The sequence below is a fragment of the Pseudomonas sp. 18173 genome (genome assembly GCF_050432945.1).
GTDB lineage: Bacteria > Pseudomonadota > Gammaproteobacteria > Pseudomonadales > Pseudomonadaceae > Aquipseudomonas.
In genome coordinates this window covers 230,687-287,222 of record NZ_JBKFTN010000002.1, presented here as the reverse complement: position 1 = coordinate 287,222, position 56,536 = coordinate 230,687, and the positions used below count along the sequence as shown (strand labels likewise).

Sequence of the window (56,536 nt, the reverse complement as noted above, 5' to 3'; positions counted from 1 at the left end):
CGCTTAAAACAAATACAAAAAGGCGGAGACAACGCAATGCACAACAATAAGAGTCACGGCTTCACCGCAGCACGCTACACCTTGCTGGCCTCGGCCATCCTGGCCGTCATCGCGCCTGCTGCCCATGGTGTCGAGATCGATCTGGGCAACCCGGACTGGACCGCGCGCCTGGATAACACTGTCAAGTACAACTACGGCGTGCGCACCGAAAGTGCAGACAAACGCATGCTGGGAACGCCGAACAACAACGACGGCGACTACAACTTCCGCAAGGCCGGTACCAACATCACTAACCGTATCGACCTGTTGACCGAAATGGATGTGGTCTACAAGAACGCCATGGGCTTTCGCGTCAGCGCCGCCAGCTGGTACGACAAGGCCTATGACAACACCGGCTCCAACTCCAACCCGTTCGTCAACGGCAATGGATCGACGTCGGGCCTGGTCGCCAACGATCCGCGCCTGGCAGCGGTCACCCATGACAACGTCGGTTTTGGCAGCCCGCACCTGAGCAATTATGCCCAGCGCTACTACAGCGGTCCTTCGGGCGAAATCCTCGATGCCTTCGTGTTCTACAGCACCGAAGTGGGCGAGGAGTCGATGTTCAGCGCCAAGGCCGGCCAGCACAACGTGTTCTGGGGCGAGACCATTCTCAACCCGGTGCACTCGGTCAGCTACGGCCAGTCCGGCCTCGACCTGGCCAAGCTTGCCGCATCGCCAGGTACCGAAGCCAAGGAACTGTTCGTCCCGCGCAACCAGTTGTCGATGACCTTCACCGTCAATCCGGAATTGACCGTGGGTGCCCAGTACTTCCTCGATTGGGACGCTGCGCGTCTGCCGGAAGCCGGTACTTACTACGGTGGTTCCGACTTGATCGGCTATGGTGCGCAGTCGTTCCTGCTCGGCAACACCAACGCCGTGGTGCCTGGCAGCCCGCTGGGTTGCGGCCTGGCACCGTGCAACGCCTTGACCAACGTGCGTCGCGGGCATGACCTGACACCAAGCAGCAGCGGCGACTGGGGCATCATGGCCAAGTGGTCGCCGGCCTGGCTGGATGGCACCCTCGGCGTCTACTACCGCGAGACTTCGGAAATCCTGCCGCAAGCCTGGCTGGATGCCAGGGGCATCAGCTCGGCCAACGCCAACGGCAGCCGGCCGGCGGGGCAAGTGCCTGCGGTGGTCAACACCCTCAACTCGCTGGACACCGCCACCTATCAACTGGCCTATGCCGACAACATCAAGATCTTTGGCCTGAGCCTGTCCAAGGACGTGGGCGGGATCAGCGTCGGTTCGGACCTGAACATCCGTCACAACATGCCGCTGGCCAGTATTCCGGCGATTGTCAGCAGCACCAGCCCGCTGGGCCTGGGCAAGGGCCTGGGCCTGTTGCCGGCGCGTACGGATGCCACGGGTGTGATCTACGACACCCCGAGCCGCGGCGACAGCATGAGCGCCACCGGCGACACCTTGCACTGGACACTCAACGGCCTGGTGACCCTGCCGAAAACCCCGGTGTTCGATCAGGCAACCGTGCTGGCCGAGCTGTACTACAGCAACCTGCTCAAGCTCGATAGCAAGAACGAGGCGCTCTACAAAGGCAAGGACACCTATCGCGGCATCGACGCGCCGACCCGGGACAACTGGGGCATCGCGGTCAACTTCACACCGACCTGGTACCAGGTGTTCCCTGGTGTCGACCTCAACGCGCCGATGTCGGTCAACGTCGGTATCGACGGTGTGTCGCCGGTCTCCGGTGGCGGTGCCAAGGACACCGGCAACTATGCCGTGGGCCTCGGTGCCGTTGTTTACAACAAATACTTTGTCGACCTGAAGTACGTGGACTCCTTTGGCAAAACCGAAAAGTGCAACGTCAGCGGTGTAAGTACCGGCCCGAACGGCGGTGACGGCTCCACTCCCAACGCCTTTAGCGGCAACGAAAACTACGCCTGTTTCGCCGGTGGCTACTCGTCCTTCTCCGGAGGTGGTGCCACGACCGAGGACCGTGGCGCGGTGTACCTGACGATGAAAACAACCTTTTGATGCACCACTGATTTGCTCAATGCAAGCAGGAGAATAACAAGATGAAATTCGCACAAACCGTGTTGGCCGTTTCGCTGGCCATGGTCCTTGCCGCCCAGGCACAGGCCGCTGTTTCAACTCAGGAAGCTGCCAAGCTGGGCACCAGCCTGACCCTGGTGGGCGCTGAAAAAGCCGCGAACGCCGATGGTTCCATCCCTGCCTACAACGGTGGACTGACTACGCCGCCGGCCAGTTTCAAATCCGGTGACAGCATGCGCCCGGATCCGTTTGCCAGCGAGAAACCCTTGCTGGTGATCGACGGCAAGAACGTCGATCAGTACAAGGGCCTGCTCAGTGCAACCACCGTTGAACTGGCCAAGCGTTTCGCGACCTTCCATGTCGACGTCTACCCGACCCACCGTACCGTTTCGCTGCCCCAGGCCATTCTGGACAACGGCGTGAAGAACGCCATCGGTGCCAAGTCCCTGGAAGGTGGCCTGGCCATCGACAACGTCCTGCCGGGCGTGCCGTTCCCGATTCCTCAGTCGGGCAACGAAGCGATGTGGAACTTCCTGCTGCGCTACCAGGGCGTCAGCATCAGCTCCAAGTACGATTCCTGGAACGTCGACTCGGCCGGCGTGCCGAGCCTGGCCACCACCGGGCAAGCGAACATCTCCTACCCGATCTACGAAAACCTGTCGCAGCCGATCAGCAGCGCCGACGTGTACTACCAGATGAAGCTGTCGTACACCGGCCCTGCGCGCCGGGCCGGCGAAGCGGTGATGCTCAAGGACGCCGCCAACCCGCTGCAACAGCCACGTCGCGCCTGGCAATACCTGCCGGGCCAGCGTCGGGTGAAACTGGCGCCGAACCTGGCGTACGACACGCCTAACCCAGGCACTGCAGGCGCGGGTACCTACGACGACGTGTTCGTGTTCAACGGTGCGCTGGACCGCTACGACTGGAAGCTGGTGGGCAAGCAGGAAATGATCGTGCCCTACAACACCTACAAGCTGACCTACGTCCAGGATCCGAAGTCGCTGACTACTGCCAATCACCTGGCACCGGACTTCGTGCGTTGGGAAAAACACCGCGTATGGGTGGTTGAAGGCAACCTCAAGGCCGGCGCCCGTCACATCTACGCCAAGCGCCGCTTCTACCTCGACGAAGACAGCTGGACCGCTCTGGCCTCGGATCAATATGACGCCCGTGGTCAGCTCTATCGCGGCTCCTTCGCCTTCCTGAGCCAGAGCTACGACAAGCAGGTGCCGGATTCGACACCGTTCATGATCTACGACCTGGTCGGTGGTTCGTACAACATCAACGGCGTAGTCGGTCCGTATGGTGGCATCAAGTACATCGAGCCACTCTCCAAGGCGCAGTGGTCGTCGGAATCCCTGGCTGGCGCCGGTATTCGCTAAGCCAACCGCAACAACGCACCCGCACGGTCCGGTGCGTTGATGTAGGAGCGAGCTTGCTCGCGATGGACGAGTGGGCGACGCGGGCATCCAGAAAGCACGCGTAATCGTTCACGACCATCGCGAGCAAGCTCGCTCCCACAACGGCATGGGCGCGGTTTTCCGAAGAGGACGCTGTATGTGTTCGTATAAAAATAATATGTTGCAGCTGGCGTTTGGCGTTGTGCTCTGCCTGTCGCAGGGCATCGCCCACGCGGCCGAATACGTCGATGTGCTGGACCTGCCCGCCAGGGTCAGCGCCTTGGCGGTCAACAGCCCTCTGTCCGGCATGGCCCGCGCCGGTGGGCGCGTGATTGCCGTCGGCCAGCGTGGCCATATTCTGTTTTCCGATGACGCCGGCAAGCATTGGCAGCAGGCCGCCGTGCCGGTCAGCGCCGATCTGACCGCAGTGAATTTTCCGACCACCACCCAGGGCTGGGCGGTGGGTAATGACGGCGTGGTGGTGCACAGCAGCGACGCCGGTGCGACCTGGCAAAAGCAGCTCGACGGTCGCCAGATCGGCGAGTTGCTGGTCAAGCATTACACGGCGCTTGCGAGCGCCGAACCGGGCAATGAGCAATGGCCGCTGCTGGTCACCGAGGGCCAGAAGCTAGCCGAACAGGGCGCGGACAAACCGCTGCTCGACGTCTGGTTCGCCAACGAAAAACTGGGGTATGTGGTGGGTGTGTTCAACCTGATTCTGCGCACCGAGGACGGCGGCCAGAGCTGGACCCCGTTCCAGGATCGCACCGACAACCCGCAAGGCTTTCACCTCAACGCCATCGCCTCTACCGGCGACGGTTTGTACATCGCCGGCGAACAGGGCCTGTTGCTCAAATGGGATGACAGTGCCCAACGCTTCAATGCCGTGCCGACGCCTTATCAAGGCAGCTTCTTCGGCGTGCTCGGCAAGCCCGGCGAAGTGCTGGTCTACGGCCTGCGCGGCAACGTGCTGCGCAGCACCGACGGCGGCCAGAGCTGGACCGCGCTGGACACCGGCCTGCACGTCAGCATCACCGCGGGCCTGATCGATGCCCGTGGCAATTATCGCTTGTTCACCCAGGGCGGGCAGATGCTGGTCAGCCAGGGAACGGGCGAGCAGTTGCACCTGGTGCAACGACCGGCACCGACGCCAGTCGCCGGCGCCACCCAGTCCGCCGATGGCGCATTGGTGCTGGCCGGCAGCCGTGGTACCCGCACGCTGTCCGCCGACCCAGCCCTAGAACCCTAAGAGCGAGAACCCAGACATGGGCAATATCAAACAAGACGCCATGCCGGTGATCCGCGATGTGCGTGATTTCGATCGTCGCTCCGGCAACCTGCTGGAACGGCTGGTGTTCAACTATCGCCCGCTGTTCATGCTGCTGATGGCGCTGGCCACGGTGGTGCTGGGCTACATGGCGGTGACGCGCCTGGAGCTGCGCCCCAGCTTCGAAAAGATGATTCCGCAGAGCCAGCCGTACATCCAGAACTTCCTGGAAAACCGCCAGTCGCTGCGCGGGTTGGGTAACTCGGTGCGGGTGGTGGTCGAGAACACCAAGGGCGATATCTTCGACCCTGGTTACCTGGACGTGCTCAAGCAGGTCAACGATCAGTTGTTCCTCACCGAAGGCGTCGACCGCGCCTGGATGAAGTCGCTGTGGAGCCCGGCGGTACGCTGGACCGAAGTCACCGAGGACGGTTTCCAGGGTGGCCCGGTGATGCCCGATACCTATTCCGGGCAACCTGAACAAATCGAACAACTGCGCCAGAACATCTCCCGCGCTGGCGTCGTCGGCAGCCTGGTGGCCAGCGATTTCAAGTCGAGCATGCTGGTCGTGCCCTTGCTGGACAAAGCCGCGGCCGGTGGACAGCGCATCAATTACCACGCGTTCTCGCAGATGCTCGAAGAGCAATTGCGCGACAAGATCGAATACGCCGGCGACAGCGCCGCGCGTAAATCCGGGGTTGAAGGCACCGGACAGTACAAGGTGCGGGTGATCGGCTTCGCCAAACTGATGGGCGACCTGATCGACGGCCTGATTCAGGTGATGATGTTCTTCGGCCTGGCGGTCGTCACTTCGCTGGTGATCATCTACGCCTACACCCGTTGCGTGCGCAGCACCCTGCTGGTGGTCGGTTGCTCGCTGATCGCGGTGGTCTGGCAACTGGGCATCGTCGCCTGGCTCGGTTACGCCATCGATCCGTACTCGGTGCTGGTGCCGTTCCTGATCTTCGCCATCGGCGTGTCCCACGCCGCGCAGAAAATGAACGGCATCATGCAGGACATCGCCCGTGGCACCCATAAGCTGATCGCCGCGCGCTACACCTTCCGCCGTCTGTTCATTGCCGGCGTCACCGCATTGCTGGCCGACGCCGTGGGCTTTGCGGTGCTGATGCTGATCGATATCCCGGTGATCCAGGACCTGGCGATCACCGCCAGCATCGGCGTCGCGGTGCTGATCTTCACCTCGCTGTTGCTGATGCCGGTGGCGCTGTCCTATGTCGGCGTCGGCGCCAAGGCCGCCGAGCGTGCGCTGAAAATCGACACCCGTGCAGAAAAGCACAAAGGTTTCGGCAAGCTCTGGGATCTGCTCGACCGCTTCACCACCGCCAAGTGGGCCACGGGCGCCGTGCTGGTCGCGGTACTGATGGGCATTGGCGGCTATGTGGTCAGCCTGAACCTGAAGATCGGCGACCTGGAAAGCGGTGCACCGGAGCTGCGTGCCGACTCGCGCTACAACCGCGACAACGCCTACATCACCCAGCATTACGCGCTGTCCAGCGACCTGTTCGCGGTGATGATCAAGACAGCTCCCGAAGGTTGCCTGAACTACAAGACCCTGGTGCTCGCCGATCGCCTGGCCTGGGAGCTGCAACAGCACCCGGGCGTGCAGGCCACGGCTTCGCTGGTCAACGCGGTGCGGCAGATCACCGCCGGCACCTACGAAGGCAACCCCAAGCTCAACAGCATCCAGCGCAACCAGGACGTGCTGAACTACGCCGCGCAGCAAGCCTCGGTGAACTCGCCGGAGCTGTTCAACACCGAGTGCTCGCTGATGCCGGTGATCGCCTTCCTCAAGGATCACAAGGCTGAAACCCTGGATGCGGTGGTGGCGATTGCCGACAAGTTCGCCAGGGAAAACAGCAGCGACGATCGCCAGTTCCTGCTCGCGGCCGGCAGTGCCGGGATCGAGGCGGCGACCAACATCGTCGTGCGCGAAGCCAACCACACCATGCTGCTGTACGTGTACGCGGCAGTGACGCTGTTCTGCCTGATCACCTTTCGCAGCTGGCGCGCCACCCTGGTGGCGCTGTTGCCGCTGGTGCTCACGTCGATCCTCTGCGAAGCCTTGATGGTGGCCATGGGCATCGGCGTGAAGGTTGCGACCCTGCCGGTGATCGCGCTCGGCGTGGGCATCGGCGTGGACTACGCACTGTACTTGCTCAGTGTGCAGTTGCACTTCCAGCGCCAGGGCCTGCCGCTGTCCCAGGCCTATCGCAACGCCGTGTCCTTCACCGGCCGGGTGGTCGGGCTGGTGGGCATCACCCTTGCGGCCGGCGTGGTGTGCTGGGTCTGGTCACCGATCAAGTTCCAGGCCGATATGGGCATCCTGCTGACCTTCATGTTCCTGTGGAACATGCTCGGCGCGCTGATCCTGATTCCGGCCCTGTCCTACTTCCTGCTGCGCGAACGGGCACCTCAGCCCGGTTCGGTGGCGGCCGACGAAAACCCTGAATCCACTGAACGTCCCGGCATGCCTGTTGCCGTGACCACTTCCGAGTAAACCAAGATGTCTGATTACAAAGCTCCCCTGCGCGACATGCGCTTCGTACTCAACGAGGTTTTCCAGGTGTCCCGGCTGTGGGCCAAGTTGCCTGGCCTGGCCGACGTGATCGATGAAGAAACCGCCGCCGCCATCCTCGAAGAGGCCGGCAAGATCAGCGGCGAAGTGATCGCGCCCCTGAACCGCGCCACCGACGAGCAGGGCTGCACCTGGAGCAATGGCTCGGTCACCGCGCCGGACGGCTTTGCCCAGGCCTATCAGGCATTCGCCGAGGGCGGTTGGGTCGGTGTCGGCGGTGATCCGCAGTACGGTGGCATGGGCATGCCCAAGGCCATTTCCGCGCAGGTCGAGGAGATGGTCAACTCGGCCAGTCTGTCGTTCGGCCTGTACCCGATGCTGACCGCCGGCGCGTGCCTGTCGATCAAGGCTCACGCCAGCGAAGAGCTCAAGCAACGCTATCTGCCGAACATGTACGCCGGCACCTGGACCGGTTCGATGTGCCTGACCGAGGCCCACGCCGGTACCGACCTGGGCCTGATTCGCACCCGCGCCGAGCCACAGGCCGACGGCAGCTACAAGGTCACCGGCAGCAAGATCTTCATCACCGGCGGCGATCACGACCTGACCGAGAACATCATCCACCTGGTACTGGCGCGCCTGCCGGATGCACCGGCCGGGCCCAAAGGCATCTCGCTGTTCCTGGTGCCCAAGGTGCTGGTCAACGCCGACGGTTCGCTGGGCGAAAACAATGCGCTGTCCTGCGGCTCCATCGAACACAAGATGGGCATCAAGGCCTCCGCCACCTGCGTGATGAACTTCGATGGCGCCACCGGCTGGATCGTCGACGCACCGAACAAAGGCCTGGCGGCGATGTTCACCATGATGAACTACGAGCGTCTGGGCGTGGGCATCCAAGGGCTGGCGCAGGGTGAGCGTTCGTACCAGAACGCCGTCACCTACGCCCGCGACCGCCTGCAAAGCCGTGCGCCGACCGGCGCGCAATGCAAGGACAAGGCCGCCGACCCGATCATCGTGCATCCGGACGTGCGCCGCATGCTGTTGACCATGAAAGCCTTGAACGAAGGCGGCCGTGCATTTTCCAGCTACGTCGCGTTGCAACTGGACACGGCCAAGTACAGCGAAGACGAAGTCACGCGCAATCGCGCGCAAGAATTGGTGGCGTTGCTGACCCCGGTGGCCAAGGCATTCCTCACCGACATGGGGCTGGAAACCACCTTGCACGGTCAGATGATCTTCGGTGGCCACGGCTACATCCGCGAGTGGGGCCAGGAGCAACTGGTGCGCGACGTGCGCATCACCCAGATCTACGAAGGCACCAATGGCATCCAGTCCCTGGACCTGGTCGGACGCAAGATCGTCGGCAGCGGCGGGGCGCTCTACCGCCTGTTCGCTTCGGAGATCCGCAACTTTACCGCCAACGCCAGTGCTGACCTCGGCGAGTTCACCAAACCGTTGAACACCGCCGTGGACACCCTCGACGAGTTGACCGCGTGGCTGCTGGACCGCGCCCAGAGCAATCCGAATGAAATCGGCGCGGCCTCGGTCGAGTACCTGCACGTGTTTGGCTACACCGCGTATGCCTACATGTGGGCGCGCATGGCCCAGGCTGTGCTGAGTTCGGACGTCGAGGATGATTTCCATACCAGCAAACTGGCCACCGCGCGTTTCTACTTTGCCCGGTTGCTGCCGCGTATCCATTCGTTGAGCGCATCGGTCAAGGCCGGCAGCGACTGCCTCTATGAGTTGCAAGCCGATCAGTTCTGATCACAAGGACAAGGAACCTTAATCATGATGGCGACAAAAATAATCCCGCCCGCCGACGGCGCTTATGCCTATCCCTTGCTGATCAAGCAATTGCTGCTGTCCGGCGTGCGCTACGAGCCGGGCCGGGAAATCGTCTACGCCGACAAGCTGCGCTACAGCTACCAGACACTCAACCAGCGCATCCGCCGCCTGGCCAATGCGCTGACCGCCGCCGGGGTCAAGGCCGGTGACACCGTGGCCCTGCTCGACTGGGACAGCCACCGTTACCTGGAATGCTTCTTCGCCGTGCCGATGATCGGCGCGGTGCTGCACACGGTGAACATTCGCCTGTCGCCGGAGCAGGTGCTGTTCACCATGAACCACGCCGAGGATGACCTGGTGCTGGTGCATGATGACTTCCTGCCGCTGGTCGAGCAGATTCACGGGCGACTGGAAACTGTAAAAGGTTACCTGCAACTCACCGATGACGAGGCGACCTCGACCGCGCTGCCGGTGCTGGGAGAGTACGAGCACCTGCTGTCCCTGGCGCCGGACCAGTATGACTTCCCCGACTTCGACGAGAACTCGGTTGCCACGCTGTTCTACACCACCGGCACCACTGGCGACCCGAAAGGCGTGTACTTCAGCCATCGCCAACTGGTCCTGCACACCCTGAACGCCGTCGGCACCCTGGGCGGCTATCAGGGCCAGCCGCTGCTGCGTTCGGACGATGTGTACATGCCCATCACGCCGATGTTCCACGTGCATGCGTGGGGCGTGCCGTATGTCGCGACCCTGATGGGCATCAAGCAGGTGTATCCGGGCCGCTACGAACCCAACAGCCTGGTGCGGCTCTACCGCGAAGAGAAGGTGACCTTCTCCCACTGCGTACCGACCATCCTGCAGATGATCCTCAACTGCGAGGAAGGCAAGGCGACCCGTTTCGACGGCTGGAAAATGCTCCTCGGCGGCAGCGCGCTGACCCTCGGCATCGCCAGCGAAGCCAGTGCCAAAGGCATGGTGGTGCACGCCGGCTACGGCATGTCGGAAACCTGCCCGTTGCTGTGCCTGACTTACCTGCGTGACGAAGACCTGCAGCTATCCGCCGAAGCCCAACTGCCGATCCGCATCAAGACCGGCACGCCGGTGCCGATGGTCGACCTGAAGATCATCGACGCCGACGGCAATGACGTGGCCCACGACGGCGAGTCCCTCGGTGAGATCGTGGTGCGCGCGCCGTGGCTGACCCAGGGCTACCTGAAAGCCCCGGACAAAGGCGCGGAGCTGTGGCACAACGGCTGGCTGCACACCGGTGACATGGCCTCGATCGACAAGCTTGGCGGCGTGGAAATCAAGGACCGCATCAAGGACGTGATCAAGACCGGTGGCGAGTGGATCAGCTCCCTGGAACTGGAAAGCCTGATCAGCGAACACCCGGGCGTGATGTCCGTCGCTGTGGTGGGCATCGTCGATGAACAATGGGGCGAACGGCCCATGGCCATGGTCGTCAGCGAGCCGGGGTACTTCCTCGACCGCAAGATCCTGGAGACGCACCTGCAAGCCTTCGTCGACGGCGGCCGCATCAACAAATGGGCGATTCCCAAGCAGTTCAAGTTCGTCGCCGAAATCCCCAAGACCAGCGTCGGCAAGATCAACAAGAAGCTGATCCGGGAAACTGAAGCGAACTGACCCGAACTGACACGAACCGTCCTGAACCGACATGAACTGACGCGAACACTGTAGGAGCGAGCTTGCTCGCGATGGACTCAAGGGCACCGCGTTTAACCAGTTAGCACGCGTTATCGTTGACGACCATCGCGAGCGAGCTCGCTCCTACAAGAATCCACCGGCGCCAGGCGGTTTCTGGATAGTCCGGGTGGTGTCGTCTTTGTCATAGTCCTGCGCACGCCAGCGATATCGCCCCGTTGGTCGCAGTTTTCAGCGCTTGTGCCAAGCTGAACGGGGTATTGAATCGCCGTGCATCCCATTGCCGGTCAGGCAAACCCCAGGAAGCCCACGACATGAGCATCACCCGTGCAGCAAACGTCCGCAAAGAGTTCTACAAGGCGGTCTGGTTCTATTTCAAAGTGGTGTGGCCGATCTTCTCGATACTGCTGCTGGTGATCGTAGTGTTCGGCCTGATCATTGCCCGTCTGGAAGGGTGGAGCCCGGATGACGGTATCTACTTCGCCTTCGTCACGGGCCTGACCATCGGCTACGGCGAGCTCGTGCCAAAACTCGGCGTCTCGCGGGTGCTGGCGGTGCTGCTGGGCTTCAACGGCGTACTGCTGACGGCGACATTCGCGGCCATCAGTGTCCGGGCAATTGAAGTGACGGTGACGGCGTCACGCAAAGGTCTGTAGGAGCGAGCTTGCTCGCGATGGACGTCAACGATAACGCGCGAATCCTGGATAAGCGCGGTGTCCTTGGGTGCTTCGCGAGCAAGCTCGCTCCTACAGGTTCTTCAGCCTTCAGCCGTCAGGCCATGGGTGCGACGCCTAAGCCTCCCACCCCGCGCCACTGACCGCCACCTGCACCAAAGGGTGCAAATCCGCGCCCTGATGTTCCGTTTGCCACGCCAGCAACTCCTTGCGCATGCCTGGTGTCCAGTACATCTGCAGATGATTGCGCACGCCGAGCACGGCTTGTTGCTGATCCGGTTCGCTGGCGAAGTACTGACCGATCTGGTTGGCCATCTTGATCAGGTTGGCAGTACTCATCGGCGTACCTCCGCTTTAGCGCCACGGGCGCGATCCTTGAGCAGGCGGTGCTGCTCGTCGCTGAATTCCTGGAAGCGTTTTTGCCACTCGGAAGGGTGGTAGACGCGGCTGACTTCCACGGCCGTGACCTTGTACTCCGGACAGTTGGTGGCCCAGTCGGAGTTGTCGGTGGTGATCACGTTGGCGCCCGACTCAGGGAAGTGGAAGGTGGTGTACACCACGCCCGGGGCGACCCGTTCGGTGATCCGCGCACGCAGTACGGTCTGCCCGGCGCGGCTGCCGATGCCGACCCAGTCGCCTTCGTTGATACCACGGCTCTCGGCGTCGGTCGGGTGGATTTCCAGCCGGTCTTCGTCATGCCAGGCGACGTTTTCGGTTCGCCGGGTCTGGGCGCCGACGTTGTACTGGCTGAGGATGCGCCCGGTGGTCAGCAGCAGCGGGTAGCGGCTGTTGACCTTCTCCTCGGTGGGCACGTAGCCGGTGAGCATGAAACGCCCCTTGCCGCGCACGAATTCCTCGATGTGCATGGTCGGCGTGCCGTCCGGTGCCTCGGCATTGCACGGCCATTGCAGGCTGCCATGGCTGTCCAGTGCGGCGTAGCTGACGTTGGTGAAGGTCGGCGTCAGGCTGGCGATTTCATCCATGATTTCCGATGGATGCTTGTAGTTCATCGGGTAGCCCAGGGCGTTGGCCAAGGCCACTGTGCCTTCCCAGTCGGCCTTGCCGCCCAGCGGCTCCATGACCTTGCGTACCCGCGAGATGCGCCGCTCGGCGTTGGTGAAGGTGCCGTCCTTTTCCAGGAACGAAGCGCCCGGCAGGAACACGTGGGCGAACTTGGCGGTTTCGTTGAGGAAAATGTCCTGCACCACCACGCATTCCATGGCCGACAGCGCCGCGGTGACGTGCTGGGTATTCGGGTCGCTCTGGGCGATGTCTTCGCCCTGGCAGTACAGGCCCTTGAAGCTGCCGGCCAGCGCAGACTCGAACATGTTGGGAATGCGCAGGCCCGGGTCGGGTTGCAGGGTGACGTTCCACGCCTGTTCGAATTGCGTGCGGACGACCTCGTTGGAGATGTGCCGGTAACCGGGCAACTCGTGGGGGAAGGAACCCATGTCGCAGGAGCCCTGAACGTTGTTCTGCCCCCGCAGCGGGTTCACGCCCACCCCTTCGCGGCCGATGTTGCCGGTGGCCATGGCCAGGTTGGCGATGCCCATCACCGAAGTGCTGCCCTGGCTGTGCTCGGTGACGCCCAGGCCGTAGTAGATCGCCGCATTGCCCCCGGTGGCGTACAGGCGAGCGGCGGCGCGGATGTCGGCAGCGGGCACACCGCAGATCGGGCCAATCGCTTCCGGCGAGTTCTCCGCACGGCTGACGAACTCGCTCCAGCGGGCGAAATCGCCGCCCTCGCAACGGGCGTCGATAAAGGCCTGGTTTTGCAGGCCTTCAGTGATGATCACGTGGGCCAGGGCGTTGAGCATGGCGACGTTGGTGCCGGGGCGCAGGGCCAAGTGATATTCGGCGCGGGCGTGCACCGTGTCCACCAGATCGATGCGCCGTGGGTCGATGACGATCAACCGCGCACCTTCACGCAGGCGGCGCTTGAGCTGGGATGCGAACACCGGGTGGGCGTCGCTGGGGTTGGCGCCCATCACCAGGACCACGTCGGCCTGCATCACCGAGTCGAAACTCTGCGTGCCGGCGGACTCGCCCAGGGTTTGTTTCAGGCCATAGCCGGTCGGCGAGTGGCAGACCCGCGCACAGGTGTCGACGTTGTTGTTGCCGAAGGCGGCACGCACCAGTTTCTGCACCAGATAGGTTTCTTCGTTGGTGCAGCGGCTGGAAGTGATGCCGCCGATGGAGTCGCGGCCATATTTCTGCTGCAAACGGCGGAATTCGCTGGCGGCGTAGGTCACCGCCTCATCCCAGCTGACTTCCTGCCAAGGGTCGTTGATGTGCTTGCGGATCATCGGCTTGGTGATGCGATCCGGGTGGGTGGCGTAGCCCCAGGCAAAGCGCCCCTTGACGCAGGAGTGGCCGTGGTTGGCCTGGCCGTTCTTGTCCGGAACCATGCGTACCAGCTGGTTGCCTTTCATCTCGGCGCGGAACGAACAGCCCACGCCGCAATAGGCACAGGTGGTGATCACGCTGCGTTCCGGCTGACCCATTTCGACCACGTTTTTTTCCATCAACGTCGCGGTAGGGCAGGCTTGCACACAGGCACCGCAGGACACGCATTCGGAGTCGAGGAAGTTCTCGCCACCGGCAGCGGCCACGCGGGATTCAAAACCGCGCCCGGTAATGGTCAGGGCAAAGGTGCCTTGGGTTTCTTCGCAGGCGCGCACGCAGCGGTTGCAGACGATGCACTTGCTCGGGTCGTAATCGAAGTAGGGGTTGGAGCCGTCTTTCACGTCCGCCAGATGGTTCTCGCCTTCATAGCCGTAGCGCACTTCGCGCAGGCCAACCTGGCCGGCCACGGTTTGCAGCTCGCAGTTGCCGTTGGCCGAGCAGGTCAGGCAATCCAGCGGGTGATCGGAGATGTACAACTCCATGACATTGCGCCGCAGGGTCGCGAGCTTCGGTGTCTGGGTGTGCACGGTCATGCCTTCAGTGACCGGCGTGGTGCAGGACGCGGGGTAGCCGCGCATGCCGTCGATCTCCACCAGGCACATGCGGCAGGAGCCGAAGGCTTCCAGGCTGTCGGTGGCACAGAGTTTCGGAATGGTGGTGCCCATCAGCGCGGCGGCGCGCATCACCGAGGTGCCTTCGGGCACGGTGATGCTGCGGCCGTCGATGTTCAGGGTGATCTGCACCTGGCTTTCGCGGGCGGGAGTGCCGAGATCGATATCGGTTTTCGGGTCGAATACAGTGATCATTGCTCGGCCTCCGAGGCTTGCAGACCGAAGTCAGCGGGGAAGTACTTGAGGGCACTGGCGACCGGGTAGGAGGTCATGCCGCCCAACGCGCACAGCGAACCGTATTGCAGCGTGTCGCACAGGTCCTTGAGGATGATCACCTGTTCATCGCGACCGGCCTGATCCGGTGCGGCCAGCAGGCGGTCGATCACCTCCACGCCACGGGTCGAGCCGATGCGGCAAGGGGTGCATTTGCCACAGGATTCCTCGGCGCAGAACTGCATGGCGAAGCGCGCCATGCGGGCCATGTCCAGGCTGTCGTCAGCCACCACCACGCCACCGTGACCGAGCATCGCGCCGATGGCGGCGAAGGCCTCGTAATCCAGCGGCGTATCGAATTGCGAAGGCGGCACCCAGGCGCCGAGGGGGCCGCCAACCTGCGCGGCCTTCAGCGGCCGACCACTGGCGGTACCGCCGCCGTAGTCTTCCACCAATTCGCGCAGGGTCAGGCCAAAGGCCCGTTCCACCAGACCGCCGTGACGAATGTTGCCCGCCAGCTGGAAGGGCATGGTGCCCAGCGATCGGCCCATGCCGTAATCGCGATAGAACTGCGCACCCTTGGCCAGAATCAGCGGTACCGAGGCTAAAGTCAGCACGTTGTGCACCAGCGTCGGCTGGCCGAACAGGCCTTGCAAGGCGGGGATCGGCGGCTTGGCGCGGACAATTCCGCGTTTGCCTTCGAGCGAATCCAGCAGCGCGGTTTCCTCGCCGCAGATGTACGCGCCAGCACCGACGCGTACTTCCATGTCGAAAGCCTGACCGCTACCACCGACATTGGCGCCGAGGTAACCGGCATCACGGGCGATGCTCAACGCCTTGCGCAGGGTGGCCACGGCATCCGGATATTCCGAGCGCACATAGATGTAGCCGTAGGTAGCGCCGCAGCAAAGACCGGCAATCGCCATGCCTTCGATCAGCAGGAAGGGGTCGCCTTCCATCAACATGCGGTCGGCGAAGGTGCCGGAGTCGCCCTCGTCGGCGTTGCACACGATGTACTTCTGCGCAGCTTGAGTGCCGCGCACCGTGCGCCATTTGATCCCGGCGGGGAAGGCTGCGCCGCCACGGCCACGCAGGCCTGAGTCGAACACTTCTGTTGCGGTCTGCTCACCGCCCACCGCAATGGCGCGGGTCAAACCCTCGAAACCGCCACGAGCCCGGTAATCGTCCAGCGACAGCGGCCGGGTAATACCGGCGCGAGCAAACAGCAGGCGTTGTTGAGTCTTGAGATAAGGCAGTTCTTCCACCAGACCCAAGGCCAGTGGATGACTGGACGGCTCGCCTTGCAGCGCATCGAGCACGGACGGCACATCGGCAGCGGTCAACGGGCCGAAGCCGATACGGCCTAGCGGGCTGTCCACTTCCAGCAGCGGTTCCAGCCAGTACAGGCCGCGCGAACTGGTGCGCTGCAACTCCAGCGGCAGATTAAGTGCCTTGGCCTGAGTGATCAGGGCCACGGATACCTCATCGGCACCCACGGCACGGGCAATAGAATCACAGGGCAGATAAAGAGTCGGCATCACGCGTCCTCCCGGCAAGCGTCGAGCAAGGCATCCAGGCGCTCAGCGCTCAGCCGCGCATGCACCCGGCCATCCAGCTCCAGAGCCGGCGAACAGGCACAGGCCCCGAGGCAATACACCGGACGCAAACTGATGCTGCCATCGGCGCTGCTGCCGTGGTCATCCAGTTGCAGACGCTCGCGCAACTGCGCGGCCAACTGCTCGGCACCGCGACTCTGACAGGACTCAGCCCGACACAGCCGCAGAATATGCCGGGCCGGTGGCGCGGTACGGAAGTCATGGTAAAAACTGATCACCCCGCGAACCTCCGCCTGACTCAGATTGAGGGCATGGGCAATCTCGGGGACGGCGACATCGGGGATGTAACCGATGCGTTCCTGAATATCATGAAGAATGGGCAACAGCGCACCCGCAGAGCCCTTGTGGCGCTCCAGCAGGCTGTTGACCACGGGCAGGTGCAACTCAACATCAGGCATACAGCATTCCTCACGGTCACGGACACACCAGAAGGTCGTCGGTTGTCCGAAAGTGTCGGCTGCGGCACTCACACCACGTCACGGTATCGTGGCATTTTCAGGCCGGTGGCCAGGGCACCCTGGGCGGGCATCTTGTTGTGCCCGGCGCGGTCTTCGCCGCACATCGGTAAGGGCATAAAAGCCAGATTGCCACGCCGCCCTTGATTCGGCTGCACCAGAGCGACGTGTTTGGTTCTGTCTACGACTATCCATTAAGTCTAGATGAGCGGGGCAGGGGGCGTTCACGCACTGGCCTATCGATGGGTGATGTATAGCAAGCGTTGCAGGTGAGAAACAGCATCAGATCGGTGGGTAATTCCACAGGAAATGGGGGCTGTCCCCTTTGCTGCTAGTGGACAGCGAAATAGCAAAATAGTAGCGTCGCGCCACTTTTTTCATCTTTGTAACGGACTACACATGCTCACTCTCGCTCCAGCCTCGCGTCTGTTCTGCGCGATCACTTTCGCCGTCGTGATGACCCCGGCGCTCGCCGACTGGGAAGAAACCCCGGAAGACGCCTGGAAGACCTACCTCTCCGATTGCCAGCAATTACAGCGGGCAGTGACCGATGTGCAGAACGGGCGCAAGACGGCCAAGGAAGTCTTGCCCACTATCGAGAGTTATCTGCGAACCTTTACCGTACATCGCAAGAACCTCGCCCAGCCGAGCCTCGGCTCCCCCGATTACGCCCGCTGCGAAAGCGTCATCCCCCAAGCGCAAGACATAGCGGCCAAGGGCAGTGCTGAATACAGCGAGGAAATAGATCAGCATTTGCAGCAAGCCCAGACCGAACACCTGAACTCCTCGGAATACAAGCGTGCTCGCTCTCTGGGCTTCAGCGACGTCGGCGAAATCGGGGCCCTCGACCAGCACGCCGAGCTGGATGGCGAAGAGAATCTGAAGACCTTGATGATCAAAGTCGATTTTGGTTGCGGCCGCCATTTCCGCGCGGCGTATTACGCCAAACCCTATGTGGTCTACACCGTCCGTCGTTCGGATGGCAGCTGCGGTATCTATAAGCACGTCGCCGTATTGGGCGGTGAAATGGTGGAGCGAGGCGACTTCATTGATGAGAAAGGGGTTTTTCAGTACGTGGGGTGGAAGAAGTTGGCCGGACCGGAAGGATTTCCCATCGACGTTCGAGTCGTAAAGGCGCTGAAGTAACCTGCAGGGATTTTTCTTCAAGCGGAAGATTGAAACTGCGGGGGCTGTGAGTGCTGGAGCTCAGGACAAATGTCACTGAACACACAACCCCTGCAGGAGCGAGCCTGCTCGCGAAAAACGCAAGGCAATCAACATCTGCTGTTGAATGAGCACCGTCATACTGCAAACAGCTTGAAAGGGATAATCCCCCGCTCCCACGCCATGCATGGAAGCGGGGAAAACCCTTAACCAAGCTCACCACAGAAAATATCGGGATTGCCATCGGCCGCGCTTGTCCGCATCACCAGCGCGTATCCGCCGGACCGCAGCGAGTCATAAGCCATGGGCACGCTCTTCCAGAGTTGGATGCCCGCCTGCTCGTTGAAGTTGTCAGCCACGATGCGATTGAGTGAATAGGCCGGCTTGGCCTCGTGCCTGGCGCAGCTTCCCGAGTAGATATAGGTATACAAGTGCGCCGGAATGGCAGTGCCATTGGGTACACCGCCGACGAACAACGAGAGCGCCGTCTCACTGCTGCTCAAGGGGGTCAGAATGGCCTGAGCGATATGCCCGGCATTGTAAGTAGTTGCAATCAAGGGAACGGCAACGATTTGCTTCGGGGCTGCACCCACCACGCAGATCCATCCTGCCGCTACCAGCAACGCCAGCGAAGTTACGACCTTCATCGTAAAACCTCCCGCCTTGTAAGGGCTCGTTGAAGAGATCCCCCACTGAATTTTAGTCAGCGGTCGGTCCAATAGCCATTGGGTTGTAGCAAGCCCACTACCCACTGTAGGAGCGAGCTCGCTCGCGAAAAACGCAAGACATCCACATATCCTGCTGAATACCCCGGCCACCGCAACCCAGCCCGTTCCCACAAGCGTCATGGCTGACTTCTGAAATCTGAAGCTATTTCAGTGTTTCAATCACTACCCCTCAGCCTTTACCCCCCCCCGCTTGCCTGGAGGCCGGCGTGCAAGCCCGATCCCGAGCCAGCACCTTCACCGCATCATCCACCAACGCCTTACTCATCGAGGTCAAATAATGCGCTGCCCAGGCATGACGGTCGGTGTCTGTGGCGTAGGCAGCATCTTCGGTGAGCGACTTGGCCAGGAACAGAAAGTCAGAAGCCATCGACAACGCATCACCGAGGGGAACACCGCGAGTGACGTGGAACAGGGGTTGATCGGAACAGTAGATGGCGGGGGTTAAGCCGATGGTTTTGAGTTCGGGGTGGTTGGTCATTGGCCACCTCCGAGGATGGAGGGGCAATGGGGGAGGGCGTTACGCGATTGGGGATTGCGTAGAGGGGAAAGCCAAATTTCAAACGGATTGATACTGCGCATCGTGAAGCTCCTTAATTTGAAGAGCTGCCACAATTCGTTACCAAGCGAATGGGGGGCAGCTGTGCGCAGGTTGGTAAACCGGGAAATCAAGGAAACCGGCACGTCCGAAGACGTCCCACGCACAGCCGCCATAACGCAGATCGCAGGCGAAAAAAAAGCGCCTGCGAACGCATGGCACTGTTGCGCAGTGATTTACCTCGGGTTACCAAGCCCGGTCGCTGAGTTTGCAGCGACGGTGGGGAGGGTATCGTGCAGATCGTTTTGCTGCAACCTTCGAGATCGCTGGGTGATTATGTGGTCAATCTTTGGGATATCGACCTGATGACGGTGCGGCGGCGTTCTGGAAAAAGGGCAATGCCATCTGTCCGCGGGTTACATATTTGCGCTTCGGGTCGTTGCGGATTTACCTCATAATCGCGCGCTCCTACCGTTGGCAGCCTGCTTATCGACTAATCTGTAGTCGCTGCCACCAGACCTCAAACAGCCAAGGAGAAAGGCAATGCCAGATAGCTGGAACCAGCGTCAATCGAATGCATCCGCCAAGCATGCCCTCGAACGTTTGCCGGCCCCATCTGATTTGCCTGCGACCCTATGAGCCAAGCCGCCTTCGTCAATCCAAGCCTGCTCACCTGGTCTCGGGAGCGCGCAGGTCTCTCCACCGAGCAGGTTGCTAAAAAGCTGCCAGTGAAACCTGATCGAGTACAGGAGTGGGAGGCTGGCGAGACCAAACCAACATTCCTTCAGGCTCAAAAGTGGGCGAGTGTCGCTCACATCCCTTTCGGATTCCTGTTTCTACAGCAGCCGCCCGTCGAACAATTGCCTTTACCTGATTTGCGGACCGTCGGTGGGATAGCACCTCAACGCCCCAGTCTGGAACTGCTGGACTCTGTCAGAGATGCCATACGCAAGCAGGATTGGTATCTGGAGTATCTGCAACAGCAGGAAAATCAGCCGCTGGCATTTGTAGGTCGCTTCAGTAGCCGATCTCACGTCAGCGAGGTGGTGCAAGATATCCGCCGAACCCTCGGCGTGAATCCCGAAGCTTCTCGACTGGATTACGATAAATACAGCCGTGCATTGATTGATGCTGCGGAGAAGGCCGGCATTTTGGTGATGCGCAGTGGTATTGCCCTAGGAAACACCCATCGCAAACTTGAAGTGAGCGAGTTTCGGGGATTCGCGATCAGTAACGCCTTCGCCCCCGTCGTATTCATCAATAGTTCGGACGCACCTACTGCCAGGCTTTTTACCTTGCTTCACGAGCTGGCCCACATCTGGATCGGCAGCAGTGGCGTATCCGACGGAAACACCACAAACGGTCGAGACGAAGAACGATTCTGCAATGCTGTTGCAGGTGAGTTTCTTGCTCCCGAAGTCCAGTTCCGCACTCTATGGATCGCTGATGTTAACTGGGAAAGCAACTTAGCTCCGCTGGCCACTCGCTTTCACATTAGCAAATTAGCCATCGGCCGCCGTGCCTTGGATCTTGGTTTTATAAGCCAAGCCCAATACAGCGCTTATTACCGAGCGATCCTCAAGGCTTTCCAGGATGAAAAAGGCGGAGCCGGTGACTACTACCGTAATGCCACCGCGAAAAACAGCCCCCGCCTAAGCAAGGCAGTGCTGACTGAAGCAATGAGTGGCCGGATGCTGCTGCGCGACGCAGGAAACTTGCTCGGCGTGCAACCTGCCAAATTAAGGACTCTCGCGAGCAAGATCACGGAATGAATCATTTACTCGACGCAAACACGCTGATCGAAGCGAAGAACCGTTACTACGGGATGGCTATCTGTCCTGGATTTTGGCAGTGGTTATTGCTTAAAAATAAAGCATTGGCCTTAGCCAGTATTGCACCTGTTATGGATGAGCTAACAAAAGGCCATGACGATCTGGCAGGTTGGGCGAGGGATAACGTTGATTTTTTCACTCCACCACCGATCGGGATACGCAACTAGCATTCGCACAAGTTGCGGGGCTTGTGGCTGATCAAGCGCCTAAGATGAAGGTAGGCGCAATGGAAGAGTTTCTAGCGGGTGCTGACCCTTGGTTAATTGCGAAAGCGATGACTACAGGAGCTACAGTCGTTACTCATGAAGTTCTGAATCTTGACGCTAAGCGAAAATTTATTATTCCCAATATTTGTCAGAAGCTTGATGTTCCTTTTTTGAATACATTTGAGTTGTTGCATAGGCTAGAGGCTAGGTTTGTGTTGTCTGCTTGAAAAACTGACTTGCTAAAATCATGTGGGTTTGAAATGTTTGGCTGAGTGAAGGACATAAGTCTGTCTCATATTTTTTGTCCCGTTTTTCTATTTTATATTTCTATTTGGTGGGGGTGGCAGGGTTATTATAGGGTTGAGCCCGAAAATATACCCGTCCCTATTGTTGTTGAATTATTGGGAAAAGGGTGCGGAAAAGTGGGCGGATTTATTTCCTTTTCCTTTTCCTTTTTTGTTTTTTGAAAAAAATCTGTCCTCTTATTTCGCCTTTCTTCCAATATTTCGCGTTTCGCTTTTCGCTTATAAAAAATGGAGCGGATATGTTACTGCGCTTCTGTCATGTCTCGGGGAGTAATAGTGGCAACATTTTTTGAGTGGCGTTTCCGTAATGTTGGTTTGCAGATTTGTTCATCCGATAATGGTTTTGACACTTCTAGCGTGAAGCTGCCAGTTTGTGATTTCGCAAGGTCAATCGCCGTCACTCGCAATGTATATAGGCCGTCTTTCGGCGCTTTTGCTTGAGCGCAGGCTTGAGGTGTTATGTCGTTGGCAGCGTCGAAACCCAGTCTCCTATCTTCACCATAGATGTCGACTAGGATATCAAATTCTGTCGACTTAGCTTGAGCTAAGACAGTCTGTCCAGCTTTTAAGCGTACCCGAAAATCCTGGATGTTTCCCCCACCATTAAAAAAAGCCGGCGCATCTGACGCCGCCATATTGCCGTCGTAGACGACATCGAAGTCGATAATTGGCATCGGAGCGGCCTGCAGAATGCTTATACGATCGGACTGCTTTCCTCGATAAAAAGCATTTTTGACTCGCCTGACCTCAAGAGAAAAACTCTCCGGTTTCTCGCCAACACCCCTACTGATTCGTATCGTACCCCAGCCATCCTGCGGTAATTGTGCGAAGAATTTGCAACGGGCGTTATATCCACAACTAGTGTCACCTAGCAGGCGACCTTCGTTATAGAGCGAAACCTCCACTCCGAGCCAGCCGACAGCGACCTCAAACATATATGTTTTGTCTGCCTTCAGGTGAATCCGGTAATCTTGCTGTACGCCTTCCAAAGCACCGCTCTTTCCTAAGTAGGGTGCGTCTGCAGGTACCAAATTTACGACATATACAACTTCGCTTTCGATGGTGGGTAGTGGAGTTCTCGGTAGAGATATTTGAATATTATGGTTAATGAATGCTGCCATTGCTATGGCTGCCATTAAGGCAAATAAGAAAAGGGTGGTTTTGAGGGTTTTTGGCAAGGTTCTATTACCTTCGGTGTCAAATTCTCGGAGTGGGAGGTTGAAAAGTTACTCACGCCAGAAGCGCTAAATCAGCTAGGCGAGCCGGCATGTTAGTCGGTAAAGACCAATGCGTATGTAGGAGGCTTCTGATTAGCATTCGAGATCTAAAAAATGTCGTCTTTAATAAGACAGAGTATCGGGTTGAAACATCTAGGGTAGGAAAAGGGGGTAGGAATGCGGAAAAGAGCGGAAAAGAGGACTGACTTATTATTCTTCAATGCGTGGCGACCAGCGTCGGTGCAACCACGGGGCGTATCCGGTTCTTAGGCCGCGCCTTCTCATTCATTGAATATCTTTCAGATAATCCTTAAGCGCAATGAGCGGAGCACCAAGCTCCTCTATCGCCCGAATCCCGGCAAACTCCCCCGCCAACCTCCCCAACTCCCGCCCCAACGGCTTATCCACACCCCCAACAGCCTCCAGCGCCAACCCCACACACTCACTCACCTTCACCTGAATCGTCTCTACATCCCCTCGACGCACCAGCAACTCAAACACATCCCGCTGGTAGTCACCCATGACCAGGTCATCGCGCAAAATCGGACTCTGATCTTCCGTCTCATAAGCCAGCTTAAGAGAGAAGAGGGCGACGGTTTCCAGTTGCGATTCCATGGGTGGTGTCCTTGATGAGTGTCTGACTGACCGAGGGTGCGAAAAATCAAAAAAGCATCGCCAGCAAGCTGGCTCCTACAGATCGGTGGGGTGTCTGCCACTTTATCGCAGGCGAAAAAAAAGGCCTTGCAAAGCAAGACCTTTCTTAATTTTGGTGCCCCGAGGGAGACTCGAACTCCCACTCCTTTCGAAAACGGATTTTGAATCCGCCGCGTCTACCAATTCCGCCATCAGGGCTCAATGGCCGCGAAGTATAGAGATGAGATAACCGTCGGTCAATCAGGTACATAGAGAATTTTTGATATTTCGGCTAGACTTCCCGGCCCTGCTAGACGAACCCCATCATGCGCGTTGCTGACTTTACTTTCGAGCTTCCTGATTCGCTGATCGCCCGCCATCCTTTGGCCGAGCGTCGCGGTAGTCGCCTGTTGACCCTGGATGGGGTCAGCGGCGCCCTGGCACACCGTCAATTCACTGATTTGCTTGAGCATTTGCGCCCGGGCGATTTGATGGTGTTCAACAATACCCGGGTGATTCCGGCGCGGCTGTTTGGCCAGAAGGCTTCCGGTGGCAAGCTGGAAATCCTGGTGGAGCGGGTGCTGGACAGTCATCGCGTGCTGGCCCATGTGCGCTCGAGCAAGTCGCCCAAGCCTGGGTCGAAGATCCTGATCGATGGCGGTGGCGAGGCCGAGATGCTGGCGCGTCACGATGCGTTGTTCGAGCTTGGGTTTGCCGAGGAAGTGCTGCCGCTGCTCGACCGCGTCGGGCACATGCCGTTGCCTCCTTATATAGACCGCCCGGACGAGGGCGCAGACCGCGAGCGTTACCAGACCGTCTACGCCGAACGTTTGGGCGCGGTGGCGGCGCCGACGGCGGGGCTGCATTTCGATCAGGTGCTGATGGAGGCGATTGCCGCCAAGGGCGTCGAGACGGCGTTCGTGACCTTGCACGTTGGCGCTGGCACGTTCCAGCCGGTGCGCGTGGAGAAGATCGAAGATCACCACATGCACAGCGAATGGCTGGAAGTTGGCCAGGACGTGGTGGATGCGGTTGCCGCCTGTCGCGCGCGCGGCGGTCGGGTGGTGGCGGTGGGGACCACCAGTGTGCGTTCCCTGGAAAGCGCTGCCCGCGATGGCGTGCTCAAGCCGTTCAGCGGCGATACCGACATCTTTATCTACCCGGGCCGGCCGTTTCATGTGGTCGATGCCCTGGTCACCAATTTCCATTTGCCTGAATCCACGTTGTTGATGCTGGTCTCGGCGTTTGCCGGTTATCCGGAAACCATGGCCGCCTATAAAGCCGCCGTCGACAACGAATACCGCTTTTTCAGCTACGGTGATGCGATGTTTATCACCCGTAACCCCGCACCACGTGGCCCTGAGGACAAAGAATGAGTCGCCAATGTCGTATGTCGTTTGAGCTGCTTGCCACCGATGGCAAGGCTCGTCGTGGTCGCCTGACCTTCCCGCGCGGTACCGTCGAGACCCCGGCCTTCATGCCGGTGGGCACCTACGGCACGGTCAAGGGCATGCTGCCACGGGATATCGAGGCCACTGGCGCTGAAATCATTCTGGGCAACACCTTCCACCTGTGGCTGCGTCCGGGCACGGAAGTGATCAAGAAGCACGGCGACCTGCACGATTTCATGAAGTGGAAAGGCCCGATCCTGACCGACTCCGGTGGTTTCCAGGTGTTCAGCCTGGGCGCCATGCGCAAGATCAAGGAGGAGGGCGTGACCTTCGCCTCCCCGGTCGACGGTGCCAAGGTGTTCATGGGCCCGGAAGAGTCGATGCAGGTCCAGCGTGACCTGGGTTCCGACATCGTGATGATTTTCGACGAATGCACGCCGTACCCGGCCGACGAAGACGTCGCTCGCGTATCCATGGAGTTGTCGCTGCGTTGGGCCCAGCGCTCGAAAAACGCCCATGGCGACAACACGGCGGCGCTGTTCGGCATCGTTCAGGGCGGTATGCACCAGGACCTGCGCATGCGCTCCCTGGAGGGCCTCGACAAGATTGGTTTTGACGGTTTGGCGATCGGCGGTCTGTCGGTGGGCGAGCCCAAGCATGAAATGATCAAGGTGCTGGATTACCTGCCGGGCCAGATGCCGGCTGACAAACCTCGTTACCTTATGGGCGTTGGCAAACCGGAAGATCTGGTTGAGGGTGTGCGCCGCGGTGTGGACATGTTCGATTGCGTGATGCCAACCCGTAATGCCCGCAACGGGCATCTGTTCATTGACACTGGCGTGATCAAGATCCGTAACGCGTTCCATCGCCATGATGATTCGCCGCTCGATCCGACCTGCGATTGCTATACCTGCCAGAACTTCTCCCGCGCTTATCTGCATCACCTGGACAAGTGCGGCGAAATGCTGGGGAGCATGCTCAATACCATCCATAACTTGCGCCATTATCAAGTGCTTATGGCTGGTTTGCGCGAGGCTATTCAACAGGGTACATTGGCCGCCTTTGTCGATGCCTTCTACGCCAAACGCGGGCTTCCCGTGCCGCCTTTGGACTGAGTTTTCTGACCCCAAGATTCAACATTTGCAACTGGAGTGCTAAATGAGCTTTTTTATCTCTAATGCCATGGCAGACGCTGCAGCACCTGCGGCAGCCCCTATGGGCGGCGGCTTTGAGTGGATTTTCCTGGTCGGCTTCCTGGTCATCTTCTACCTGATGATCTGGCGTCCACAGGCCAAGCGCGCCAAAGAGCAGAAAAACCTGCTGAGCAGCCTGCAAAAGGGCGACGAAGTTGTGACCACCGGCGGCATCGCCGGCAAGATCACTAAAGTGGCCGACGATTTCGTCGTTCTGGAAGTTTCCGACACCGTCGAAATGAAATTCCAGAAAGGCGCCATCGCTGCCACGCTGCCAAAAGGCACGCTCAAAGCGATCTAAGTTTCAACTTCATATTCAATCGACGGGGCGCGCAAGGCGCCCCGCGTCATAAACGGGCGGCGTGATGCTGAACAAATATCCTCTGTGGAAATACATTCTGATCCTGGCGGTGCTGGCGGTCGGTCTGATTTATTCCGCTCCCAATCTTTACCCTGATGACCCGGCCATTCAGGTCAGCGGTGCAAGCACTGCGCTGCTGGTCAATCAGGCTGATCTGGATCGTGTAAGCACTGCGCTCAAGGAATCCGGAATCAACGTCAAGGCTGCCACCCTGGCCGCCAACGGCAAGGGCGGCCTGATTCGCCTGACCAAGGCTGAAGATCAGCTGCCGGCCAAGGACGTTGTGCGCAAGGCGTTGGGTGATGACTACGTCGTCGCACTGAACCTGGCACAAACCACCCCGCAATGGCTGCGCAACCTCGCTGCGCACCCGATGAAGCTGGGCCTGGACTTGTCCGGTGGTGTGCACTTCCTGCTGGAAGTGGACATGGAAAAAGCCCTTGATGCACGCCTGAAAGTCTACGAAGGCGACGTCAAGAGCCTGCTGCGTAAAGAGAAACTGCGCTATCGCAGCCTGCCGCAGCTCAACGGTGCCATCCAGCTGGGCTTCTCCGATGAAGCGACCCGCGAACAGGCTCGCAGCATCATCCGCAAGAACTTCAACGATTTCGACATTGTTCCGGCTGACCTGAATGGTCAGGCGGTGCTGCGTCTGGCGATGACCCCGGCCAAGCTGGCGGAAATCCGCGAATACTCCATCAAGCAGAACCTGACCACGGTACGTAACCGCGTCAACGAGCTGGGTGTTGCCGAACCGATCGTTCAGCGTCAGGGCGCCAACCGCATCGTGGTTGAGCTGCCGGGCGTGCAAGACACTGCCGAAGCCAAGCGTATCCTCGGCAAGACGGCCAACCTGGAGTTCCGTCTGGCGGCTGAGCCGGGCGCTTCGAAGGCCACTTCCGAAGAGTTCGAGTTCCGTGAAGGCAAGCGTCCTCCTGCGCTGATCGAGCGTGGCCTGATCATCACTGGCGACCAGGTAACTGACGCCAAGGCTGGTTTCGGCGAGCACGGCACGCCGGAAGTGAACATTCGTCTGGACGGTCACGGCGGCGAGCTGATGAGCCGTGCGACCCGTTCGAACGTCGGTCGCAGCATGGCGGTGATCTTCATCGAGCAGCGTCCGGTCACCACTTACACCAAGCAAGTGGTCGATGGCGTCGAGAAAGACGTGGCGGTGCAGTCGTTCAAGGAAGAGAAGAAGATCATCAGCCTGGCGACCATCCAGTCGCCGCTGGGTGCCCAGTTCCGTATCACCGGCCTGAACGGCCAGGGCGAGTCGTCCGAACTGGCGCTGCTGCTGCGTGCCGGTGGCCTGGCGGCGCCGATGTACTTCGCTGAAGAACGCACCATCGGCCCGAGCCTGGGTGCGGACAACATCACCAAGGGTATCGATGCATCGCTGTGGGGCATGCTGTTCGTCTCGCTGTTCATCATGGCCATCTATCGTTTCTTCGGTCTCATCGCCACCGTCGCGCTGGCGGTGAACATGGTGATGCTGCTGGCCCTGATGTCGCTGCTGGGTGCAACGCTGACCCTGCCGGGTATCGCCGGTATCGTGTTGACCATGGGTATGGCGGTCGACGCCAACGTGCTGATCTTCTCGCGGATCCGTGAAGAGATCGCCGCCGGCATGACCGTGCAGCGTGCAATCAACGAAGGCTTCGGCCGGGCGTTCACTGCGATTCTCGACGCCAACCTGACCACCTTGCTGGTGGGCGGCATCCTGTTCGCCATGGGCACCGGTCCCGTCAAGGGCTTCGCAGTGACCATGTCCCTCGGGATCTTTACCTCGATGTTCACGGCCATCATGGTGACCCGCGCGATGGTCAACCTGATCTTCGGCGGTCGTGACTTCAAGAAGTTGTGGATTTAAGGGGCTGCCATGTTACGTACAATCAACTTCATGGGCGTCCGCAACTTTGCGTTCGGCGTCACATTGTTCCTTACCGCACTGGCAATCTTCAGTGTCTTCCACAAGGGCATGAACTGGGGCCTGGACTTCACCGGCGGTACGCTCATCGAGCTGACCTACGAGCGTCCGGCTGATGTCACCAAGGTGCGTGAGCAGCTGGTGACCGCGGGTTATCACGAAGCCATCGTGCAGAACTTCGGTGCGACCACTGATCTGCTGGTGCGCATGCCTGGCGAAGACCCGCAACTGGGTCACCAGGTGGCTGCGGCCCTGCAAAAGGTCGGCGGCGAGAACCCGGCGACGGTCAAGCGCGTCGAGTTCGTCGGCCCGCAGGTGGGTGAAGAATTGCGCGACCAAGGCGGCCTCGGCATGCTGATGGCGCTGGGCGGCATCCTGATCTACCTGGCTTTCCGCTTTCAGTGGAAGTTTGCGGTCGGTGCGATCGTCTCCCTGATCCACGACGTGATCGTGACCATCGGTATCCTGTCGTTCTTCCAGATCACCTTCGACCTGACGGTGCTGGCGGCGGTACTGGCGATCATCGGTTACTCGCTCAACGACACCATCGTGGTATTCGACCGGGTTCGCGAGAACTTCCGTGTGCTGCGCAAGGCCAGCCTGATCGAGAACATCAACATCTCGACCACGCAAACCCTGCTGCGGACCATGGCGACCTCGATCTCCACCTTGCTGGCGATCGCGGCCCTGCTGTTCTTCGGTGGCGACAACCTGTTCGGCTTCTCGATTGCCCTGTTCGTCGGTGTGATGGCGGGTACTTACTCGTCGATCTACATCGCTAACGTGGTGCTGATCTGGCTGAACCTGAGCACCGAGGATTTGATTCCTCCTGCCAACACCGAGAAGGAAGTCGACGACCGTCCTTGAAGGAAGCTTCCTTCAGCGATGTAGTCCGAAAAAGGCGCGAGTTGAACTCGCGCCTTTTTTTATGCTCCAAGGCTGGGAGAAGCGCGGGTTTATCCCGTATGTGATGGTCAGGAGGTTCATGTGAACAAGTCGATGCTGGTTGGTGCTGTACTGGGTGCTGTCGGTGTGACTGCCGGGGGTGCTGTGGCCACCTACAGCCTGGTTAAAAGCGGCCCGGAGTACGCGCAAGTACTCGCCGTTGAGCCGGTCAAGACGCAAATCAAGACTCCACGTGAAGTGTGCAAGGATGTAACGGTCACCCGGCAGGCGCCGGTGAAAGACCAACATCAGATCGCCGGTACGGTGGTCGGTGCATTGGCGGGTGGATTGCTGGGTAACCAGATCGGTGGCGGTACAGGCAAGAAGATCGCCACGGTCGCGGGTGCTGTTGGCGGTGGTTACGCCGGCAACAAGGTGCAGGAAGGCATGCAAGAGCGTGACACCTACACCACGACCCAGACCCGTTGTAATACGGTGAATGACATCAGTGACAAGGTTGTCGGTTACGACGTGCGCTATTCGCTGGACGGCAAGGAAGGCAATGTGCGCATGGACCGTGATCCGGGGAACCAGATCCCTGTGGATAAAGAGGGCAAGTTGATCTTGTCGGATAATCAGCAGGCTCATTGATCCGCTGAAGTCAGATTCAAGAAGAAGCACCCTGCGGGGTGCTTTTTTTGTGCCCGGGATTTATGCGTCACCGCAGATCTTCTGTAGGAGCGAGCTTGCTCGCGATGAACCGCAGAGCACCGCGGGGTGCCAGGCTTCCCGCGTTATCGTTGACGACCATCGCGAGCAAGCTCGCTCCTACAGAGAGCGCAAAGGTGAATTGCAGGCATAAAAAAAGCACCCCGAAGGGTGCCTTTTTCTTTCGCTTGGGCGCTTAGCGCTTCAGCGAGGCCGGCAGGTGCGGCTGGATCGCCGTCAGCACTGCCTTGAAGCATTTGGTGTTGCCGGCAACGACGTGGCCTTTCTCAAGGAAGTCGTGACCGCCGGTGAAGTCGCTCACCAGGCCGCCTGCTTCCTGGATCAGCAGGGCGCCAGCAGCCATGTCCCACTCGGACAGGCCCGACTCCCAGAAGGCGTCGAAACGGCCGGCGGCCACGTAGGCCAGGTCCAGGCTCGCGGAACCTGCGCGGCGGATGCCGGCAGTCTGGCCAACCAGGGCGCGGAACATGCCCAGGTAGTTGTCGAGGTTGTCCATCTGGTCGTCACGGAACGGGAAGCCGGTACCCAGCAGGGCGCCGTCGAGGCTGGTGCGACCGCTGACGCGCAGGCGACGACCGTTCAGTTGAGCGCCGCGACCACGGCTGGCGGTGAATTCTTCCTGGCGAACCGGGTCCAGAACAACGGCGTGTTCCAGGCGGCCACGGTATTTGCAGGCGATGCTGACAGCGAAGTGAGGAATGCCGCGCAGGAAGTTGGTGGTGCCGTCCAGCGGATCGATGATCCACAGGTACTCTTCGCCTTCGATGCCGGTGCCGGCGTGCATGCCGGTTTCTTCACCCATGATCGAGTGGTTCGGGTAAGCCTTGCGCAGCGCGTCGATGATTTTCTGTTCAGCGGCGCGATCCACCTCGGATACGTAATCCTTGGCGTCTTTTTCGTCGACCTTGATGGTATCCAGGCGCTCGATGGAGCGGAAGATCAATTCACTGGCGCTGCGGGCGGCGCGCAGCGCGATATTCAGCATGGGCTGCATGGATGTGTCACCTAAGGTTGTTAAAGAAAGCCGGGCATTCTATCAGAAAGTTTCTACAGGAGAAGGACGACGTTCGCTTTCATGGCTTAACGGTAGTTTGAGCTGTAAGATTCTGCTCCCCCTATATATGTTCGAGAGCGCCTCCCTTGCTGCAAAACATTCGTGTCGTCCTGGTCAATACCAGCCATCCGGGCAATATCGGCGGGACTGCGCGCGCCATGAAGAACATGGGCCTGTCGCGGCTGGTGCTGGTCGAGCCTCGTCTGTTTCCGCACCACGAGGCCGACGCCCGTGCTTCCGGTGCCGGTGACATCCTTGAAAAAGCGCAAGTCGTCGCCACCTTGGAAGATGCCCTGGTCGGCTGCAACCTGGTGCTCGGCACCAGTGCTCGCGACCGGCGGATTCCCTGGCCGCTGCTCGATCCCCGCGAATGCGGCGCGAAAGTGGTCGAGGAAGCGGGGCAGGGGGCGGAAATCGCCCTGGTGTTCGGTCGTGAAGATTCCGGCCTGACCAATGACGAGCTGCAGCGATGTCACTATCACGTGCACATCCCATCCGACCCTGAGTTCAGTTCGCTGAACCTGGGGGCGGCGGTGCAGGTGTTGAGCTATGAAGTGCGCATGTCCTGGCTGGCCGCGCAAGGCCAGCCAAGCAAGGTCGAGAAGGAAGAGGTGGCTTCGGTCAAGAGCGCCGAGCTGGCGACCATGGACGAGCTGGAGCGATTCTATGAACACCTGGAGCAGACCCTGGTGGCCATCGAGTTCCTCGATCCGGAAAAGCCACGGCACTTGATGGCGCGCCTGCGCCGGTTGTACGGACGCAGCTCGGTCAGCCGGGCGGAAATGAATATTTTGCGTGGCATCCTCACGGAAACCCAGAAAGCGGCCCGTGGTGAGCTTCTAAAGCGGAAGGATTAATGATGTTTGAGCGTTTGCGTGAAGATATCCAGAGCGTATTCCATCGAGACCCGGCGGCGCGTAACGCTTTTGAAGTCCTGACTTGCTACCCGGGCATGCACGCCATCTGGATTCACCGTTTGTCGGCGGCCCTGTGGCGCGCTGAGCTGAAGTGGCTGGCGCGGCTGGTGTCGAACTTCGGTCGCTGGTTGACCGGGATCGAGATCCATCCGGGGGCCAAGGTCGGTCGTCGTTTTTTCATCGACCATGGCATGGGTATCGTCATCGGTGAAACTGCCGAGATTGGTGACGACGTCACCATCTATCAGGGTGTGACCCTGGGCGGTACCAGCTGGAACAAGGGCAAGCGTCACCCGACCCTGGGTGATGGCGTGGTGGTCGGGGCGGGCGCGAAGGTGCTCGGTCCGTTCACTGTCGGGGCCGGTGCCAAGGTGGGTTCCAATGCCGTTGTGACCAAGGAAGTACCGCCGGGCGCCACTGTGGTGGGTATTCCGGGGCGGATCATTGTCAAGCCGGACCAGGAACTGGACGCCAAGCGCAAGGCCATGGCCGAGAAGATCGGCTTCGATGCGTACGGTGTGACTGAAGACATGCCGGACCCGGTGGCGCGTGCCATTAACCAGTTGCTTGACCACCTGCAGGCGGTCGATGGACGTCTGGAGGGTATGTGCGGGGCGTTGAAGGATCTGGGCAGTAATTACTGTGCGAAAGATCTGCCTGAGTTGCGCGAAGAAGACTTTGCGTGTGTGAAGGACAAGGATCAGAGTCAGGCCAGCTGACGCTCCCCTCTCCCTGTAGGAGCGAGCCTGCTCGCGATGGACCCGAGAGCGCCGCGGGGTGTCAGGCCCCCGGCGTTATCGTTGACGACCATCGCGAGCAGGCTCGCTCCTACAGTATTACTGGCCGTCCACAGCCAGCCTTTGCTATGATGCGGCCGCTCTTTTGCGGGTAAACCTGACTAAAGTACTAGGTCTTATAGTTGACTTAAATACTCGGGAATTGCATACTCGCCTCATTCCGAACTCCGTGGTAATTGTCCATGCGACTGACTACAAAAGGCCGATACGCCGTGACCGCCATGCTTGACCTGGCGTTGCACGCGCAGCACGGGCCCGTGTCCCTGGCCGATATCTCCGAGCGCCAAGGCATCTCCCTGTCCTACCTCGAACAGCTTTTCGCCAAGCTGCGCCGCAGCAACCTGGTGTCCAGTGTGCGTGGTCCGGGCGGTGGTTACCAATTGTCCCGCGACATGCAGGGCATCCAGGTCGCCCAGGTGATCGATGCGGTGAACGAATCGGTCGATGCCACCAAATGCCAGGGCCAGGGTGATTGCCACCAAGGCGACACCTGTCTGACCCACCACTTGTGGTGCGATCTGAGCCTGCAGATTCACGAATTTCTGAGCGGTATCAGCTTGGCTGACCTTGTGACTCGCCGTGAGGTGCAAGAAGTAGCCCAGCGTCAGGACCAACGCCGTTGCAACAGCAAGGTGCCACGCCTGGACAAGATTGAAGCGTCCGCCGTCGAATGACAGCCAAAGAGCTAGCGGCACGCCAGCCAGCCTGATTTAGGAGATAGTCCATGAAATTGCCGATTTACCTTGATTACTCTGCGACCACCCCGGTTGATCCGCGTGTTGCGCAAAAAATGAGTGAATGCCTGCTGGTCGACGGAAACTTCGGTAACCCGGCGTCCCGTTCCCACGTGTTCGGCTGGAAAGCCGAAGAGTCCGTTGAAAACGCTCGTCGTCAGGTCGCCGACCTGGTCAACGCCGACCCGCGTGAAATCGTCTGGACCTCCGGTGCCACCGAATCCGACAACCTGGCAATCAAGGGTGCGGCACATTTCTATGCCACCAAGGGCAAGCACCTGATCACCACCAAGATTGAGCACAAGGCTGTCCTCGACACCATGCGCCAACTGGAGCGTGAAGGTTTCGAAGTGACCTACATCGAGCCTCGCACCGATGGCCTGGTCACTCCGGAGATGATCGAAGCCGAACTGCGTGACGACACCATCCTGGTTTCGGTCATGCACGTGAACAACGAAATCGGCACCGTCAACGACATCGCCGCCATCGGCGAGCTGACCCGCGCCCGGGGCATCCTGTTCCACGTTGATGCGGCCCAGTCCACCGGCAAGGTTGACATCGACCTGTCGAAGCTGAAAGTCGACCTGATGTCGTTCTCGGCTCACAAGACCTACGGCCCTAAAGGCATCGGCGCGCTGTACGTAAGCCGCAAGCCACGCGTGCGCATCGAAGCGACCATGCACGGCGGCGGTCACGAGCGCGGCATGCGTTCCGGCACCCTGGCGACCCACCAGATCGTCGGCATGGGTGAAGCTTTCCGTGTAGCCAAGGAAGACATGGCTGCCGAGAACGCGCGCATCAAGGCCCTGAGCGACCGTTTCTTCAAGCAGGTCGAGCACCTGGAAGAGCTGTACGTCAACGGCAGCCTGACCGCCCGCGTTCCGCACAACCTGAACCTGAGCTTCAACTACGTTGAAGGCGAGTCGCTGATCATGGCGCTCAAGGACCTGGCGGTATCGTCCGGCTCGGCCTGCACCTCGGCATCGCTTGAGCCTTCGTACGTACTGCGCGCCCTGGGCCGCAACGACGAACTGGCACACAGCTCGATCCGTTTCACCTTCGGCCGTTTCACCACGGAAGAAGAAATCGACTACGCCGCGCAGAAAGTCTGCGAGGCCGTCACCAAGCTGCGCGCTCTGTCGCCGCTGTGGGACATGTACAAAGACGGTGTCGACATTTCGAAAATCGAGTGGGCGGCACACTGATTTCAAGTCGCCGCGAACCGGCCCTGTGAACCTTGGGGTTGCAGGGCTCAAAGAGCGACTCTCTGATGAGTGAGGATTGAGAATCATGGCTTACAGCGAAAAGGTCATCGACCACTACGAAAACCCGCGCAACGTCGGCAAGATGGACGCGGAAGATCCTGATGTCGGCACCGGCATGGTCGGCGCTCCGGCGTGCGGCGATGTGATGCGCCTGCAGATCAAGGTCAACGACGCCGGCATCATCGAAGATGCCAAGTTCAAGACCTACGGCTGCGGTTCGGCTATCGCTTCCAGCTCCCTCGCCACCGAGTGGATGAAGGGCAAGACCCTGGACGAAGCGGAAACCATCAAGAACACCCAGCTGGCTGAAGAACTGGCCCTGCCGCCAGTGAAAATTCACTGCTCGGTACTCGCTGAAGACGCCATCAAGGCGGCTGTTCGCGACTACAAGCAGAAGAAAGGCTTGATCTGACTTTCAAGATTTGGCGACGAGTAAGGAGTCACCGATGGCTATCAGCATGACAGAAGCGGCTGCTCGACACGTGCGGCGCTCCCTCGACGGGCGCGGCAAAGGTGAAGGGATTCGTCTGGGTGTTCGCACCACAGGCTGTTCCGGCCTTGCCTACGTGCTGGAGTTTGTCGACGAGGTGGTTGCAGAGGACCAGGTGTTCGAAAGTCACGGCGAAAAAGTGATCATCGACCCGAAAAGCCTGGCCTACCTGGACGGCACCGAGCTCGATTTCGTCAAGGAAGGGTTGAACGAAGGCTTCAAGTTCAACAACCCCAACGTACGCGGTGAATGTGGCTGCGGCGAAAGCTTCAACATCTGAGGCTGCTCGTGGGTACTCCTTGTCATTTCGCTTTATTTGAGCTGCAGCCGGGTTTCAATCTGGATCTCGATCAGTTGGCTTCGCGTTACCGCGAGCTGGCGCGCAGCGTTCATCCGGACCGCTTTGCTGACGCTTCCGAGCGTGAGCAGCGGCTGGCGCTAGAGCAATCCGCGAGCCTCAACGAGGCCTACCAGACGCTCAAGAGTCCCCCCAAGCGCGCGCGTTACCTGCTCGCCTTGAGTGGTGGCGAGCTGCCGCTGGAGGTCACGGTGCATGATCCGGAATTTCTTCTGCAGCAGATGGAGTTGCGCGAAGAGCTCGAAGACCTGCAGGACAGCGCCGACTTGTCGGGTGTTGCTGCGTTCAAGCGCCGCCTCAAGTCTGCCCAGGATGAACTGAACCAAAGCTTCGCAGCTTGCTGGAACGATGCCGCGCAACGTGAACGGGCCGAACGCCTGATGCGGCGCATGCAGTTCCTCGACAAGCTCACCTACGAAGTGCGCCAGTTAGAAGAGCGCCTCGACGATTAACCCAGTGCCGCTCCGGTCGCACGCCTGATATACAGATAAGTCCTGATAACGATGGCCCTACTGCAGATCGCCGAACCCGGCCAAAGTCCTCAACCGCACCAGCGTCGTCTGGCTGTGGGGATCGACTTGGGCACTACCAATTCGCTGGTCGCTGCGTTGCGCAGTGGTCTTTCCGAGCCTCTGGCTGACGCAGAAGGGCGGGTCATCCTGCCGTCTGCCGTGCGCTACCACGCCGATCGCGTCGAGGTGGGCGAATCCGCCAAGCTGGCCGCCGCCACCGATCCCTTGAACACCGTGCTGTCGGTCAAGCGCTTGATGGGTCGCGGTCTGTCCGACGTCAAGCAGCTTGGTGATCAGCTGCCGTACCGCTTTGTCGGTGGCGAATCGCACATGCCGTTCATCGACACGATCCAGGGCCCGAAAAGCCCGGTCGAAGTCTCGGCGGACATCCTCAAGGTCCTGCGTCAGCGCGCCGAAGCCACCCTGGGTGGTGAATTGGTAGGCGCGGTCATCACCGTTCCGGCCTATTTCGACGACGCCCAGCGTCAAGCCACCAAGGATGCGGCCAAGCTGGCCGGACTGAATGTGCTGCGTTTGCTCAACGAGCCGACCGCAGCCGCCGTGGCTTACGGTCTGGACCAGCACGCCGAAGGCCTGGTCGCCATTTATGACCTGGGCGGCGGCACCTTCGATATTTCGATTCTGCGCCTGACCGGCGGTGTGTTCGAAGTCCTGGCTACCGGCGGCGACAGCGCCCTGGGCGGCGATGACTTCGATCACGCAATCGCTGGCTGGATTATCGAGGGCGCCGGCTTGTCCGCCGACCTCGATCCAGGCGTGCAACGCAACTTGCTGCAAATCGCCTGTGCCGCCAAGGAAGCCCTGACCAATGCCGCGTCGGTTGAAGTCGCTTATGGCGCCTGGAAAGCCGAGCTGAGCCGTGAAGCCTTCAATGCGCTGATCGAGCCGATGGTCGCCCGCAGCCTGAAAGCCTGCCGTCGTGCAGTGCGTGATTCCGGGATCGAACTGGAAGACGTGCATGCCGTGGTCATGGTCGGTGGTTCGACGCGCGTTCCTCGCGTTCGCGAAGCCGTCGCCGAAGCCTTCGGTCGCCAGCCGCTGACTGAAATCGACCCGGATCAAGTGGTGGCCATTGGTGCTGCGATCCAGGCCGATACCCTGGCCGGCAACAAGCGTGATGGCAGCGAACTGCTGTTGCTGGACGTGATTCCGCTGTCCCTGGGTCTGGAGACCATGGGCGGCCTGATGGAGAAGGTGATTCCGCGCAACACCACCATCCCCGTCGCCCGCGCCCAGGACTTCACCACTTATAAAGACGGCCAGTCGGCCATGGCCATCCACGTATTGCAGGGCGAGCGCGAGCTGATCAGCGACTGCCGCTCCCTGGCACGCTTCGAATTGCGCGGCATTCCGGCGATGGTGGCCGGTGCGGCGAAGATTCGCGTGACCTTCCAGGTCGATGCAGATGGCCTGCTGAGCGTTTCGGCCCGCGAACTGGGTTCGGGCGTCGAAGCCAGCATTCAGGTCAAGCCGTCCTACGGCCTGACCGACGGCGAAATCGCCAAAATGCTCAAGGACTCGTTCCAGCACGCCAATGACGACAAGGTTGCCCGCGTGCTGCGCGAGCAGCAGGTCGACGCCCAGCGTCTGATCGAAGCGGTGCAGGCCGCTCTGGAGGCTGATGGCGAGCGTCTGCTCGACGCCGATGAGCGCATGGTCATCGAGCTGCAAGTGCAGGAATTGACCGAACTGATGAAAGGTACCGATGGTTACGCCATCGAGCAGCAGACCAAGCGTCTGTCGCAAGTGACCGACGCCTTTGCTGCCCGCCGCCTGGACTCGACGGTGAAAGCCGCGCTGGCGGGGCGCAACCTGAATGAGATTGAGGAATAACGATGCCGCAGGTCATTTTTCTGCCACACGAGAAGTTTTGTCCCGAAGGCATGGTTGTGGAGGCTGAGACCGGTACGTCCATCCTCGAGCTGGCTCATGAGCACCATATCGAAATGGAAAGTGCCTGTGGCGGCGTCTGTGCGTGCACCACTTGCCACTGCATCATCCGCGAGGGTTTCGACTCGCTGGAAGAGGCCGATGAGCTGGAAGAAGACTATCTTGACAAGGCTTGGGGGCTGGAAGCTCAGTCGCGCCTGGGCTGTCAGGCCAAGGTCGGGACTGAAGACCTGACCGTCGAAATTCCGAAGTACTCGCTCAACCACGCCGCCGAAGCACCGCACTGATTCAAGGAATTGTCATGAAACTCAAGTGGACTGATGTGCTGGAGATCGCGATCCAGCTGGCTGAAAGCAAGCCCGACGTGGACCCTATGTCGGTCAACTTCGTCGATCTGCGTCAATGGGTGATGGAACTGCCCGATTTCGACGACATGCCTGAGCATTGTGGCGAAAAGATCCTGGAGGCCATTCAGGCCCACTGGATCGAAGAACGCGACTGAGCCACGCCGCAGGTTAGGCAATACCCGAGAACCCGCGTATAATTCGCGGGTTTAATTTTTCGTAAATTACCGTTTCTGGAGTTACACCATGGCTGTTCAACGTACTTTCTCCATCATCAAGCCTGACGCCGTTGCTAAAAACGTGATCGGCGAGATCACCACCCGTTTCGAAAAAGCCGGCCTGCGCGTTGTAGCTTCGAAACTGAAGCAACTGTCCAAAGCCGAAGCCGAAGGCTTCTACGCTGAGCACAGCGCTCGTGGTTTCTTCAACGACCTGGTTGCTTTCATGATCTCCGGTCCGGTTGTCGTTCAGGTTCTGGAAGGCGAAAACGCTATCGCTCTGAACCGTGAGCTGATGGGCGCTACCAACCCTAAAGAAGCTGCTGCCGGCACCATCCGCGCTGACTTCGCTGACTCCATCGACGCCAACGCCGTACACGGTTCGGACTCCGAAGCCGCTGCCGCTCGCGAAATCTCGTACTTCTTCGCAGCTACTGAAGTAACCACTCGCTAAGCATTGGCTTAAGAGTGAAGGTGAATCCATGACTACATCGACTGTAAAAACTAACCTGCTGGGTTTGACTCAGCTGGAAATGGAAAAATTCTTCGACTCAATCGGGGAGAAGCGTTTCCGTGCCGGTCAGGTAATGAAATGGATTCACCACTTTGGTGTCGATGATTTCGATGCCATGACGAACGTCAGCAAGGCCTTGCGCGAAAAGCTCAAGGCTGTTGCTGAGGTCCGTGGTCCGGAAGTGGTCAGCGAGGACATCTCCAGCGACGGCACCCGTAAATGGGTGGTGCGCGTGGCGTCCGGCAGCTGCGTCGAGACCGTGTACATTCCCCAGGGCAAGCGCGGCACCTTGTGCGTTTCGTCCCAGGCAGGCTGTGCCCTGGATTGCAGTTTCTGTTCCACCGGCAAGCAAGGCTTCAACAGCAACCTCACCGCCGCCGAAGTCATCGGCCAGGTGTGGATTGCCAACAAATCCTTTGGCAGCGTCCCGGCAACCGTCGACCGTGCCATCACCAACGTGGTGATGATGGGCATGGGTGAGCCGCTGCTGAACTTCGACAACGTCGTCGCGGCCATGCATTTGATGATGGACGACCTGGGCTACGGCATTTCCAAGCGCCGTGTGACCCTGTCGACCTCCGGCGTGGTGCCGATGATCGATGAGCTCTCCAAGCACATCGACGTCTCCCTGGCGTTGTCCCTGCACGCACCGAATGACGCATTGCGTAACCAATTGGTGCCGATCAACAAGAAGTATCCGCTTAAGATGCTGCTCGAGTCGTGCCAGCGCTACATGTCGTCCCTGGGCGAAAAGCGCGTGCTGACCATCGAGTACACCTTGCTCAAGGACGTCAACGACAAGGTTGAGCACGCCGTGGAAATGATCGAGCTGCTCAAGAACATCCCGTGCAAGATCAACCTGATCCCGTTCAACCCGTTCCCGCATTCCGGGTACGAGCGTCCGAGCAACAACGCCATCCGTCGTTTCCAGGATCAGCTTCATCATGCCGGTTTCAACGTCACCGTCCGCACCACCCGTGGTGAAGACATCGACGCCGCCTGTGGTCAGTTGGTAGGGCAGGTGCTGGATCGCACCCGTCGCAGCGAACGTTATATCGCCGTGCGTGAATTGAGCGCCGACAGCGATCTGGCGCAGAACGCCGCGATCAAGTAACCAAGAGAGGATCTCTATGTCCCTGCGCTTTGCGCTGCTTTTGCTGTTGGCCAGCCTGTGTGCTGGCTGTGTGCTTTCGGGCGACTACAACCCGATGAAGACCAGCAAGGGCCGTGATGAAGCGCGTGAGGCGTATGTGCAACTCGGTATCGGGTATTTGCAACAAGGCATGACCGAGCGCGCCAAGGTGCCGCTGAAAAAGGCCCTGGAACTGGATGGTTCCGATCCCGACGCCAACGCGGCGCTGGGCCTGGTGTTCCAGGCCGAGATGGAACCGGAACTGGCCGACGAGCATTTTCGCAAGGCACTGGCTTCCCGTCCCGCCGATGCACGAATCCTTAATAACTACGGCAGCTTTCTGTTCGAGCAAAAGCGTTACAAGGAAGCCTACGAGCGCTTCGAGCAAGCCACCGCCGATACCCTGTATCCTGAGCGTTCACGGGTATTCGAAAACCTCGGCATGACCGCTTCAATGCTGGGAGAGCGTGAGCTGGCCCGGCAGCAACTGGAAAAAGCCCTGCGCCTGAACCGTCAACAACCTCGTGCATTGCTGGAAATGGCTGAGTTGTCTTACGAAGACAGGCATTATGTGCCCGCGCGTGACTACTTCGATCGTTTTAGCCTGCTTGCCGAGCAAAATGCACGTAGTCTATTGCTCGGCGTTCGGCTGGCAAAAGTGTTCGAAGATCGCGACAAGGCCGCCAGTGCAGGCCTGCAACTAAAACGACTCTATCCCGGTACGCCGGAATATCAGCAATACCTGTCGGAGCAATGATGAAAGCGGCGCATCCCGAAGTTGTAGCAGCGAATCGCGTAAATCCCGGTGAGACTTTGCGCCAGGCCCGCGAAAGCAATGGCTGGTCGCTGGCCGAAGTGGCCCTCAAGCTCAACCTCACGACCACTTCCCTGAGCAATCTGGAAGCCGGCGCTTTCGACAAGCTGCCCGGGCATACCTTTGCCCGTGGCTACATTCGAGCCTATGCCAAGCTGCTCGGCATGGACCAGGCTGTACTCGTACAGCAATTCGACCAATCCACCGGCACCGATTCCCAAGGTAGCAGTGTTCATAGTTTGGGTCGTATCGAAGAGCCGGTTCGGGTTTCCCACACCATTTTGCGAATTGTCAGCCTGCTGTTATTGATTGCGGTGATTGGTGGTGGTTTTGTCTGGTGGCAGGACCAAACCTCGCTGCGCAACAAGGACCAGGTCAGCCTGAGCCCTGAGCATGTAGAAGTCGAAGGGGCTGACGGCACCACTCAGATTCATCCGCTGGACGAGCCGGAAGACCAGGCCGTCGCGGAAGGCCAGACCGAAGGCGGAACCGCCCTCGCGCTGCCACAGGCCGAGACGGCGGCTGAAGCACCGGTGGAGGCCCAGGCGACTGCGCCAGCCACTCCGGCAGCGCCAGCTACACCGGCCGCACCCGCTCACAACTCGGCGCCAGTCGTCGCAGCGCCAGTGGCCCCGGCCACTCCGGTCCCGACGGTGCCTGCCGCCCCGGCCCCGGTCGTGACTGCTCCGGCTGCCCCGAGCGCTCCTGCCCCGGCGGTAAGCGCGCCAGTAGCCGGCCAAGGCCAGGTTCAGGTGCAGTTCACCGCCGATTGCTGGACACAAGTCACCGACGGCAGCGGCAAGGTGCTGTTCAGTGGTCTCAAACGCAAAGGCGACAGCCTGGCAGTCAATGGCAAACCACCGTTTGCCGTGCGTCTGGGCTTTGCCCGTGGCGCTCAGGTCAGCTACAACGGCCAGCCGGTCGATGTCGCTCCGTTCACCAGTGGCGAGACTGCTCGCCTGAAGTTGGGTCAATAAGTCATGCACGGCGAATCTCCAATCAAACGTCGCGAATCCCGCAAGATCTGGGTCGGTAACGTGCCTGTTGGCGGCGATGCGCCTATCGCTGTGCAGAGCATGACCAACAGCGACACCAATGATGTCGCGGCCACTGTCGCGCAAATCAACCGCCTTGAAGCAGCCGGTGTCGATATCGTGCGGGTCTCCGTACCGGACATGGACGCCGCCGAAGCCTTCGGCAAGATCAAGCAGCTGGTCAAGGTGCCCCTGGTTGCCGACATCCACTTCGACTACCGGATCGCTTTGCGTGTAGCCGAACTGGGCGTTGACTGCCTGCGGATCAACCCGGGCAACATCGGCCGCGAAGACCGCGTGCGCGCAGTGGTCGATGCCGCCCGTGACCGCGGGATCCCGATCCGTATCGGCGTGAACGCCGGTTCCCTGGAAAAGGACCTGCAGAAGAAATACGGCGAGCCGACTCCGGCGGCGCTGGTCGAGTCGGCCTTGCGTCACGTCGAGCACCTCGAACGCCTGAACTTCCAGGATTTCAAGGTCAGCGTGAAAGCTTCCGACGTGTTCATGGCCGTCGAGGCGTATCGCCTGCTGGCCAAGGAAATCGTCCAGCCGCTGCACCTGGGCATCACTGAAGCCGGTGGTTTGCGTTCAGGCACGGTGAAATCCGCCGTGGGCCTCGGTATGCTGCTCGCCGAAGGGATTGGCGATACTATCCGCATCTCGTTGGCGGCCGACCCGGTCGAGGAAGTGAAAGTCGGCTACGACATTCTCAAGTCCCTGCACCTGCGTTCCCGTGGCATCAACTTCATCGCCTGCCCGAGCTGCTCGCGGCAGAACTTCGATGTGGTCAAGACCATGAACGAGCTGGAAGGGCGCCTCGAAGATTTGCTGGTGCCGCTGGATGTCGCGGTGATCGGTTGCGTGGTCAACGGCCCGGGTGAAGCCAAGGAAGCCCATATCGGCTTGACCGGCGGCACGCCGAACCTGATTTACATCGACGGCAAGCCGTCGCAGAAACTGACGAATGACAATCTGGTGGATGAGCTTGAACGCTTGATCCGCCAGAAAGCGGCCGAAAAGGTCGAAGCCGACGCTGCCGTCATTGCGCGTGGCTGAGTCCGACTGAAGAGCCGAACGAATTTAAGGATTTAATGTGAGCAAGTCTCTGCAAGCCATTCGTGGCATGAACGACATCCTGCCCGAACAGACTCCCCTTTGGCGTCATTTCGAAGGCACCGTTTCGCGCCTGCTGGATAACTACGGTTACAAGCAGATCCGCATGCCGATCGTCGAGTTCACCGAACTGTTCAAGCGTTCCATCGGTGAAGTGACCGACATCGTCGAAAAAGAGATGTACACCTTCGACGACCGAAACGGCGACTCCCTGACCCTGCGTCCTGAAGGCACGGCGGCCTGTGTGCGCGCGGTGCTGGAGCACGGCATTACCGGCGGTGGCCAGGTGCAGAAACTCTGGTACATCGGCCCGATGTTCCGCCACGAGCGTCCGCAAAAAGGTCGTTATCGCCAGTTCCACCAGATCGGCGTGGAGGTGTTCAACCTCGACGGTCCGGACATCGACGCCGAACTGATCGTGCTGACCTGGCGCCTGTGGGGCGAACTGGGCATCCGCGATGCGGTAAAACTCGAGCTCAACAGCCTGGGTACCAGCGAATCCCGTGGCCGTTATCGTGAAGCGCTGGTCGAGTACCTCTCGGCGCACATGGACAAACTCGACGAAGACAGCCAGCGTCGCCTGAAAACCAACCCGCTGCGGGTTCTTGATACCAAGAACGCCGATACCCAGGCGGTATTGGTCGACGCGCCGAAAATGGCCGACTACCTCGACGAAGAATCCCGCGTGCATTTCGAGGGCCTCAAGGCTCGCCTGGACGCCGCCGGCATTCCTTACGTGATCAACCCGAAGCTGGTTCGCGGGCTGGATTACTACAGCAAGACCGTTTTCGAATGGGTCACCGACAAACTCGGCGCCCAGGGCACCGTCTGCGCTGGCGGCCGTTACGACGGCCTGGTGGAGCAGATGGGCGGCAAGCCGACCGCCGGCGTTGGTTTTGCCATGGGCATCGAGCGCCTGGTGCTGTTGCTGGAAACCCTGGAGCAAATCCCGCAAGAGATCTCCCGTCAGGTCGACGTCTACCTCTGCGCCTTCGGTGAAGCCGCCGAACTCGCCGGCCTGACCCTGGCGGAGCGCGTGCGTGACCAGTTGCCCAACCTGCGCCTGCAAGTGAATGCCGGCGCCGGCAGTTTCAAAAGCCAGTTCAAGAAAGCCGACAAGAGCGGCGCGCTGTATGCGCTGATCCTTGGTGACGACGAAATGGCCCAGCAAGTGGTAGGTTTCAAACCCCTGCGTGGCCAGGGCGAACAACAAAGCATTGCCTGGGATGCGCTTGCAGCGCACCTGGCCACCTGCGTCGTGCAGGGTTGAAGCTGTCTAAACAGCCGAATTAGCGATTAAGGAGTATTGGGGTGTCGAGTACCGAAGACGAACATGTGGCGGAATTGAAGGAATGGTGGTCTCGCAACGGTAAGCCCCTGGTTACTGGCGGCCTGTTGGCGCTGGTCATCGTGTTCGGCTGGCAGGCCTTCCACAAGTATCAGAGCAATCAGTCGCAAGGCGCCTCGATTCTCTATCAGCAATTGCTCGAAACCACGCTGACGCCTGACGGCAAGCCTGATGCGGCCCGTGTTTCGGACCTGGCCGGCAAGCTCAACAGCGAGTACGGCGGTAGCGCCTACGCGCAGTACGGCAGCCTGTTCGTCGCCAAAGTGGCAGTCGACAGCGGCAAGCTGGACGACGCGGCCAGCGAGCTGAAAGCCATCGTCGACAAACCGGCCAACCCGGCGCTGGGCGAAATCGCCCGCCAGCGTCTGGCCCAGGTGCTTGGTGCGCAGAACAAGGCCGACGAAGCACTGAAATTGCTTGAAGGCGATGCCGACAAGGCATTCCTGGCCACTCGTGAAGAGCTCAAGGGCGACCTGCTGGTGCAGTTGGGTCGTACCGACGAGGCGAGCGCGGCGTATCAAAAAGCCAAGGCGGCACTGTCGGATGAAGCGGCGGTCGGTGGCCTGCAAATCAAGCTGGACGACCTGGCCAAAGGGGATGCGTGACGTGATTCGTTGGAAACATGCAGCATTGCTGGCTCTGGCCTTGATGGCCGCGGGTTGCAGCAGCAACAGCAAAAAAGAACTGCCTCCGGCCGAACTGGTCGACTTCAAGGAAGAAGTGGTTCTGCACAAGCAATGGAGTCGCTCGATCGGTGACGGTCAGGGCGAAACCTACAACATGCTGGTTCCGGCCATCGATGGCGATACCATCTATGCCGCCGACGTTACTGGCGTGTTGATGGCGATGGACCGCCACACAGGCGACGTCAAATGGAAGAAAGACCTTGAGCTGCCGGTCTCCGGCGCCGTTGGCGTAGGTTACGGCCTGGTCACCATCGGTACGCTCAAGGGCGAAATCGTTGCCCTGGACGCCATCAATGGTGAAGAAAAGTGGCGCGCTCGCGTGTCCAGCGAAGTACTGGCGCCGCCAGCCAACAACGGTGACGTTGTGGTGGTGCAGACTCAGGACGATCGTCTGATCGGCCTGGATGCTGCCACCGGCAACCGTCGCTGGATCTATGACAGCACCCCTGCGGTACTGACCCTGCGTGGTACCAGTGCGCCGATCGTGACCAACCGCCTCGCGGTGGCTGGCCTGTCGACCGGTAAAGTGGTTGCCGTGAATATCTCCAACGGCGTACCGGTGTGGGAACAGCGCGTAGCGATCCCGCAAGGTCGTTCGGAGCTTGAGCGCGTGGTCGATATCGATGGTGGCTTGCTGCTGTCGGGCGAGACGCTGTACGTCGCCAGCTATCAGGGGCGCGTTGCCGCCCTGGACCTGCAAAGCGGCCGTCAGCTCTGGCAGCGTGATGCTTCCAGCTACGCCGGTGTCGCCCAGGGTTTCGGCACCGTTTATGTGAGCCTGTCCTCGGGTACCGTTGAAGGCGTCGACGAGCGTTCCACCACAGCCTTGTGGAGCAACGATTCGCTGGCCCGTCGTCAACTGTCGGCCCCGGAAGTGTTCTCCAGCTACGTTGCAGTCGGTGACCTGGAAGGTTACCTGCACCTGCTGAGTCAGGTGGACGGTCGTTTCGTCGGCCGCGAGCGCATCGACAGCGACGGCCTGCGTGCCCGTCCGCTGGTGGTGGGTGACACGATTTATGTGTATGGCAACAGCGGCAAACTGGAAGCCCTGACCATTAAGTAACGACTATGCTTGGGTTTTAACCCCAAGCGGCTTCACTGGTTGTAGGACTGTAGGAGCGAGCTTGCTCGCGATGGACGTCAACGATTACGTTGGCAATCTGGATAAACGCGGTGTCTTTGCGTTTTTCGCGAGCAAGCTCGCTCCTACAAAAAAACACACGGTGATTGCCCCGAGCACCAGCCGCTGCCTCGCAGCGGCTTTTGTATTTTCTGAAATAACGAAGTGGAGAGCCGCATGGTTCCCGTAATCGCCCTGGTGGGCCGACCGAACGTCGGCAAGTCCACCTTGTTCAACCGCCTGACCAGGACTCGTGACGCCATCGTTGGCGACTTGTCCGGTCTGACCCGTGATCGCCAGTACGGTGAGGCCAAGTGGCAAGGGCGTTCCTACATTCTGATCGACACCGGCGGTATCTCCGGTGACGAGCATGGTATGGACGAAAAGATGGCCGAGCAGTCGCTGCTGGCCATCGAAGAAGCGGATGTCGTTCTGTTCCTGGTAGATGCCAAGGCCGGTTTTACCGCCGCCGACCAGATGATCGCCGAGCATTTGCGCAAGCGTAACAAGCGTTCTCACGTGGTAGCCAACAAGGTCGACAACATCGACCCGGAAATGGCCCGCGCCGAATTCGCCCCGTTGGGCATGGGCCATGCGATCCCGATCGCCGGCGCCCACGGCCGTGGTATCACCCAGTTGCTGGAAGCGGCACTGAGTGAATTCCCGCGTGACGACGACGAGCCGCAGGAAGGCGAAGAGGAAGAGATCGTCGCCGAAGGCGAGGAAGCCAAGCGCATTCCTGGCCCAAGCGAAAAAGACGGCATCAAGATCGCCATCATCGGCCGTCCGAACGTCGGCAAGTCGACGCTGGTCAACCGCATGCTCGGCGAAGACCGGGTAATCGTCTACGACCAACCCGGCACCACCCGCGACAGTATCTACATCCCGTTCGAGCGTAACGACGAGAAGTACACGCTGATCGACACCGCCGGTGTGCGCAAGCGCGGCAAGATCCACGAAGAAGTTGAAAAGTTCTCCGTGGTCAAAACCCTGCAGGCGATCAAAGACGCCAACGTGGTGATCTTCGTGATGGACGCCCGCGAAGGCGTGGTGGATCACGACCTCAACCTGCTGGGCTTCGCCATTGAGTCGGGTCGTGCGCTGGTGATCGCGATCAACAAGTGGGACGGCATGACGCCGAGCGAGCGCGACTTCGTGAAGGTCGAGCTGCAACGCCGGCTGTTCTTCGTTGACTACGCCGATATCCACTTCATCTCGGCCCTGCACGGCACTGGCGTGGGCAACCTCTACGCGTCGGTACAGAACTCGTTCAAGTCTGCGGTTACCCGTTGGCCGACCAGCCGCCTGACCCAGATCCTCGAAGACGCGGTCAGCGAGCACCAGCCGCCGATGGTCAACAGCCGCCGGATCAAGCTGCGTTATGCCCACCTCGGTGGCGCGAACCCGCCGATCATCGTGATCCACGGCAACCAGATCGAGAAGGTGCCGAAGTCCTACGTGCGTTACCTGGAAAACACCTATCGCCGTGTCCTGAAGCTGGTCGGTACGCCGATCCGCATCGAGTTCAAGGGTGGCGAGAACCCGTACGAAGGCAACAAGAACACGCTCACCGACCGTCAGGTCAACAAGAAGCGTCGCTTGATGTCGCACCACAAGAAGGCCGACAAGAAGCGTCGCGACAAGCGCTGATTCAAGGCTTTCCCGGCTCCTGTGGGAGCGGGCTTGCCCGCGATGGCAGCGCCGCGGTGTATCAGGTGCACCGCGTTATCGTTCATCGCGGGCAAGCCACGCTCCCACAGGGGCGGAGTTGAACAAAGGGCGCTGTTAGCGCCCTTTTTCATGCCTGCGGTTTGGGCTATCCTCGGACTCCCCCGCGCCGCCGTAGAGCCGGGTGTAGAGCAGGGAACCACCGATGATCACCAGCAAGCTGCCGAATGTCGGCATCACTATCTTTACCCAGATGTCTCAGCTCGCGGCACAGACCGGCGCGCTCAATCTGTCCCAGGGCTTTCCCGATTTCGCGGCCCCGCAGGCCCTGTGCGATGCTGTCGGCCGGCATATCGCCAACGGCCATAACCAGTATTCGCCAATGACCGGGCTGCCGGTGTTGCGTCAGCAGATTGCGGTGAAGATCGCCCGCAGCTATGGCACGCAGGTGGATGCGGATACTGAAGTAACGGTCACCCCAGGCGCGACCGAAGCGATTTTCTGTGCCATCCAGGCGGTTATCCACAGCGGTGACGAAGTCATCGTGTTTGACCCGGCCTATGACAGCTACGAGCCCTCGGTAGAGCTGGCCGGCGGTCGTTGCGTGCACGTGCAACTGGTCCTGAACGATTTCAGCATCGACTTCGAGAAGCTTGCCCAGGCACTGAGCCCGCGCACGCGGATGATCATTCTCAACTCCCCGCACAACCCCAGTGGCGCATTGATCAGTCGTGCCGAACTGGATCAGTTGGCCGCCTTGATCCGCGATCGCGATATCTATGTGATCAGCGACGAAGTCTACGAACACCTGGTGTACGACGGTGTGCCCCATGTCAGCGTGCTGGCCCATGAAGAGTTGTATCAGCGTGCATTCGTGGTCAGTTCGTTCGGCAAGACTTACCACGTCACTGGCTGGAAAACCGGCTACGTGGTTGCGCCACCGGCCCTGACGGCGGAATTGCGCAAGGTGCACCAGTACGTCAATTTCTGTGGTGTGACGCCGCTGCAATATGCCTTGGCCGATTTTATGGCCGAGCATCCCGAGCACGTCGAAGAGCTGCCGGCTTTCTATCAGGCCAAGCGTGACCTGTTCTGCGATCTGCTGGCGCCGTCGCGTTTCAGCTTCACCCGGGTGACCGGCACCTATTTCCAGTTGGTCGATTACTCGCAGATCCGCCCGGACCTCAATGACGTCGAGATGGCCCTGTGGATGACTCGCGAGCATGGCGTGGCCAGTATCCCGATCTCGGTGTTCTACCAGACGCCACCGGTTGGCCAGCGCCTGGTGCGACTGTGCTTTGCCAAGCGTGAGGAGACCCTGCGTGAAGCGGCGGAAAAACTATGCGTGATCTGAGTGCATTGCCCAATCTGAACGTGGCGCTGATCCAGACGTCCCTGGCCTGGCACGACCGCCAGGCCAACCTGGAGCATTTCGAGCCATTGCTGGAACAGGCTCGCGGCGCTGACCTGATCATTCTGCCGGAGATGTTCACCACCGGTTTTTCCATGGAGTCCGAGACCCTCGCGGAAGCGGAAAACGGACCGACCAGCAAATGGCTGCGGGCTCAGGCGGCAAAGCTTGATGCGGTGATTACCGGCAGTGTGATCATCCAGGCAGCCGACGGCAGTCATCGCAATCGCCTGCTGTGGGCACGCCCGGATGGCGAGGTGTTGCATTACGACAAGCGTCACCTGTTCCGCATGGCCGGTGAGCATAACCACTACACCCCCGGCGAGCGCCAGGTGCAGTTCGAGCTCAAGGGCTGGCGCGTGCGGCCGCTGATTTGCTACGACTTGCGCTTCCCGGTGTGGAGCCGTGACGCCCAGGACACCGACCTGCTGCTGTACACCGCCAATTGGCCCGGCGCCCGGCGCCAGCACTGGAATCGCCTGCTGCCGGCACGGGCTATCGAGAACCTGTGCTACGTGGCGGCGGTTAACCGTATCGGGACCGACGGCAAAGGTTTTGCCTACACCGGTGACAGCCAGGTGCTGGATTTCCAGGGTGAGACGTTGCTCAGTGTTGGCGAGGCGGATGGGGTGTTCAAGGTGACTTTGGATGCGGCGGAGCTGGCCGCGTATCGGCAGCGGTTTCCGGCGAATCTGGATGCCGATACCTTTGAGTTCACCTGAGATCATCTTCATCTGACAGGGCCTTTTCGCGGGCAAGCCCGCTCCCACAGGGCTCGCGTCGAACACGAGCTTTTCGTTCACTGACGATCCTTGTGGGAGCGGGCTTGCCCGCGAAGAGGCCGGGACCGGCAACGCAAAAATTGCAGGCAAACAAAAAGGCCCCGAGGTTCACACCTAGGGGCCTTTTGCATTGCAGCGGTGGCTTACGCCGCTTTCGCTTCCGGCTGGCTCAGCGAACGGTTCAGTGCGCTGAACAGGGCCTTGAAGCTGGCGGTGGTGATGTTTTCGTCGATGCCGACGCCATGTACCGCGCGTTCGCCGTTCACACGCAGTTCAATGTAGGCCGCAGCCTTGGCATTGGTGCCCGCGCCGATGGCGTGCTCGTTGTAGTCCATGATTTCCACCGGTACCGGCAGGCCGGCCACCAGCGCTTCCAGGGCGCCGTTGCCCTTGCCGCGCCAGTGCAGGTTGGTCTCGCCCTGGCCTTTGCTGGCCACTTCCACTTCAACGGAGCTGTGGCCGTTTTCTTCCTGCAGGCGATGGCTGACCAGCGCGTACGGGGTGTTGGCCTGCAAGTACTCGCTGTGCAGCAAGGCGTGGATCTGCTGGGCGGTCATTTCCAGGCCCAGGCGGTCGGTTTCACGCTGCACGACCTGGCTGAACTCGATCTGCATGCGACGCGGCAGGCTGATGCCGTATTCCTGTTCCAGCAGGTAGGCGATACCACCCTTGCCCGACTGGCTGTTGACGCGGATGACCGCCTCGTAGCTGCGGCCGATGTCGGCCGGGTCGATTGGCAGGTAAGGCACTTCCCAAAGTGCATCGGATTTCTGCTGGGCGAAGCCCTTGCGGATCGCATCCTGGTGCGAGCCGGAGAACGCGGTGTGGACCAGGTCGCCGACGTACGGGTGGCGCGGGTGCACCTGGATCTGGTTGCACTCTTCGACGACCTTGCGCACGCCGTCGATGTCGGAGAAGTCCAGTTGAGGGTCAAGGCCCTGGGTATACATGTTCAGGGCCACGGTGACCAGGTCGACGTTACCGGTACGCTCGCCGTTACCGAACAGGCAGCCTTCGACACGGTCGGCACCGGCCATCAGGCCCAGCTCGGTGGCGGCAACGCCGGTGCCACGGTCGTTGTGGGTATGCAGGCTGATGATCACGCTGTCACGACGGTTGATGTGACGGCCGAACCATTCGATCTGGTCGGCATAGATGTTCGGGGTCGCGCATTCCACCGTGGCCGGCAGGTTGAGGATCATCTTGTGCTCGGGCGTCGGGTTCCAGACTTCGATCACCGCGTCGCAGACTTCCTTGGCGAACTCAAGCTCGGTGGCGCTGAAGGTTTCCGGCGAGTACTCGAAGGTCCACTCGGTTTCCGGTTGCTGGGCGGCGTATTTGACGAACAGCTTGGCCGCACTCACGGCGATTTCCTTGATCCCGTCCTTGTCCTGGTTGAAGACAATGCGGCGGAAGGAAGGGGAGGTCGCGTTGTACAGGTGAACGATGGCCTTCTTCGCCCCACGCAGGGATTCGAAGGTGCGCGCGATCAGGTCTTCACGGCCCTGGGTCAGCACCTGGATGGTGGTGTCGTCCGGGATGTGGCCACCTTCGATCAGGGTGCGTACGAAGTCGAAGTCGGTTTGCGAGGCGGCAGGGAACGACGCTTCGATTTCCTTCACGCCGACCTGCACCAGGGTTTTCCAGAAGCGCAGCTTCTTGACAGCGTCCATCGGTTCGATCAGCGACTGGTTGCCGTCGCGCAGGTCGGAACTGCACCAGATCGGTGCGGCGGTGATGGTTTTCGATGGCCAGGTGCGATCCGGAATGTCGATGGTCGGGAACGCGCGGTATTTCGAAGACGGGTCTTTGAGCATGCTCATCAGGAAATCCTTATTGTGTGGGCCGAAAAAAGGCGGCCTGCCGGTGGATCAAAAAGTTCTTGGCGTAACGCTTGGGACGAGGCACCACGATTCAGCCCGGCAGTCGTGCGCTGACGAGGCACAGGCTGCGGTGCTGGCGGAGCTGAATGAGGGTGTGAGAGGTTTTCATGCCTTCAACCCTAACCGCGGGGGGGAAGGTTGGCAAGCAGTCGAAAAAAATTGAGAGGAATACTCGTGGGCGAGTGTTTATCGAGATTTTATTGCTGTGATTGGCAGTGATTGTTTTGTTGTTTGCGCGAGGTTTGAGCGGTGCGCAATTGAAGGAAGCGAGATCTCAGGAGGGCGAGGTTGGGGACAATCCTGGATTCTTCTGGTGACTGGAATGCCGTCTTCGCGGGCAAGCCCGCTCCCACAGGGATTGCGCTGTACCTGTGGGAGCGGGCTTGCCCGCGAAGAGGCCATCAGCCTCGGCGAGGATTCAAGGTTGAAACGCACCGATGAAGATGGCGGGATCCACCCGTGCATCGTTCAGGCTGACATTCCAGTGCATATGGGGTCCAGTCGCGCGGCCAGTCGCGCCGACCTTACCGACCACGCCACCACGCGCCAGTTGCTGCCCCACCTTCACGTCGATTTTCGACATGTGGCAGAACATGCTGATGAAGCCCTGGCCGTGGTCGACGAACACCGTGTTGCCGTTGAAGAAATAGTTGCCGATCAGGATCACCTTGCCGGCTGCCGGGGTCTTGATCGGTGTGCCGGCCGGCACGGCGAAGTCCAGGCCCGCGTGGGGATTGCGTTCTTCGCCGTTGAAAAAGCGACGTACGCCGAATTTGCTCGACAACGGTCCGTTCACCGGTTTGTCCAGCAGCAGGTTACTCGGGGTAATGGGGCTGAACGTGCGGTAAGCGGCAATCTGCTCGGCCAGTTCACGCTCGATACGCTTGAGGTTTTCCGGGTCTGGGTTGACCTGCTGGGTGTTCTTCAGGGTGATGCGCTGTTCCGGGTATTTCTTGTTGCCAACCGTGAAACCCAGATTGCGACCGCCGCTGCTGATCGATTGAGCGCCCGGCTTGACCGTCAGCGGCACACCGACGATGGCCAGCCAGTTGTTCTGTTCTTTCACGACCAGGACGGGTTTGCCTTGGTAAGTGGCTGTTGGCACCTGGGCAGACGTGCCCAGGTCCACCACCGCAACGCCGCCCGGCACCGGTTTGTTCAGCAGGCGGGTGATGTAGCTGTCGGCGTGGGCGTTGAAGGTCAGGCACAGCAACAGGAGTGGAGCCAGGAAACGCGGCATGGATCAATCCAGTAAAGAAAGGGTGACAGGCGTCAGGTGATTGTCTTCGACCCGCACTTGCAGTTCGCCTTCGCCCAGTTTGGCCTTCAGGCGCTGGCCGGTATGGGTTTGTGCGGCGCTACGGATCGCGTTGCCGCGCTCGTCCAGCAAAATGCTGTAACCACGGCCGAGGGTCGCCAGCGGGCTGACCACATGCAGGGTCTGCATCTGGCTTTGCAGTTGCAGGCGACGGTTCTTCAGCCCTTCGCGGATGGCACGCGGCAGGCGTTCGGCCAGGCTGTCGAGACGCTGGCGCAGCAGTGCCAGTTGCCGGCCCGGATGTTGTGCGGCCAAACGGGTTTCCAGGCGGATCAAGCGTTCGCGACGGGTGTTGAGGCTGCGCTCGAACGCGCGACGCATGCGCATGTCCAGGTCATCCAGGCGTTGCGCTTGCTGGCGCAGGCGCTCGCCGGGATGGCGCAGGCGTCGGGAAATGCCTTCAAGGCGCAGCCGATCGCGCATCAAGCGGTCCCGCATGCGCATCACCAGCCGTCGGTGCAGGCTTTCGACCCGGCGTACCAGATCGCTGGAGTCCGGAGCCAGCAACTCGGCGGCAGCGGAAGGGGTGGGCGCGCGAACGTCGGCCACAAAATCGCTGATCGACACGTCGGTTTCATGGCCGACGGCGCTGACGATCGGCGTCACGCAGGCATCCACGGCGCGGGCCACGGCTTCTTCGTTGAAGCACCAGAGATCTTCCAGTGAGCCTCCGCCGCGGGCGAGGATCAGTGCGTCGAAGCCGCGGGCATCCGCCAGTTTCAGGGCACGGACAATCTGCGCGGTGGCTTCGCGACCCTGTACGGCGGTGGGAATCAGCGTCAACTGCACCTGGGGCGCGCGACGGCGGAACACGCTGATGATGTCGCGGATCACCGCCCCGGTGGGCGAACTGATGATGCCGATGCGTTGTGGGTGCGCCGGCAGCGGGACCTTGCGCTCGGCACTGAACAGGCCTTCGGCGCTGAGCTTTTCCTTCAAGGCATCGAAGGCCAGGCGCAAGGCGCCATCACCGGCCGGCTCCACCGTGTCGAGGATCAGTTGATAGTCACCGCGCCCTTCGAACAGCGAGACTTTGCCGCGCACCTTGACCGCGAGCCCGTCCTTCAGCGCCTGGCGAACCCGTGCCGCGTTCTGCCGGAACAGCGCGCAACGGACCTGGGCACCGCTGTCCTTGAGGGTGAAGTACACATGACCGGAGGCCGGGCGGGCGAGGTTGGAGATTTCGCCTTCGACCCAGATGTTGCTGAACACGTCTTCGAGCAACACCCGCGCACGGCCGTTGAGCTGGCTGACGGTCAGGACTTCGCGGTCCAGGCCGAGTCTTGCAAAGGGATCTTTAATCATGGGGCGCAGTTTAAAGGTAATTCCATTGTGGGAGCGAGCCTGCTCGCGAATACGGTTTAACATTCAGCACCTGCATCGACTGATGTTCAGCATTCGCGAGCAGGCTCGCTCCCACGGGGGGAGGGTGTATTCAGGGAAGGAAGGAAATGGGTGTGCTTGAACTGTTGAACCAATGGCCCTTCGGCTCGCTGGACTGGCTGGTAATCGGTGCGGGCATCGCCCTGGCCTACATCGTGTTTGGCATAGCAGGTTTCGGCACCGCGCTGGTGGCGGGGCCGATTCTGATTCTGTTCATGCCGCTGTCGAAGATCGTGCCGTTGCTGGTGCTGCTCGATTTTGTCGCGGCATTCGGCAATCTGCTGCCGTCGCGGCGCGATGTGGCGAAGCCGGAACTGCTGCGATTGCTGCCCTGCATGGCGGTGGGGTGCACGCTGGGGGTGATTTTCCTGCTGAACCTCAAGTCCGACCTGTTGCTGCTGTTGATGGGGCTGTTCATCAGCGCCTATGCGATCTACAGCCTGTGGGTCAAAGCCCGGCCGACGCAGTTGTCCGCGCTGTGGGCGTTGCCAATGGGGACGGTGGGCGGAATGTTTGGCGCCTTGTTTGGCAGCGGCGGCTTTCTCTATGCGATCTACCTGAACAGCCGATTGCCCAAGGAGGCGGCCCGGGCCACCCAGAGTGCCTTGATCAGTTGCAGCACGGTGGTGCGTTTGAGCCTGTTTGCAATCGCCGGTGTGTATGCCGATCTGCCGTTGCTGGTGCTGGCGGTTTGCCTGTTGCCGGCCATGGCACTGGGGCTGTGGATCGGTCGACGGCTGACCATGCGCTTGTCCCGCGAGGCCTTTGTGCGGCTGGTGACGTGGCTGGTGCTGGCCAGCGGGATCGCGTTGATCGGGCGCTACTTGAGCACTTGAAGTGTCTGTTGCTCTTTGTAGGAGCGAGCTCACTCGCGATGGTCGTTAACGATAACGCGGGTTGCCGGTTAAACGCGGCGTCTTCGTGACCATCGCGAGCGAGCTCGCTCCTACATAAAAAGAAACGGCAAACCGGCTTCTCAGTCGTTGTACTGGCTCAACAATCGCTCCAGCCGTGCACTGAGGCGGCGTTTGATCTCGGTCTCGATGTGCGGGGCGAAATCGTCGATCACGTCTTGCATGATCAACTGTGCGGCGGCGCGCAGTTCGCTGTCCAGGTGCAGCAAGTCATCCGGGTTCCTGTCGGCGACAGGCGCTGTCGCGCGGGCAGGTTCAACGCTGGGGGCAGGGGCTGTCGATACCACGGGCGGCGAAGGCTCGCTCACGGCGTCGAACAACATGGGAATCTGTTCCTGGTCGCCATCCTCGACCGTGTCGGTCAGCAGGGGCGGTTGCAGGTTGTCATCGCCGAGCAACTGGCGGATCGACTCGAGGTCATCCAGCAGGTGCGCGGACTGTTGCAGCGGTTTTGGAGTGTCCATTGGAAGGCTCAGAGTCGCTGTAAACGGTGATCTTGCAGAGGATAGCCCTGTTCGCGGTAGAAACGGAAACTCTCCCGCGCGGCCTGGCGAATCGTCGGGTCTTCCACCACCACTTCCGCCACGCGGGCGAAACGCTGGGCGAAGGCCGGGACTTTCAGGTCAAGGTTGACCAGCAAATCCTGGTGCTGACCGCAATCATTACCCAGGCCCAGGACAATCAAGCCATCCGGTTCGCTTTCGGCGGGGCCGTGGGGCACGAAGCTTTCACCCTTGAACGTCCAGAGGCGTGCGTCGAGATCGTCACGCTGGGCCGCGTCGCTGCAATGCAGGTAGACACGGTGACCCATGCGCCAGGCTTTTTCGGTGAGCTTGCAGGCGAAATCCAGGCGTGCCGAAGGATCGGCGCTGGGCAGAATATAGAAGTCGACTTTGGTCATTGCGGTTCCTGAGCCGGGGCGGCGTCACTTGCAAGCAACGCCGCCCGGGATCATAGGTTTCAGGCCTTGGCGCGATCCAGCAGGTATTGGGTCAGCAGTGGAACCGGACGGCCAGTG

General features: G+C 60.2%; 52 protein-coding genes, 1 tRNA gene and 1 pseudogene (1 of these 54 only partly in view). 38 read left to right on the top strand and 16 right to left on the bottom strand.

Features of this window, described 5'->3' with window-relative positions; all coding sequences use genetic code 11:
• Positions 1 to 36 precede the first annotated feature (36 nt).
• The 7 genes from ACLD1X_RS03435 (at position 37) to ACLD1X_RS03405 (ending at position 11,370) form a co-directional block, all read left to right on the top strand.
• Positions 37 to 2,040, top strand: coding sequence for a DUF1302 domain-containing protein (locus ACLD1X_RS03435; protein ID WP_429366116.1), 2,004 nt, complete (start codon positions 37 to 39; stop codon positions 2,038 to 2,040).
• Between the two features lie 41 nt (positions 2,041 to 2,081).
• Entirely contained in the window at positions 2,082 to 3,440 is a 1,359-nt protein-coding gene (locus ACLD1X_RS03430; protein ID WP_429366115.1) for a DUF1329 domain-containing protein, read from the top strand.
• A 175-nt stretch (positions 3,441 to 3,615) separates the two neighbouring features.
• Positions 3,616 to 4,707 (top strand): WD40/YVTN/BNR-like repeat-containing protein, encoded by a 1,092-nt coding sequence (locus ACLD1X_RS03425; protein ID WP_429366114.1) that lies wholly within the window; start codon positions 3,616 to 3,618, stop codon positions 4,705 to 4,707.
• 16 nt (positions 4,708 to 4,723) lie between these two features.
• Positions 4,724 to 7,243, top strand: coding sequence for an efflux RND transporter permease subunit (locus tag ACLD1X_RS03420; protein WP_429366113.1), 2,520 nt, complete (start codon positions 4,724 to 4,726; stop codon positions 7,241 to 7,243).
• Positions 7,244 to 7,249: 6 nt separating this feature from the next.
• Entirely contained in the window at positions 7,250 to 9,028 is a 1,779-nt protein-coding gene (locus ACLD1X_RS03415) for an acyl-CoA dehydrogenase C-terminal domain-containing protein (RefSeq protein WP_429366112.1), read from the top strand.
• Between the two features lie 24 nt (positions 9,029 to 9,052).
• Positions 9,053 to 10,696, top strand: coding sequence for a fatty acid--CoA ligase (locus ACLD1X_RS03410; protein ID WP_429366111.1), 1,644 nt, complete (start codon positions 9,053 to 9,055; stop codon positions 10,694 to 10,696).
• A 332-nt stretch (positions 10,697 to 11,028) separates the two neighbouring features.
• The gene (locus ACLD1X_RS03405) at positions 11,029 to 11,370 is read left to right on the top strand and encodes a potassium channel family protein (RefSeq protein ID WP_429366110.1); all 342 of its coding nucleotides are present in this window, start codon (positions 11,029 to 11,031) and stop codon (positions 11,368 to 11,370) included.
• Between the two features lie 135 nt (positions 11,371 to 11,505).
• Here ACLD1X_RS03405 and ACLD1X_RS03400 read toward each other — a convergent pair whose 3' ends face one another.
• The 4 genes from ACLD1X_RS03400 to ACLD1X_RS03385 are packed head-to-tail and all read right to left on the bottom strand — an operon-like array spanning position 11,506 to position 16,632.
• Complete coding sequence (locus ACLD1X_RS03400; protein WP_429366109.1) at positions 11,506 to 11,727, bottom strand: formate dehydrogenase subunit delta; 222 nt, start codon at positions 11,725 to 11,727, stop codon at positions 11,506 to 11,508.
• On the bottom strand, positions 11,724 to 14,600 hold the full coding sequence (fdhF, locus tag ACLD1X_RS03395) for a formate dehydrogenase subunit alpha (protein WP_429366108.1): 2,877 nt from the start codon (positions 14,598 to 14,600) through the stop codon (positions 11,724 to 11,726). The genes ACLD1X_RS03400 and fdhF overlap by 4 nt, the downstream gene beginning before the upstream one ends.
• The gene (locus tag ACLD1X_RS03390) at positions 14,597 to 16,156 is read right to left on the bottom strand and encodes a formate dehydrogenase beta subunit (RefSeq protein WP_429366107.1); all 1,560 of its coding nucleotides are present in this window, start codon (positions 16,154 to 16,156) and stop codon (positions 14,597 to 14,599) included. Before ACLD1X_RS03390 ends, fdhF begins: the two co-directional genes overlap by 4 nt.
• The gene (locus ACLD1X_RS03385) at positions 16,156 to 16,632 is read right to left on the bottom strand and encodes a formate dehydrogenase subunit gamma (protein ID WP_413420873.1); all 477 of its coding nucleotides are present in this window, start codon (positions 16,630 to 16,632) and stop codon (positions 16,156 to 16,158) included. The genes ACLD1X_RS03390 and ACLD1X_RS03385 overlap by 1 nt, the downstream gene beginning before the upstream one ends.
• A 456-nt stretch (positions 16,633 to 17,088) precedes the next feature.
• Here ACLD1X_RS03385 and ACLD1X_RS03380 point away from each other — a divergent pair, with 456 nt between their 5' ends.
• Positions 17,089 to 17,835 carry a hypothetical protein gene (locus ACLD1X_RS03380; RefSeq protein WP_429366106.1) on the top strand — a complete coding sequence of 249 codons (747 nt, stop codon included), beginning with the start codon at positions 17,089 to 17,091 and terminating at the stop codon, positions 17,833 to 17,835.
• Positions 17,836 to 18,059: 224 nt separating this feature from the next.
• On the opposite strand, the gene ACLD1X_RS03375 is transcribed toward ACLD1X_RS03380, so the two are convergent.
• Positions 18,060 to 18,500 (bottom strand): hypothetical protein, encoded by a 441-nt coding sequence (locus tag ACLD1X_RS03375; RefSeq protein WP_429366105.1) that lies wholly within the window; start codon positions 18,498 to 18,500, stop codon positions 18,060 to 18,062.
• A 250-nt stretch (positions 18,501 to 18,750) separates the two neighbouring features.
• Entirely contained in the window at positions 18,751 to 19,059 is a 309-nt protein-coding gene (locus ACLD1X_RS03370; protein WP_429366104.1) for a DUF3077 domain-containing protein, read from the bottom strand.
• A gap of 692 nt (positions 19,060 to 19,751) precedes the next feature.
• On the opposite strand from ACLD1X_RS03370, the gene ACLD1X_RS03365 reads away from it, so the two are divergent.
• Positions 19,752 to 20,888: an ImmA/IrrE family metallo-endopeptidase gene (locus tag ACLD1X_RS03365; protein ID WP_429366103.1), complete on the top strand. Its 1,137-nt coding sequence runs from the start codon at positions 19,752 to 19,754 to the stop codon at positions 20,886 to 20,888.
• Positions 20,885 to 21,381 (top strand): annotated as a pseudogene (locus ACLD1X_RS03360) (DUF4411 family protein). The gene ACLD1X_RS03365 and the pseudogene ACLD1X_RS03360 overlap by 4 nt, the downstream one beginning before the upstream one ends.
• A 320-nt stretch (positions 21,382 to 21,701) precedes the next feature.
• Here ACLD1X_RS03360 and ACLD1X_RS03355 read toward each other — a convergent pair.
• The 3 genes from ACLD1X_RS03355 to ACLD1X_RS03345 all read right to left on the bottom strand — a co-directional run bounded on the left by ACLD1X_RS03355 (position 21,702) and on the right by ACLD1X_RS03345 (position 23,528).
• Complete coding sequence (locus ACLD1X_RS03355) at positions 21,702 to 22,637, bottom strand: hypothetical protein (RefSeq protein ID WP_429366102.1); 936 nt, start codon at positions 22,635 to 22,637, stop codon at positions 21,702 to 21,704.
• A gap of 324 nt (positions 22,638 to 22,961) precedes the next feature.
• Positions 22,962 to 23,291: a hypothetical protein gene (locus tag ACLD1X_RS03350; RefSeq protein WP_429366101.1), complete on the bottom strand. Its 330-nt coding sequence runs from the start codon at positions 23,289 to 23,291 to the stop codon at positions 22,962 to 22,964.
• Between the two features lie 152 nt (positions 23,292 to 23,443).
• Positions 23,444 to 23,528 (bottom strand) — tRNA-Leu (locus ACLD1X_RS03345).
• Positions 23,529 to 23,635: 107 nt separating this feature from the next.
• On the opposite strand from ACLD1X_RS03345, the gene queA reads away from it, so the two are divergent.
• The 6 genes from queA (at position 23,636) to ACLD1X_RS03315 (ending at position 29,720) form a co-directional block, all read left to right on the top strand.
• Positions 23,636 to 24,685 carry a tRNA preQ1(34) S-adenosylmethionine ribosyltransferase-isomerase QueA gene (queA, locus tag ACLD1X_RS03340; RefSeq protein WP_008020244.1) on the top strand — a complete coding sequence of 350 codons (1,050 nt, stop codon included), beginning with the start codon at positions 23,636 to 23,638 and terminating at the stop codon, positions 24,683 to 24,685.
• Between the two features lie 14 nt (positions 24,686 to 24,699).
• Positions 24,700 to 25,815: a tRNA guanosine(34) transglycosylase Tgt gene (tgt, locus tag ACLD1X_RS03335; RefSeq protein ID WP_172901690.1), complete on the top strand. Its 1,116-nt coding sequence runs from the start codon at positions 24,700 to 24,702 to the stop codon at positions 25,813 to 25,815.
• Positions 25,816 to 25,858: 43 nt separating this feature from the next.
• Positions 25,859 to 26,194: a preprotein translocase subunit YajC gene (gene yajC / locus ACLD1X_RS03330; protein WP_007956696.1), complete on the top strand. Its 336-nt coding sequence runs from the start codon at positions 25,859 to 25,861 to the stop codon at positions 26,192 to 26,194.
• Positions 26,195 to 26,258: 64 nt separating this feature from the next.
• Complete coding sequence (secD, locus tag ACLD1X_RS03325; RefSeq protein ID WP_008020246.1) at positions 26,259 to 28,127, top strand: protein translocase subunit SecD; 1,869 nt, start codon at positions 26,259 to 26,261, stop codon at positions 28,125 to 28,127.
• A gap of 9 nt (positions 28,128 to 28,136) precedes the next feature.
• Complete coding sequence (secF, locus tag ACLD1X_RS03320; RefSeq protein ID WP_429366100.1) at positions 28,137 to 29,051, top strand: protein translocase subunit SecF; 915 nt, start codon at positions 28,137 to 28,139, stop codon at positions 29,049 to 29,051.
• 120 nt (positions 29,052 to 29,171) lie between these two features.
• Positions 29,172 to 29,720 (top strand): glycine zipper 2TM domain-containing protein, encoded by a 549-nt coding sequence (locus ACLD1X_RS03315; protein ID WP_429366099.1) that lies wholly within the window; start codon positions 29,172 to 29,174, stop codon positions 29,718 to 29,720.
• Between the two features lie 253 nt (positions 29,721 to 29,973).
• Here ACLD1X_RS03315 and suhB read toward each other — a convergent pair whose 3' ends face one another.
• The gene (gene suhB, locus ACLD1X_RS03310) at positions 29,974 to 30,792 is read right to left on the bottom strand and encodes a type III secretion system regulator SuhB (protein ID WP_007982736.1); all 819 of its coding nucleotides are present in this window, start codon (positions 30,790 to 30,792) and stop codon (positions 29,974 to 29,976) included.
• 146 nt (positions 30,793 to 30,938) lie between these two features.
• On the opposite strand from suhB, the gene trmJ reads away from it, so the two are divergent.
• From trmJ to ACLD1X_RS03205, 21 genes are all read left to right on the top strand, one after another.
• The gene (gene trmJ / locus ACLD1X_RS03305) at positions 30,939 to 31,709 is read left to right on the top strand and encodes a tRNA (cytosine(32)/uridine(32)-2'-O)-methyltransferase TrmJ (RefSeq protein WP_429366098.1); all 771 of its coding nucleotides are present in this window, start codon (positions 30,939 to 30,941) and stop codon (positions 31,707 to 31,709) included.
• A gap of 2 nt (positions 31,710 to 31,711) precedes the next feature.
• Positions 31,712 to 32,488 carry a serine O-acetyltransferase gene (cysE, locus tag ACLD1X_RS03300; RefSeq protein ID WP_429366097.1) on the top strand — a complete coding sequence of 259 codons (777 nt, stop codon included), beginning with the start codon at positions 31,712 to 31,714 and terminating at the stop codon, positions 32,486 to 32,488.
• Between the two features lie 260 nt (positions 32,489 to 32,748).
• A complete protein-coding gene (iscR, locus tag ACLD1X_RS03295; RefSeq protein WP_007974010.1) occupies positions 32,749 to 33,240 on the top strand; it encodes a Fe-S cluster assembly transcriptional regulator IscR in 492 nt (163 codons plus the stop codon).
• Between the two features lie 50 nt (positions 33,241 to 33,290).
• Complete coding sequence (locus ACLD1X_RS03290) at positions 33,291 to 34,505, top strand: IscS subfamily cysteine desulfurase (protein WP_429366096.1); 1,215 nt, start codon at positions 33,291 to 33,293, stop codon at positions 34,503 to 34,505.
• A gap of 85 nt (positions 34,506 to 34,590) precedes the next feature.
• Positions 34,591 to 34,977 (top strand): Fe-S cluster assembly scaffold IscU, encoded by a 387-nt coding sequence (iscU, locus tag ACLD1X_RS03285; RefSeq protein ID WP_007974006.1) that lies wholly within the window; start codon positions 34,591 to 34,593, stop codon positions 34,975 to 34,977.
• 34 nt (positions 34,978 to 35,011) lie between these two features.
• Positions 35,012 to 35,335 (top strand): iron-sulfur cluster assembly protein IscA, encoded by a 324-nt coding sequence (gene iscA / locus ACLD1X_RS03280; protein ID WP_003227904.1) that lies wholly within the window; start codon positions 35,012 to 35,014, stop codon positions 35,333 to 35,335.
• Between the two features lie 8 nt (positions 35,336 to 35,343).
• Complete coding sequence (gene hscB / locus ACLD1X_RS03275) at positions 35,344 to 35,865, top strand: co-chaperone HscB (RefSeq protein WP_429366209.1); 522 nt, start codon at positions 35,344 to 35,346, stop codon at positions 35,863 to 35,865.
• A gap of 51 nt (positions 35,866 to 35,916) precedes the next feature.
• Positions 35,917 to 37,779: a Fe-S protein assembly chaperone HscA gene (gene hscA / locus ACLD1X_RS03270; RefSeq protein ID WP_429366095.1), complete on the top strand. Its 1,863-nt coding sequence runs from the start codon at positions 35,917 to 35,919 to the stop codon at positions 37,777 to 37,779.
• 2 nt (positions 37,780 to 37,781) lie between these two features.
• A complete protein-coding gene (fdx, locus tag ACLD1X_RS03265) occupies positions 37,782 to 38,123 on the top strand; it encodes an ISC system 2Fe-2S type ferredoxin (protein ID WP_085715824.1) in 342 nt (113 codons plus the stop codon).
• A gap of 14 nt (positions 38,124 to 38,137) precedes the next feature.
• Positions 38,138 to 38,338, top strand: coding sequence for a Fe-S cluster assembly protein IscX (gene iscX / locus ACLD1X_RS03260; protein ID WP_413420839.1), 201 nt, complete (start codon positions 38,138 to 38,140; stop codon positions 38,336 to 38,338).
• Positions 38,339 to 38,426: 88 nt separating this feature from the next.
• Positions 38,427 to 38,852: a nucleoside-diphosphate kinase gene (gene ndk, locus ACLD1X_RS03255; protein ID WP_007903599.1), complete on the top strand. Its 426-nt coding sequence runs from the start codon at positions 38,427 to 38,429 to the stop codon at positions 38,850 to 38,852.
• Positions 38,853 to 38,880: 28 nt separating this feature from the next.
• Positions 38,881 to 40,026, top strand: a complete 1,146-nt coding sequence (gene rlmN, locus ACLD1X_RS03250) for a 23S rRNA (adenine(2503)-C(2))-methyltransferase RlmN (protein WP_429366094.1) — start codon at positions 38,881 to 38,883, stop codon at positions 40,024 to 40,026.
• A gap of 16 nt (positions 40,027 to 40,042) precedes the next feature.
• The gene (gene pilW, locus ACLD1X_RS03245) at positions 40,043 to 40,801 is read left to right on the top strand and encodes a type IV pilus biogenesis/stability protein PilW (RefSeq protein ID WP_429366093.1); all 759 of its coding nucleotides are present in this window, start codon (positions 40,043 to 40,045) and stop codon (positions 40,799 to 40,801) included.
• Positions 40,801 to 41,835 carry a RodZ domain-containing protein gene (locus ACLD1X_RS03240; RefSeq protein WP_429366092.1) on the top strand — a complete coding sequence of 345 codons (1,035 nt, stop codon included), beginning with the start codon at positions 40,801 to 40,803 and terminating at the stop codon, positions 41,833 to 41,835. The genes pilW and ACLD1X_RS03240 overlap by 1 nt, the downstream gene beginning before the upstream one ends.
• Before the next feature lie 3 nt (positions 41,836 to 41,838).
• Positions 41,839 to 42,948, top strand: a complete 1,110-nt coding sequence (gene ispG, locus ACLD1X_RS03235) for a flavodoxin-dependent (E)-4-hydroxy-3-methylbut-2-enyl-diphosphate synthase (RefSeq protein WP_003185136.1) — start codon at positions 41,839 to 41,841, stop codon at positions 42,946 to 42,948.
• Positions 42,949 to 42,985: 37 nt separating this feature from the next.
• Positions 42,986 to 44,275: a histidine--tRNA ligase gene (gene hisS, locus ACLD1X_RS03230; RefSeq protein ID WP_413420832.1), complete on the top strand. Its 1,290-nt coding sequence runs from the start codon at positions 42,986 to 42,988 to the stop codon at positions 44,273 to 44,275.
• 41 nt (positions 44,276 to 44,316) lie between these two features.
• The gene (locus ACLD1X_RS03225; RefSeq protein ID WP_429366091.1) at positions 44,317 to 44,958 is read left to right on the top strand and encodes a YfgM family protein; all 642 of its coding nucleotides are present in this window, start codon (positions 44,317 to 44,319) and stop codon (positions 44,956 to 44,958) included.
• Entirely contained in the window at positions 44,951 to 46,102 is a 1,152-nt protein-coding gene (gene bamB, locus ACLD1X_RS03220) for an outer membrane protein assembly factor BamB (protein ID WP_429366090.1), read from the top strand. Before ACLD1X_RS03225 ends, bamB begins: the two co-directional genes overlap by 8 nt.
• 234 nt (positions 46,103 to 46,336) lie before the next feature.
• Entirely contained in the window at positions 46,337 to 47,809 is a 1,473-nt protein-coding gene (der, locus tag ACLD1X_RS03215; RefSeq protein WP_413420826.1) for a ribosome biogenesis GTPase Der, read from the top strand.
• 223 nt (positions 47,810 to 48,032) lie between these two features.
• Positions 48,033 to 49,181 carry a pyridoxal phosphate-dependent aminotransferase gene (locus ACLD1X_RS03210; RefSeq protein ID WP_429366089.1) on the top strand — a complete coding sequence of 383 codons (1,149 nt, stop codon included), beginning with the start codon at positions 48,033 to 48,035 and terminating at the stop codon, positions 49,179 to 49,181.
• Positions 49,169 to 49,960, top strand: coding sequence for an amidohydrolase (locus ACLD1X_RS03205; RefSeq protein WP_429366088.1), 792 nt, complete (start codon positions 49,169 to 49,171; stop codon positions 49,958 to 49,960). Before ACLD1X_RS03210 ends, ACLD1X_RS03205 begins: the two co-directional genes overlap by 13 nt.
• A 203-nt stretch (positions 49,961 to 50,163) precedes the next feature.
• On the opposite strand, the gene leuA is transcribed toward ACLD1X_RS03205, so the two are convergent.
• The 3 genes from leuA to xseA form a co-directional block, all read right to left on the bottom strand.
• The gene (gene leuA, locus ACLD1X_RS03200) at positions 50,164 to 51,843 is read right to left on the bottom strand and encodes a 2-isopropylmalate synthase (RefSeq protein WP_429366087.1); all 1,680 of its coding nucleotides are present in this window, start codon (positions 51,841 to 51,843) and stop codon (positions 50,164 to 50,166) included.
• A 478-nt stretch (positions 51,844 to 52,321) separates the two neighbouring features.
• Positions 52,322 to 53,143 carry a peptidoglycan DD-metalloendopeptidase family protein gene (locus ACLD1X_RS03195; protein ID WP_429366086.1) on the bottom strand — a complete coding sequence of 274 codons (822 nt, stop codon included), beginning with the start codon at positions 53,141 to 53,143 and terminating at the stop codon, positions 52,322 to 52,324.
• Between the two features lie 3 nt (positions 53,144 to 53,146).
• On the bottom strand, positions 53,147 to 54,526 hold the full coding sequence (gene xseA, locus ACLD1X_RS03190; protein WP_429366085.1) for an exodeoxyribonuclease VII large subunit: 1,380 nt from the start codon (positions 54,524 to 54,526) through the stop codon (positions 53,147 to 53,149).
• A 146-nt stretch (positions 54,527 to 54,672) separates the two neighbouring features.
• Between xseA and ACLD1X_RS03185 the strand changes: the two genes are divergently transcribed.
• The gene (locus tag ACLD1X_RS03185) at positions 54,673 to 55,440 is read left to right on the top strand and encodes a sulfite exporter TauE/SafE family protein (protein WP_429366084.1); all 768 of its coding nucleotides are present in this window, start codon (positions 54,673 to 54,675) and stop codon (positions 55,438 to 55,440) included.
• 140 nt (positions 55,441 to 55,580) lie between these two features.
• Here ACLD1X_RS03185 and ACLD1X_RS03180 read toward each other — a convergent pair whose 3' ends face one another.
• The 3 genes in view from ACLD1X_RS03180 to ACLD1X_RS03170 are tightly spaced (at most 59 nt apart) and all read right to left on the bottom strand, a layout consistent with a single transcriptional unit that may run on beyond the window.
• Positions 55,581 to 55,982, bottom strand: coding sequence for a DNA polymerase III subunit chi (locus ACLD1X_RS03180; RefSeq protein ID WP_429366083.1), 402 nt, complete (start codon positions 55,980 to 55,982; stop codon positions 55,581 to 55,583).
• Between the two features lie 8 nt (positions 55,983 to 55,990).
• The gene (locus tag ACLD1X_RS03175; RefSeq protein ID WP_429366082.1) at positions 55,991 to 56,419 is read right to left on the bottom strand and encodes a DNA polymerase III subunit chi; all 429 of its coding nucleotides are present in this window, start codon (positions 56,417 to 56,419) and stop codon (positions 55,991 to 55,993) included.
• Positions 56,420 to 56,478: 59 nt separating this feature from the next.
• A protein-coding gene (locus tag ACLD1X_RS03170) for a leucyl aminopeptidase (protein WP_429366208.1) crosses the window boundary here: on the bottom strand, positions 56,479 to 56,536 show its final stretch. Its footprint extends 1,433 nt past the window's final position; only the last 58 of its 1,491 coding nucleotides appear in the window; the start codon falls outside the window, past its right edge — the gene reads right to left on this strand; its stop codon occupies positions 56,479 to 56,481.

Bases quoted from the DNA above. Each gene is read 5' to 3' on its own strand.
- rlmN (WP_429366094.1), top strand. From the start codon at position 38,881: ATGACTACATCGACTGTAAAAACTAACCTGCTGGGTTTGACTCAGCTG.
- ACLD1X_RS03185 (WP_429366084.1), top strand. From the start codon at position 54,673: ATGGGTGTGCTTGAACTGTTGAACCAATGGCCCTTCGGCTCGCTGGAC.
- fdx (WP_085715824.1), top strand. From the start codon at position 37,782: ATGCCGCAGGTCATTTTTCTGCCACACGAGAAGTTTTGTCCCGAAGGC.
- tgt (WP_172901690.1), top strand. From the start codon at position 24,700: ATGTCGTTTGAGCTGCTTGCCACCGATGGCAAGGCTCGTCGTGGTCGC.
- ACLD1X_RS03380 (WP_429366106.1), top strand. From the start codon at position 17,089: ATGCTCACTCTCGCTCCAGCCTCGCGTCTGTTCTGCGCGATCACTTTC.
- secD (WP_008020246.1), top strand. From the start codon at position 26,259: ATGCTGAACAAATATCCTCTGTGGAAATACATTCTGATCCTGGCGGTG.
- ACLD1X_RS03435 (WP_429366116.1), top strand. From the start codon at position 37: ATGCACAACAATAAGAGTCACGGCTTCACCGCAGCACGCTACACCTTG.
- ispG (WP_003185136.1), top strand. From the start codon at position 41,839: ATGCACGGCGAATCTCCAATCAAACGTCGCGAATCCCGCAAGATCTGG.
- ACLD1X_RS03430 (WP_429366115.1), top strand. From the start codon at position 2,082: ATGAAATTCGCACAAACCGTGTTGGCCGTTTCGCTGGCCATGGTCCTT.
- ACLD1X_RS03385 (WP_413420873.1), bottom strand. From the start codon at position 16,632: ATGCCTGATGTTGAGTTGCACCTGCCCGTGGTCAACAGCCTGCTGGAG.
- ACLD1X_RS03195 (WP_429366086.1), bottom strand. From the start codon at position 53,143: ATGCCGCGTTTCCTGGCTCCACTCCTGTTGCTGTGCCTGACCTTCAAC.
- suhB (WP_007982736.1), bottom strand. From the start codon at position 30,792: ATGCAGCCCATGCTGAATATCGCGCTGCGCGCCGCCCGCAGCGCCAGT.
- iscR (WP_007974010.1), top strand. From the start codon at position 32,749: ATGCGACTGACTACAAAAGGCCGATACGCCGTGACCGCCATGCTTGAC.
- ACLD1X_RS03390 (WP_429366107.1), bottom strand. From the start codon at position 16,156: ATGCCGACTCTTTATCTGCCCTGTGATTCTATTGCCCGTGCCGTGGGT.
- hscA (WP_429366095.1), top strand. From the start codon at position 35,917: ATGGCCCTACTGCAGATCGCCGAACCCGGCCAAAGTCCTCAACCGCAC.
- ACLD1X_RS03290 (WP_429366096.1), top strand. From the start codon at position 33,291: ATGAAATTGCCGATTTACCTTGATTACTCTGCGACCACCCCGGTTGAT.
- pilW (WP_429366093.1), top strand. From the start codon at position 40,043: ATGTCCCTGCGCTTTGCGCTGCTTTTGCTGTTGGCCAGCCTGTGTGCT.
- ACLD1X_RS03375 (WP_429366105.1), bottom strand. From the start codon at position 18,500: ATGAAGGTCGTAACTTCGCTGGCGTTGCTGGTAGCGGCAGGATGGATC.
- ACLD1X_RS03240 (WP_429366092.1), top strand. From the start codon at position 40,801: ATGAAAGCGGCGCATCCCGAAGTTGTAGCAGCGAATCGCGTAAATCCC.
- ACLD1X_RS03370 (WP_429366104.1), bottom strand. From the start codon at position 19,059: ATGACCAACCACCCCGAACTCAAAACCATCGGCTTAACCCCCGCCATC.
- ACLD1X_RS03410 (WP_429366111.1), top strand. From the start codon at position 9,053: ATGATGGCGACAAAAATAATCCCGCCCGCCGACGGCGCTTATGCCTAT.
- ndk (WP_007903599.1), top strand. From the start codon at position 38,427: ATGGCTGTTCAACGTACTTTCTCCATCATCAAGCCTGACGCCGTTGCT.
- ACLD1X_RS03350 (WP_429366101.1), bottom strand. From the start codon at position 23,291: ATGGAATCGCAACTGGAAACCGTCGCCCTCTTCTCTCTTAAGCTGGCT.
- iscU (WP_007974006.1), top strand. From the start codon at position 34,591: ATGGCTTACAGCGAAAAGGTCATCGACCACTACGAAAACCCGCGCAAC.
- bamB (WP_429366090.1), top strand. From the start codon at position 44,951: ATGCGTGACGTGATTCGTTGGAAACATGCAGCATTGCTGGCTCTGGCC.
- ACLD1X_RS03420 (WP_429366113.1), top strand. From the start codon at position 4,724: ATGGGCAATATCAAACAAGACGCCATGCCGGTGATCCGCGATGTGCGT.
- ACLD1X_RS03425 (WP_429366114.1), top strand. From the start codon at position 3,616: ATGTGTTCGTATAAAAATAATATGTTGCAGCTGGCGTTTGGCGTTGTG.
- iscA (WP_003227904.1), top strand. From the start codon at position 35,012: ATGGCTATCAGCATGACAGAAGCGGCTGCTCGACACGTGCGGCGCTCC.
- ACLD1X_RS03405 (WP_429366110.1), top strand. From the start codon at position 11,029: ATGAGCATCACCCGTGCAGCAAACGTCCGCAAAGAGTTCTACAAGGCG.
- ACLD1X_RS03210 (WP_429366089.1), top strand. From the start codon at position 48,033: ATGATCACCAGCAAGCTGCCGAATGTCGGCATCACTATCTTTACCCAG.
- der (WP_413420826.1), top strand. From the start codon at position 46,337: ATGGTTCCCGTAATCGCCCTGGTGGGCCGACCGAACGTCGGCAAGTCC.
- ACLD1X_RS03205 (WP_429366088.1), top strand. From the start codon at position 49,169: ATGCGTGATCTGAGTGCATTGCCCAATCTGAACGTGGCGCTGATCCAG.
- iscX (WP_413420839.1), top strand. From the start codon at position 38,138: ATGAAACTCAAGTGGACTGATGTGCTGGAGATCGCGATCCAGCTGGCT.
- xseA (WP_429366085.1), bottom strand. From the start codon at position 54,526: ATGATTAAAGATCCCTTTGCAAGACTCGGCCTGGACCGCGAAGTCCTG.
- queA (WP_008020244.1), top strand. From the start codon at position 23,636: ATGCGCGTTGCTGACTTTACTTTCGAGCTTCCTGATTCGCTGATCGCC.
- leuA (WP_429366087.1), bottom strand. From the start codon at position 51,843: ATGAGCATGCTCAAAGACCCGTCTTCGAAATACCGCGCGTTCCCGACC.
- secF (WP_429366100.1), top strand. From the start codon at position 28,137: ATGTTACGTACAATCAACTTCATGGGCGTCCGCAACTTTGCGTTCGGC.
- ACLD1X_RS03180 (WP_429366083.1), bottom strand. From the start codon at position 55,982: ATGGACACTCCAAAACCGCTGCAACAGTCCGCGCACCTGCTGGATGAC.
- fdhF (WP_429366108.1), bottom strand. From the start codon at position 14,600: ATGATCACTGTATTCGACCCGAAAACCGATATCGATCTCGGCACTCCC.
- yajC (WP_007956696.1), top strand. From the start codon at position 25,859: ATGAGCTTTTTTATCTCTAATGCCATGGCAGACGCTGCAGCACCTGCG.
- ACLD1X_RS03400 (WP_429366109.1), bottom strand. From the start codon at position 11,727: ATGAGTACTGCCAACCTGATCAAGATGGCCAACCAGATCGGTCAGTAC.
- cysE (WP_429366097.1), top strand. From the start codon at position 31,712: ATGTTTGAGCGTTTGCGTGAAGATATCCAGAGCGTATTCCATCGAGAC.
- ACLD1X_RS03175 (WP_429366082.1), bottom strand. From the start codon at position 56,419: ATGACCAAAGTCGACTTCTATATTCTGCCCAGCGCCGATCCTTCGGCA.
- ACLD1X_RS03365 (WP_429366103.1), top strand. From the start codon at position 19,752: ATGAGCCAAGCCGCCTTCGTCAATCCAAGCCTGCTCACCTGGTCTCGG.
- ACLD1X_RS03415 (WP_429366112.1), top strand. From the start codon at position 7,250: ATGTCTGATTACAAAGCTCCCCTGCGCGACATGCGCTTCGTACTCAAC.